54 protein-coding genes and 1 riboswitch (2 of these 55 cut by a window edge) are annotated in these 57,671 nt (G+C 44.4%); of the genes, 30 read left to right on the forward strand and 24 right to left on the reverse strand.

Translation table 11 applies throughout. The annotated features are described in order from the left end of the window. The 4 genes from EXT48_RS02920 to argR form a co-directional block, all read right to left on the reverse strand. Positions 1-3,805: the 5' portion of a DNA repair ATPase gene (locus tag EXT48_RS02920; RefSeq protein ID WP_130163535.1), read on the reverse strand. 1,694 nt of this gene lie to the left of the window's left edge; 3,805 of the gene's 5,499 nt are visible here — the first part of the coding sequence; it begins with the start codon at positions 3,803-3,805; the stop codon falls past the left edge of the window. Between the two features lie 70 nt (positions 3,806-3,875). Further along, positions 3,876-6,053: an SPFH domain-containing protein gene (locus EXT48_RS02925; protein ID WP_017216416.1), complete on the reverse strand. Its 2,178-nt coding sequence runs from the start codon at positions 6,051-6,053 to the stop codon at positions 3,876-3,878. 83 nt (positions 6,054-6,136) lie between these two features. Beyond that, positions 6,137-6,748 (reverse strand): OB-fold-containig protein, encoded by a 612-nt coding sequence (locus tag EXT48_RS02930; RefSeq protein ID WP_039493778.1) that lies wholly within the window; start codon positions 6,746-6,748, stop codon positions 6,137-6,139. A 402-nt stretch (positions 6,749-7,150) separates the two neighbouring features. After that, positions 7,151-7,618, reverse strand: a complete 468-nt coding sequence (argR, locus tag EXT48_RS02935) for a transcriptional regulator ArgR (protein ID WP_010372285.1) — start codon at positions 7,616-7,618, stop codon at positions 7,151-7,153. Positions 7,619-7,859: 241 nt separating this feature from the next. Between argR and mdh the strand changes: the two genes are divergently transcribed. Then, positions 7,860-8,792, forward strand: coding sequence for a malate dehydrogenase (gene mdh / locus EXT48_RS02940; RefSeq protein WP_010372282.1), 933 nt, complete (start codon positions 7,860-7,862; stop codon positions 8,790-8,792). 63 nt (positions 8,793-8,855) lie between these two features. Here mdh and serA read toward each other — a convergent pair whose 3' ends face one another. The 5 genes from serA to EXT48_RS02965 all read right to left on the reverse strand — a co-directional run bounded on the left by serA (position 8,856) and on the right by EXT48_RS02965 (position 13,665). Next, entirely contained in the window at positions 8,856-10,085 is a 1,230-nt protein-coding gene (gene serA / locus EXT48_RS02945; protein WP_130163536.1) for a phosphoglycerate dehydrogenase, read from the reverse strand. A gap of 11 nt (positions 10,086-10,096) precedes the next feature. Then, complete coding sequence (rpiA, locus tag EXT48_RS02950) at positions 10,097-10,750, reverse strand: ribose-5-phosphate isomerase RpiA (protein WP_130163537.1); 654 nt, start codon at positions 10,748-10,750, stop codon at positions 10,097-10,099. 104 nt (positions 10,751-10,854) lie between these two features. Beyond that, a complete protein-coding gene (locus EXT48_RS02955; RefSeq protein ID WP_069023020.1) occupies positions 10,855-11,484 on the reverse strand; it encodes a 5-formyltetrahydrofolate cyclo-ligase in 630 nt (209 codons plus the stop codon). Further along, a complete protein-coding gene (locus tag EXT48_RS02960; RefSeq protein ID WP_045987695.1) occupies positions 11,481-12,014 on the reverse strand; it encodes a hypothetical protein in 534 nt (177 codons plus the stop codon). The genes EXT48_RS02955 and EXT48_RS02960 overlap by 4 nt, the downstream gene beginning before the upstream one ends. A gap of 139 nt (positions 12,015-12,153) precedes the next feature. Beyond that, complete coding sequence (locus EXT48_RS02965; RefSeq protein ID WP_130163538.1) at positions 12,154-13,665, reverse strand: S10 family peptidase; 1,512 nt, start codon at positions 13,663-13,665, stop codon at positions 12,154-12,156. Between the two features lie 276 nt (positions 13,666-13,941). Between EXT48_RS02965 and EXT48_RS02970 the strand changes: the two genes are divergently transcribed. The 4 genes from EXT48_RS02970 (at position 13,942) to mrcB (ending at position 19,425) form a co-directional block, all read left to right on the forward strand. Beyond that, positions 13,942-15,171 carry a diguanylate cyclase gene (locus EXT48_RS02970; protein ID WP_010372263.1) on the forward strand — a complete coding sequence of 410 codons (1,230 nt, stop codon included), beginning with the start codon at positions 13,942-13,944 and terminating at the stop codon, positions 15,169-15,171. 189 nt (positions 15,172-15,360) lie between these two features. After that, positions 15,361-15,699, forward strand: coding sequence for a P-II family nitrogen regulator (locus EXT48_RS02975; protein WP_010372259.1), 339 nt, complete (start codon positions 15,361-15,363; stop codon positions 15,697-15,699). A gap of 13 nt (positions 15,700-15,712) precedes the next feature. Beyond that, positions 15,713-16,942, forward strand: a complete 1,230-nt coding sequence (locus EXT48_RS02980; protein WP_045987693.1) for an ammonium transporter — start codon at positions 15,713-15,715, stop codon at positions 16,940-16,942. A 161-nt stretch (positions 16,943-17,103) separates the two neighbouring features. Continuing rightward, positions 17,104-19,425, forward strand: coding sequence for a penicillin-binding protein 1B (gene mrcB / locus EXT48_RS02985; RefSeq protein WP_045987692.1), 2,322 nt, complete (start codon positions 17,104-17,106; stop codon positions 19,423-19,425). A gap of 43 nt (positions 19,426-19,468) precedes the next feature. Here the strand turns inward: mrcB and EXT48_RS02990 are convergent, their stop codons facing one another. The 5 genes from EXT48_RS02990 to EXT48_RS03010 all read right to left on the reverse strand — a co-directional run bounded on the left by EXT48_RS02990 (position 19,469) and on the right by EXT48_RS03010 (position 26,065). Continuing rightward, positions 19,469-21,310, reverse strand: a complete 1,842-nt coding sequence (locus EXT48_RS02990; RefSeq protein WP_130163539.1) for a methyl-accepting chemotaxis protein — start codon at positions 21,308-21,310, stop codon at positions 19,469-19,471. 183 nt (positions 21,311-21,493) lie between these two features. Next, positions 21,494-22,774: a glutamate-1-semialdehyde 2,1-aminomutase gene (gene hemL, locus EXT48_RS02995; RefSeq protein WP_039493759.1), complete on the reverse strand. Its 1,281-nt coding sequence runs from the start codon at positions 22,772-22,774 to the stop codon at positions 21,494-21,496. Between the two features lie 12 nt (positions 22,775-22,786). After that, positions 22,787-23,803: an aspartate carbamoyltransferase gene (locus EXT48_RS03000; RefSeq protein WP_010372246.1), complete on the reverse strand. Its 1,017-nt coding sequence runs from the start codon at positions 23,801-23,803 to the stop codon at positions 22,787-22,789. A 124-nt stretch (positions 23,804-23,927) separates the two neighbouring features. After that, positions 23,928-24,362, reverse strand: a complete 435-nt coding sequence (locus tag EXT48_RS03005) for a CopD family protein (protein WP_010606087.1) — start codon at positions 24,360-24,362, stop codon at positions 23,928-23,930. Positions 24,363-24,382: 20 nt separating this feature from the next. Beyond that, the gene (locus EXT48_RS03010; protein WP_010372240.1) at positions 24,383-26,065 is read right to left on the reverse strand and encodes a chloride channel protein; all 1,683 of its coding nucleotides are present in this window, start codon (positions 26,063-26,065) and stop codon (positions 24,383-24,385) included. 327 nt (positions 26,066-26,392) lie between these two features. Between EXT48_RS03010 and erpA the strand changes: the two genes are divergently transcribed. Next, positions 26,393-26,731, forward strand: coding sequence for an iron-sulfur cluster insertion protein ErpA (gene erpA / locus EXT48_RS03015; protein WP_010372235.1), 339 nt, complete (start codon positions 26,393-26,395; stop codon positions 26,729-26,731). A gap of 737 nt (positions 26,732-27,468) precedes the next feature. Beyond that, complete coding sequence (locus EXT48_RS03020) at positions 27,469-27,711, forward strand: helix-turn-helix transcriptional regulator (protein WP_017216404.1); 243 nt, start codon at positions 27,469-27,471, stop codon at positions 27,709-27,711. Positions 27,712-27,755: 44 nt separating this feature from the next. Here the strand turns inward: EXT48_RS03020 and EXT48_RS03025 are convergent, their stop codons facing one another. Genes EXT48_RS03025 through EXT48_RS03040 form a run of 4 tightly spaced genes read right to left on the reverse strand, consistent with a single transcriptional unit; the run spans position 27,756 to position 31,460 of the window. Next, a complete protein-coding gene (locus EXT48_RS03025; RefSeq protein ID WP_130163540.1) occupies positions 27,756-29,141 on the reverse strand; it encodes an MFS transporter in 1,386 nt (461 codons plus the stop codon). A gap of 9 nt (positions 29,142-29,150) precedes the next feature. Further along, the gene (locus EXT48_RS03030) at positions 29,151-29,768 is read right to left on the reverse strand and encodes a peptidylprolyl isomerase (protein ID WP_010606092.1); all 618 of its coding nucleotides are present in this window, start codon (positions 29,766-29,768) and stop codon (positions 29,151-29,153) included. Continuing rightward, positions 29,768-30,325, reverse strand: a complete 558-nt coding sequence (locus tag EXT48_RS03035) for a YajG family lipoprotein (RefSeq protein ID WP_130163541.1) — start codon at positions 30,323-30,325, stop codon at positions 29,768-29,770. Before EXT48_RS03035 ends, EXT48_RS03030 begins: the two co-directional genes overlap by 1 nt. A gap of 4 nt (positions 30,326-30,329) precedes the next feature. Next, a complete protein-coding gene (locus EXT48_RS03040) occupies positions 30,330-31,460 on the reverse strand; it encodes a methyltransferase (RefSeq protein WP_130163542.1) in 1,131 nt (376 codons plus the stop codon). Between the two features lie 38 nt (positions 31,461-31,498). Between EXT48_RS03040 and EXT48_RS03045 the strand changes: the two genes are divergently transcribed. From EXT48_RS03045 to ung, 21 genes are all read left to right on the forward strand, one after another. Beyond that, the gene (locus tag EXT48_RS03045; RefSeq protein ID WP_130163543.1) at positions 31,499-32,092 is read left to right on the forward strand and encodes an alpha-ketoglutarate-dependent dioxygenase AlkB; all 594 of its coding nucleotides are present in this window, start codon (positions 31,499-31,501) and stop codon (positions 32,090-32,092) included. A gap of 45 nt (positions 32,093-32,137) precedes the next feature. Beyond that, positions 32,138-32,452, forward strand: coding sequence for a BolA family transcriptional regulator (locus EXT48_RS03050; RefSeq protein ID WP_039493750.1), 315 nt, complete (start codon positions 32,138-32,140; stop codon positions 32,450-32,452). Between the two features lie 105 nt (positions 32,453-32,557). Continuing rightward, positions 32,558-33,748, forward strand: a complete 1,191-nt coding sequence (fabV, locus tag EXT48_RS03055) for an enoyl-ACP reductase FabV (RefSeq protein WP_010372210.1) — start codon at positions 32,558-32,560, stop codon at positions 33,746-33,748. 442 nt (positions 33,749-34,190) lie between these two features. Next, entirely contained in the window at positions 34,191-35,534 is a 1,344-nt protein-coding gene (locus EXT48_RS03060; protein ID WP_130163544.1) for a Na(+)-translocating NADH-quinone reductase subunit A, read from the forward strand. A 2-nt stretch (positions 35,535-35,536) separates the two neighbouring features. Next, positions 35,537-36,739 carry an NADH:ubiquinone reductase (Na(+)-transporting) subunit B gene (locus tag EXT48_RS03065; protein WP_130163545.1) on the forward strand — a complete coding sequence of 401 codons (1,203 nt, stop codon included), beginning with the start codon at positions 35,537-35,539 and terminating at the stop codon, positions 36,737-36,739. After that, positions 36,729-37,478, forward strand: coding sequence for a Na(+)-translocating NADH-quinone reductase subunit C (locus EXT48_RS03070; protein ID WP_010606098.1), 750 nt, complete (start codon positions 36,729-36,731; stop codon positions 37,476-37,478). The genes EXT48_RS03065 and EXT48_RS03070 overlap by 11 nt, the downstream gene beginning before the upstream one ends. Continuing rightward, positions 37,478-38,110, forward strand: coding sequence for an NADH:ubiquinone reductase (Na(+)-transporting) subunit D (locus EXT48_RS03075; protein WP_130163546.1), 633 nt, complete (start codon positions 37,478-37,480; stop codon positions 38,108-38,110). Before EXT48_RS03070 ends, EXT48_RS03075 begins: the two co-directional genes overlap by 1 nt. Before the next feature lie 10 nt (positions 38,111-38,120). Beyond that, on the forward strand, positions 38,121-38,729 hold the full coding sequence (nqrE, locus tag EXT48_RS03080) for an NADH:ubiquinone reductase (Na(+)-transporting) subunit E (RefSeq protein ID WP_045987684.1): 609 nt from the start codon (positions 38,121-38,123) through the stop codon (positions 38,727-38,729). 20 nt (positions 38,730-38,749) lie between these two features. After that, complete coding sequence (nqrF, locus tag EXT48_RS03085) at positions 38,750-39,976, forward strand: NADH:ubiquinone reductase (Na(+)-transporting) subunit F (protein ID WP_010372196.1); 1,227 nt, start codon at positions 38,750-38,752, stop codon at positions 39,974-39,976. 108 nt (positions 39,977-40,084) lie between these two features. Beyond that, the gene (locus EXT48_RS03090; RefSeq protein ID WP_130163547.1) at positions 40,085-41,116 is read left to right on the forward strand and encodes an FAD:protein FMN transferase; all 1,032 of its coding nucleotides are present in this window, start codon (positions 40,085-40,087) and stop codon (positions 41,114-41,116) included. Between the two features lie 100 nt (positions 41,117-41,216). Continuing rightward, complete coding sequence (gene nqrM, locus EXT48_RS03095; RefSeq protein WP_010372193.1) at positions 41,217-41,429, forward strand: (Na+)-NQR maturation NqrM; 213 nt, start codon at positions 41,217-41,219, stop codon at positions 41,427-41,429. An 80-nt stretch (positions 41,430-41,509) separates the two neighbouring features. Next, the gene (locus tag EXT48_RS03100; RefSeq protein ID WP_130163548.1) at positions 41,510-42,109 is read left to right on the forward strand and encodes a histidine phosphatase family protein; all 600 of its coding nucleotides are present in this window, start codon (positions 41,510-41,512) and stop codon (positions 42,107-42,109) included. Positions 42,110-42,127: 18 nt separating this feature from the next. Then, a riboswitch (cobalamin riboswitch) is annotated at positions 42,128-42,256 on the forward strand. Positions 42,257-42,324: 68 nt separating this feature from the next. Continuing rightward, a complete protein-coding gene (locus EXT48_RS03105) occupies positions 42,325-43,122 on the forward strand; it encodes an ABC transporter ATP-binding protein (RefSeq protein WP_130163549.1) in 798 nt (265 codons plus the stop codon). Further along, the gene (locus EXT48_RS03110; RefSeq protein WP_045987679.1) at positions 43,119-44,144 is read left to right on the forward strand and encodes an iron ABC transporter permease; all 1,026 of its coding nucleotides are present in this window, start codon (positions 43,119-43,121) and stop codon (positions 44,142-44,144) included. The genes EXT48_RS03105 and EXT48_RS03110 overlap by 4 nt, the downstream gene beginning before the upstream one ends. Then, positions 44,137-45,192: a nicotinate-nucleotide--dimethylbenzimidazole phosphoribosyltransferase gene (gene cobT, locus EXT48_RS03115; RefSeq protein ID WP_130163550.1), complete on the forward strand. Its 1,056-nt coding sequence runs from the start codon at positions 44,137-44,139 to the stop codon at positions 45,190-45,192. The genes EXT48_RS03110 and cobT overlap by 8 nt, the downstream gene beginning before the upstream one ends. Beyond that, on the forward strand, positions 45,192-45,974 hold the full coding sequence (locus EXT48_RS03120) for an adenosylcobinamide-GDP ribazoletransferase (RefSeq protein ID WP_130163551.1): 783 nt from the start codon (positions 45,192-45,194) through the stop codon (positions 45,972-45,974). Before cobT ends, EXT48_RS03120 begins: the two co-directional genes overlap by 1 nt. After that, positions 45,974-46,513: a bifunctional adenosylcobinamide kinase/adenosylcobinamide-phosphate guanylyltransferase gene (cobU, locus tag EXT48_RS03125; protein ID WP_010606107.1), complete on the forward strand. Its 540-nt coding sequence runs from the start codon at positions 45,974-45,976 to the stop codon at positions 46,511-46,513. Before EXT48_RS03120 ends, cobU begins: the two co-directional genes overlap by 1 nt. Next, a complete protein-coding gene (locus tag EXT48_RS03130; RefSeq protein WP_130163552.1) occupies positions 46,510-47,982 on the forward strand; it encodes a cobyric acid synthase in 1,473 nt (490 codons plus the stop codon). The genes cobU and EXT48_RS03130 overlap by 4 nt, the downstream gene beginning before the upstream one ends. A 1-nt stretch (position 47,983) precedes the next feature. Further along, a complete protein-coding gene (gene cobO / locus EXT48_RS03135) occupies positions 47,984-48,580 on the forward strand; it encodes a cob(I)yrinic acid a,c-diamide adenosyltransferase (protein ID WP_045987675.1) in 597 nt (198 codons plus the stop codon). Then, a complete protein-coding gene (locus EXT48_RS03140; protein WP_130163553.1) occupies positions 48,580-49,431 on the forward strand; it encodes a cobalamin-binding protein in 852 nt (283 codons plus the stop codon). The genes cobO and EXT48_RS03140 overlap by 1 nt, the downstream gene beginning before the upstream one ends. Further along, the gene (ung, locus tag EXT48_RS03145) at positions 49,428-50,096 is read left to right on the forward strand and encodes a uracil-DNA glycosylase (RefSeq protein ID WP_039493728.1); all 669 of its coding nucleotides are present in this window, start codon (positions 49,428-49,430) and stop codon (positions 50,094-50,096) included. Before EXT48_RS03140 ends, ung begins: the two co-directional genes overlap by 4 nt. A gap of 40 nt (positions 50,097-50,136) precedes the next feature. Here the strand turns inward: ung and EXT48_RS03150 are convergent, their stop codons facing one another. Beyond that, positions 50,137-50,328 carry a DUF3545 family protein gene (locus EXT48_RS03150; RefSeq protein ID WP_010372168.1) on the reverse strand — a complete coding sequence of 64 codons (192 nt, stop codon included), beginning with the start codon at positions 50,326-50,328 and terminating at the stop codon, positions 50,137-50,139. 405 nt (positions 50,329-50,733) lie between these two features. Next, on the reverse strand, positions 50,734-51,684 hold the full coding sequence (gene tal, locus EXT48_RS03155) for a transaldolase (protein WP_045964644.1): 951 nt from the start codon (positions 51,682-51,684) through the stop codon (positions 50,734-50,736). 272 nt (positions 51,685-51,956) lie between these two features. Here tal and yaaA point away from each other — a divergent pair, with 272 nt between their 5' ends. After that, on the forward strand, positions 51,957-52,733 hold the full coding sequence (gene yaaA / locus EXT48_RS03160) for a peroxide stress protein YaaA (protein WP_010606114.1): 777 nt from the start codon (positions 51,957-51,959) through the stop codon (positions 52,731-52,733). Next, complete coding sequence (locus EXT48_RS03165) at positions 52,730-53,008, forward strand: hypothetical protein (protein ID WP_130163554.1); 279 nt, start codon at positions 52,730-52,732, stop codon at positions 53,006-53,008. Before yaaA ends, EXT48_RS03165 begins: the two co-directional genes overlap by 4 nt. Before the next feature lie 9 nt (positions 53,009-53,017). Here the strand turns inward: EXT48_RS03165 and EXT48_RS03170 are convergent, their stop codons facing one another. From EXT48_RS03170 to EXT48_RS03185, 4 genes are all read right to left on the reverse strand, one after another. After that, positions 53,018-53,803, reverse strand: coding sequence for a hypothetical protein (locus EXT48_RS03170; RefSeq protein WP_130163555.1), 786 nt, complete (start codon positions 53,801-53,803; stop codon positions 53,018-53,020). 59 nt (positions 53,804-53,862) lie between these two features. Then, entirely contained in the window at positions 53,863-55,842 is a 1,980-nt protein-coding gene (locus EXT48_RS03175) for a flavohemoglobin expression-modulating QEGLA motif protein (protein WP_045988952.1), read from the reverse strand. Then, positions 55,826-56,872, reverse strand: coding sequence for a glutathione synthase (gshB, locus tag EXT48_RS03180; RefSeq protein WP_010372154.1), 1,047 nt, complete (start codon positions 56,870-56,872; stop codon positions 55,826-55,828). The genes EXT48_RS03175 and gshB overlap by 17 nt, the downstream gene beginning before the upstream one ends. 147 nt (positions 56,873-57,019) lie before the next feature. Next, on the reverse strand, positions 57,020-57,671 hold the 3' end of the coding sequence (locus EXT48_RS03185) for a methyl-accepting chemotaxis protein (RefSeq protein ID WP_045988951.1). The gene runs 989 nt beyond the window's last position; the window shows 652 of its 1,641 coding nt (coding positions 990-1,641); its start codon lies off the right edge, out of view; it ends in the stop codon at positions 57,020-57,022.

Consider the following 57,671-nt stretch of genomic DNA (forward strand, 5'->3'; position numbering starts at 1 on the left):
CGCCGATAATAGGGAAGTAGACTTTGTCAATCAGCTGGTTACGTACAAATGAGCTTAGTGGTCTGGGTTTAAACTCATCCAATTGCAAGCGCTGCTTTTGTGCCTCAAGCACTTGTGCTTTTAATTGTTGGTACTGTTTGTAGGCCGGAACATGAATCGTGAGATACTCGTTACTACGGGAAAAAAAGTCTGCGTAATCTAGGTGTAGTACTTGGTTCTCGATACGTGGGTGTTGGCCCATTAAACCTGAAATTTCGGTTTTTATTTCGGCTTCTTTGACTTGGTAGGTGATATCTAACTGGGTGGAAAGCAAAATGCAGTTAGCGGCCTCAAGCAAGGTCTCAGCACTTTCATTTTGCTTACTGCCATAGGCGCGCAGCCAGCTGCTTAACAGGCGGCATTTGTCCGCAAGTTTAGTCAAATGTGTTAATGAGTCTTCAAGCTGTTGCCAAACGCCTTTGGCCTTTGCCATCGAGATAAACTGCTCGCTGGTGTGTTTTGCAGGTGAAGCTAAGTCAAATTGTCTCGGCTTGACTTGCTTGGCAAGGGCTTTAATTAAGTAAGTAGCGCTTAATTCGCCTGAAAAGCGGTGTAGCTCGGTTAAATAGCTCGATAAATTTTGTTGGCAAAATGCCGTGATCTTTTCACTCAATTCTTTGCTTAGCTGTTGGCTAAAACTATGGTCATCTAACTTCGTTGCCATCAGCTCTGCTTGTGTGGCCTGAAACGCCAATTCAGCTAGCTCAGCCTTGCTTTGTTGAGTATAAAATAGTTGTGCCGCAATTCGACAGCTGGCAGGGTAGACGAGTAACTCAAGCTGTCGTTTTTGTTTTAGTAAATTAGCTAAGATCAGGCTGGCATCTTGATCATGAATGCCTTTTTCATAGCCTTCTTGATATCTGGGTTCTGCAAATTTTTGTACGATGGGCAGTAAACTTCCCTCATCAACGGCAAGTTCTAGACCTGCTTGGCTAAAGGCGTTGCCGTCTTGTTCTGCAGCTGCTAATACTTGAGCTGCAAGGTATTCGCCTCGATATAAGTGACGATTTTCTGAGATCAGGTTTTGCTGCCAGTACGTGCTTGCGTCATTGAGTTGTTGATTGACCTTGGCGTCAGGGATGGTATCAAAATACTCAGTGCCAGTGAGGTGTAACATCAGTTGTTCACCACGAGGCAGCAAAGTCAAATCAAGGATTTGTTTATTGAAACTAAACGCATGTTTGCCGACTTTAACGGTATTGCCACCATCAATGTAAATATCTTGCTTGTCTCGCAAAGCGCGGATCGCTTGATCTTTGCAGGCCTTGAGTTTGGCTTGAATATCATCCGCCTTCACTTCATCGCTTAGGCTTTTTAGCTCTTGCGTTAAATCGCGAAGCTTGCCAATCATAGGGTCGGAGGCAAAATAGCTATTGATGTCATCTAAGGTTTTAAAACTTTGCGAGCGTCGCGTCACCCCTTGTAAAATCCGCTCAGCTGCGTTTGCTAGGCTCAGCGCGCGGCGCTGTCTTTCGTCAATGAGCTGCTGTTTGTGCGCCTCAAAGCTTTCATAAACGTCATCACGTTTAGCCAAGATCTCCGTTAAAAACTCATCATACTGACTAAATTGAGACTCGAGCTCTTCTAATTGGATAAGTAAGCGAGAGAGCTGGTCGTCACATTGCTCTGGGGTTTTGGCAGCGCTTAGACCGCTGGTAATACTTTGGCTGAAAAGCTTAAAACGAGCCGCGAATTCGGCTTTTGCTTCAACACTGCCCACGCTCTTTTTCTGAATTTCTAACGCTGCTTTGGCGCGGTTTACTTGACCATAAATGGCGCTGACATCTTCCAAAATTTTAGTGCGAATGCGGCTATCGTCAATATCGAGATCCAGCATGGTATGGTTGAGCAAATCAAGTTCGGCGCTTAAGGTTTCCAAGGTCGCCAAAAAGCCGTTAAGCTCTGTGACACTCTCTGTTTGCGCTCTGGCTTGCTCTAAGGAGTCTAGCTGCTCGTAGTAGGGCACCAAAGCACTATCTTGCTGCAAAAACTCCGCGGTTTTATGGCTTAAGCTTAAGGTTTGCTCATCAACCTGCTGCTGCATGGCAGATAGCGCGTCAAGATTGATATACTTCACTTCTTCAAGGCTTATCACTTTGCCTTTTAAGCGTTTGAGAGATTCTAAGCTCTGAACGAATTGCTCTGCTGTTTTAAAGCTATCTGGTCTCACCTCGCGAAGCACATCTTGCATGGCTTGCTCTATTTCGGCTTCTGCGCGCCGAGCGTCGGCCTCAATTTGGCTTACCTTTTCAAATTCGTCTAGTACCTGCTCCGAGGTTTCAAAGATTTCATGCAGTTTTGCTGTGACATCTGCAAAGTCCGCTTCAGTAAGCCAATGATAGCGGTCTAAAATACTGCGGGTGAGGGCAATTAAATCTTCATAATGAAAGACAGTGGGGCTTTGTTCGTTGATGGCCTTGAACACACTGTATAAATCAGAGATTGCGCGTACTAAATCCGGGTTGCCAATTCGGCCAAATAAGCCGGTTGCGCGAGGGGCTTGTGCGGCAAACTCGCTGCCACAAAATGGGCTTTGCCAGATCTGAATAGGGTGCACGCGCTCAGGCTCAGGCTCTGCTTTAAAGGTTAGCGTTAAGCCATCGTCATAGATTCCATAGCCATGACAATAAATGGGATTTTGCAGGTTTTTCTCAATAATATTGTAAGAGAAAAGTGCGTAACGACCCTCGTTTGGTTCGTAGAAGATATACAGTACATCTTCACCATTGGGTGATTTTATCTGGCGATGGAATATTAAATCGTCCAGTTGGTCGTCAAAATAGCGTGTTTGCCCTGATTGTAAATAATAGCCACCAGGAAAAATAATCCCTTGGTTCTCAGGTAATTGAACACAGGCACCACCCAAAGCATCTTGGCGCAATACCTGCTGGGTGCGGCAATTATAAATAAAATAACGCCACTGTTTTTCACGGTAGGGAAGTAACTTTACCAACACCATTTCGCCAACTTCGGCAAAACGTAAATCGCAATCTGCGAGTGATTGACTGGCGTCATCAACGGCTTCTTGATAAATACCTTCACCGCTTTGGGTATTGTTTTCTATTTTTACGGTGAGTTTGCCACCCGACACTTCAATAAACACTTTGTCGTTTACATTAATATGTGGGTGACGGCCTTCGACGTGATCGGCGCGATCGGTTTTTTGCCACTCAAAGTCAAAGTTTTCCACCTCACCTAGGTCACGCTCTCCTCGGTTATCAATGTAATCTAAGGTTTCGTCTTTGGCGACTTGCCAGCGGAATACACGAACATCGGAGAGCTTTTCGCCAATCTGAAATAGTGCAAAAAGCTTGTTTGATTTAACAAATAGGTGTTGTAGACGGGTGTCTTTGTAATACGTGTATAGTTCGTCAAAGTCCCGTAAGAAACGTTGGTCAGTGAGAAATTTGGTTTCTTGCGGGTAAGGTTCTATTTCGTAATGGTCTTCTTGCAAGTGTAGCTTTTGTACGGTGAATACATCACTGACTTGGGTATTTTGTTTAAGCCCCATAAAGACATTATAAGCAAAGATAAGCTTGTCGCCGATCAGCACGATGTCGCGCGGTACGCAGTTATGCTCAGTACGAACTCTTGCTCGACCTTTCACTTTAAGCTCAGTGCTGCCAAAAGTGTCAACACGCTGTTGGTTGAGTTTATCTATCTGACTTTTCAGTTCACTGCCAAAGTTACTAAGCCGGCGTTTAATCAGTTGATAAGAGTCTTGTTCGAGCGTTCGCTCTGGCGCTTGTTGTGTTGCTTCCGTCATTCTATGCTTTCCTATGTGCGCTGTCGCAAATGGGGGAGAGGAGCCAAGAAGATTGACTCCTCAGGGTTAATTACTCTAGAGGTTCGCTTTGTTTACTGCCATTTAACGAGCCGCCAAGTAACTTGAGTAGCTGCTGTTTGTCCGCATCTGAGCTATTGCTTAGCTGTTGGAAGAACTTACTCATGTTGATGTTTTTTAGCGTTTCTGACGACGCATTAGCACCAGCCAACACCCCTTTTAGGTCGTCCATCAAATTACGTTCACCGTTTAGGTGATCTTTAAATACGGTTTGTACCGTCTTACTTTCGCCGACTAAGCCGTCAATTGACTTGCCCACTGTGATGGCATTCATAAACTGGTTAAAGAACTGGCCGTCGCCGCCCATAAAGTTGATATCAGCACCGCTCAGTGCTTTACCTAATACTTCAGCCTGACTCGCAGAAACCTGCTTGTTCGCCTCGATACTCGCAAGCGTCAGCTCTTTTTGTTGGTTTAACTGTAGCGTGAAGCCTTCGTATTCACGGGCGTCTTTATCCATCTTATTCAGTGCTTCTAGCTTCTCTGTAAGACCTTTGGCTTCTGCTGACATCTTACGTTCAAGGTTGATAGCTTCTGCTTCACCTTGTTTTTCAATTGCCTCAGCCATTGCTGATTGAACCTCAGCTTCTGCCAAACCAATTTCACGTTTGCCTTGCGCTTCGGCTTCACTTTGCTTCTTGGTTGCCTCTGCCATTGCTGCTTGTACTTCGGCTTCGGCGCGGCCAATATCACGTTTACCTTGTGCTTCGGCTTCTAGTTTTTGCTGTAGCACTTTAGCGTCTGTTTCGCCTTGTATCGCACTAGCAGCGGCTTTTGCCTTGATGATATCTGCTTCTGCAAGACCAGGTGCTGCCGCTTCAACTTGGGCAGCCTCGGCAAGAATTTTCTTCGACTCTGCGGTTTGGTTCGCAATACGTAGTTCTGCTGCGGCCATTTTTTCCATTTCACGGGCTTTAAATTCGGCAGCTTGCTCTTTAGCTTTAGCCGCTTCAATATCTTTAACCAACGCTTCTTCGGCCTCAGCTTGAGCAAGAATAATTTTTGCTTGTTTTTCACGCTCGGCTTCAGCAATACATTGCACGTCTTTGATGCGCTCTTGTTCCTCGGCAACGGTTTTCTCAACGGCAACCCGTTCGCGTTGGACATCGGCGATTTCTTTTTGCTCGACTTCCAGTGCTTTGGCTTTTTGGATACGTAAAATTTCGGTTTCGCGTTCGCGCTCAATAATTTCAATCTGGCGAGAACGCGTGACTTTTTCTTCTTCGATGCCGAGTAAGCGAAGGCGGTTTTGCTCTGCAACATCGATTTCACGCTGTTTATTGTGCTCTGCAATTGCGATCGCTTCGTCCGCTTTGAGGCGTGCTTCTTCGGCTTTTAAGCGCTCTTCATGCTTAACACGTTCAGCTTCTGCGGCTTCGCGGGCGCGCACCGACTCGATTTCACGGCGTTGTCTCGCGCTGGCATCTTCTCGTTGACGCTCGACTTCTGCGGCTTTTTCAAAGGCTGCTTGGTTTTGGTTGTCGATTTGCGCTTTTTCATCACATTTAAGCTGGTTAGTTTCCACGTTTTGGCGTGAGGTCTTTTCGGTAATACGGCGAATACCTTCAGCGTCAAGAATGTTATTTGGATCTAACTTGTCGATTGAAGTTTGTTCAAGATAGTCAATTGCCACATCTTCTAACGTATAGCCAGATAAATCTTGTCCAATCACTTCTTTAATAGAATCTCGGAACTCATTACGATGTGTAAATAGTTCCTCAAAATTCATGCGCTTACCAACGGTTTTCAAGGCTTCGGAGAATTTTGCCTCAAATAATGCTTGCAAGGTTTCTGGTGCCGATGCGCGGGCGCAGCCAACTTGTTTTGCAACGCGTAGGATGTCTTCTTTGTTTTCGTTTACGCGAATGTAAAAAGTGATGGCGATGTCAGCACGGATATTGTCTTTACAGATCAGGCCGCTATTTTCACGACGCTCCAATACCATGCGGTTAGTTGAAATATCCATGACTTCCATTTTATGGATCACAGGTAGCACAATGCCGCCCGTTGTCGTGACATCTGGCTCGTTTTTCATCTTGTTAATGATCAATGCCTGACCTTGTTCAACCTTGCGGTAGAACTTTCCAATCAGAAGTAGAATGGCAAAAATAATGACGATGGATATGCCCACGATTGCGAGCACCGGTCCGAGGTTGTTTAGAAATTCCATGTTTTTTCCTGCGTTGCGCTATGTTGTTTGAGTTGGTATTAGCTATGCCAACTCGTTCCTAAATTCCGTTATTTTTCGTACTATTACCAAGGTTTAGCCACAATCGTGTAGCTATGTGTAAGGGTGTCATGTTCGATAAGTAAAGCACTGTCTCCTAGTGTGAAAGTGTTATCTTCATCCGAGCGCACTTCGATAAGTTGCTCCGTTCCTTGAATAAATACTCTGGCTTGACCGAACGTGTTGCTAACCCTTGATGTTGCAATAACGCATTCGAGCCCAACCAGCGCTTGCTTAGAAGTGGTTTCTTGGCTTTCGAAAAAGCGTCGTAATGGCCTTACAATGACGGCTGTGAGTGGTAATGCTGCAATGAGGCTGGCAAGCATAAATACCGTGCCCATCAGGTAGTAAAAAATGCCATTGCCTAGTAGGTAAGCAAAAAACTGTTGCACATAAATACTGATAATCCAGCCCAGCGCGATGATTAAACTCAATGAAATACTCACAGGGACGCCGCCAAAAGCGACTTCCCAAAAAGAACCAGAGCTTGCGCCTTCGGCTTCAATATCAACATCGCCTTCTAAGATATCGATATCAGCAAAACCGAGTAAAGCAATTAACCAGAACAACAGCACTATCAGTAATAGTGTTGAAAAAATAACAGTGGGAAACGTAAATGCAGTATTTAAAAATTCCATTGCTGATCCTAGTTCCTTGTATTTCCTTTTAAGCGGTTAAGTCAGTGAATTGTCCACTCAGCGCCGCAAGGTGTCTTTGTGTTTATCAAGCGGTGAGTTCCGCATCATAGAATGTGAGATGATTGAGTGAAGCGAATAGCGTTCGTGTCCGGTAAGACGGAGACACTGTAGGAAACAAATCCGAGAAGCTAATCAATCAGCTTAAAAACCATCCATGCGTAGTGAGAAAACCTCACATGCGTTTCTAAAGTTGCCACAATTAGACATATTATGTCAAACGTTTTTTGCTGTAAAGATAAGCAATTTATTCTGTTTATCGTGATAGTGGGGAAGCGTGTTCGTAGAAGCTAGAGTATCAGAGTATGTGCTAACCTGTGAGTTAGCACCGATAAAAATAATAGACTAAACGTTATCGAACAGGGTTTTTACTTTATCTAAAGTAACGTCGATTTCAGATACTTTGGCAGGGGCAATAAAAATCGTGTCATCGCCAGCGATGGTACCTAATACGCCATCTGCGGTACCTAATGAGTCAAGTAGCCTCGCAATTAACTGTGCAGCACCGGGACTGGTTCGAATAATAATCATCATTTCGTTGTGCATAATATCAACGACTAACTGACGCAAAGGGCTTTTTGCTGTTGGCACGCTCATTTCAGCGGGTAAGCAGTAAACCATTTCTTGCTTGGCATTGCGGGTACGCACAGCACCAAACTTGCTCAGCATGCGCGACACTTTGCTCTGACTGACGTTGTCAAACCCTTGTTGTTTTAGAGCATCAACAATTTCACCTTGAGAGCCAAAGTTTTCTTCTTTTAAAATGGCTTTAAATGCTTTGATCAGTGCTTCTTGTTTTTCTTGCGGCTGCATAGTCTGTCTTCTTTTACGGCTAATCTTTAAATTCTACACAAAACCGCCGAGATTCCCAAATTTGCGCGATCAAAATGGCAGTCGTAAAGCATAAGTGTACAAAGTGTCGCGATCTTTACACTTTTATTTAAGACATTAGTCAAAAAATCTCGAAAATAACCGTGATTAATTTGTGTTTAACAGCGCTTTTCATTATCTTTACTGCACACTCAATTCCACCTTCAAATTATGGAGAATTCAAATGAAAGTTGCTGTATTAGGTGCCGCTGGCGGTATCGGTCAAGCTCTATCTTTATTGCTTAAAAATGGTCTTCCAGCTGGCTCTGAGTTAGCGCTTTATGACGTTGCACCTGTTGTACCTGGTGTTGCAGTTGACTTATCTCACATCCCAACTGCGGTAAAAGTAGCGGGTTATGGTAAAGACGACCTAGACCCAGCTCTTGCTGGTGCTGACGTAGTGCTTATCCCAGCTGGTATGCCTCGTAAGCCTGGTATGGACCGTGCTGACCTATTCAACGTTAACGCAGGTATCATCAAGACACTTGCTGAAGGTATCGTTAGAAGCTGCCCTAAAGCACTTGTTGGTATCATCACAAACCCAGTAAATGGCACGGTACCAATCGTTGCTGAAGTGTTCAAAAAAGCAGGTACTTATGATCCAGCTCGCGTATTCGGTGTAACAACGCTTGACGTTATCCGCGCTGAAACCTTCATCGCAGAGCTTAAAGGTCTAGACGTTGCTGAAGTTAAGATCCCAGTAATTGGTGGTCACTCAGGTACTACAATTCTACCTCTACTTTCTCAAGTTGAAGGTGTTGAGTTCACTGATGAAGAAGTTGCTGCACTAACGACTCGTATCCAAAACGCGGGTACTGAAGTGGTTGAAGCTAAAGCGGGTGGCGGTTCAGCTACACTTTCAATGGGTGCAGCAGCAGCACGTTTCTGCTTCTCGCTAGTGAAAGGTCTACAAGGTGAAGAAGTACTTGAGTACGCATACGTTGAAGGTAACACAGGCGATGCAACATTCTTTGCACAGCCAGTTATCCTTGGTAAAAACGGTGTAGAGAAGTTACTTCCTTACGGTGAGCTAAGCGCGTTTGAGCAAAAAGCAAAAGACGACATGCTAGCGACACTTGAAAAAGACATCAAAGAAGGTGTTGATTTCATGGCGTAAGCCAGATTGATACAAAAAAACCAGTCGCTTCACAGTGACTGGTTTTTTTATGTGTGATTATTCTTAGTGAAGAATACGTGCTCTAATAGTTCCTTCAACTGCACTTAACTCTTTCAACGCCACTTCAGAGTGGTCGCTATCGACGTCGATAACCACGTAACCAATAGATTCATCCGTTTGTAGGTATTGCGCCGCAATATTGATACCGTGCTGAGCGAACGCTTGGTTGATTTGCGTTAGTACGCCTGGGCGGTTTACGTGTACGTGTAATAAACGACTTCGGTTTGATAATTCAGGTAGAGAAACCTCAGGGAAGTTAACAGCCGTGACTGTTGAACCATTATCTGAATATTTCGCCAACTTACCCGCGACTTCCACACCGATATTTTCTTGTGCTTCTTGGGTAGAACCACCGACGTGTGGTGTTAGCAGCACATTGTCAAACTCGCGTAGTGGTGAGACGAATTCTTCATGATTAGATTTTGGCTCAACGGGGAATACATCAATAGCAGCGCCGGAAAGCTTCTTGGCCGCCAATGCTTCAGCTAAGGCGTCGATATCAACAACCGTTCCACGTGATGCGTTAATTAGGATTGCGCCTTGCTTCATCACTTCAATTTCAGCCATGCCGATAAGGTTTTTGGTCTGTGATGTCTCCGGTACATGCAAACTGACCACGTCCGCTCTTTGTAACAATTGCGTAAGCGTGTGTAACTGCGTTGCGTTGCCGAGCGTGAGCTTATCTTCGATGTCATAAAACTCGACGTTCATCCCGATATTCTCAGCCATAATGCCAAGCTGGGTGCCAATGTGACCATAACCAATAATACCTAGCGTTTTACCACGAGCTTCGTATGAACCGTCGGCAGATTTATCCCACTCACCGCGATGCGCCTTTGCGTTGCGCTCAGGAACACGGCGCAGTAACAAGAGAATTTCACCCAGTACAAGTTCAGCCACAGAGCGAGTGTTAGAAAATGGCGCGTTGAATACGGCGATACCACGTTTTTTAGCGGCATCCAAATCCACTTGGTTGGTGCCGATGCAGAAACAGCCAACAGCGACCAGCTTTTCAGCTTGGTCTAATACTGCTTCCGTAAGGTGGGTACGCGAGCGGATCCCGACAAAGTGAGCGTCTTTGATCCGCTCGATCAGCTCAGGCTCCGGTAAGGATGTTTTAACGTAGTCTATGTTGCTATAACCGTTGCGCTTTAGCGTCTCAACGGCGCTTTGATGCACGCCTTCTAACAACAAAATTCGAATTTTATCCTTTGATAACGAAACCTTGCTCATCTGTAATCTCACTAGTTGATTTTAGGCCCTTCTGGAGTGCCTGTTATTACAACGTCAGCGCCACGCATGGCAAATAAGCCATTAGTCACGACGCCAACAATCTGGTTAATTTTTTCTTCAAGCGCTTTTGCTGCGCTAATTTCTAGGCCATGCACATCAAGAATGACATTGCCGTTATCAGTGATAACGCCTTGGCGGTAAACTGGATCGCCACCTAATTTTAGTAACTCTCTTGCCACGTAACTACGCGCCATTGGGATCACTTCAACTGGTAGTGGAAATGCGCCTAGCGTCTCAACATGCTTTGTATTATCAACGATACAAACAAATTTCTTGGCAACGGCTGCAACGATTTTCTCGCGCGTCAGTGCTGCGCCACCGCCTTTTATCATTTCGTTGGTGCTGTTGATTTCATCTGCGCCATCAACATATACCGCAAGCTCTGACACATCGTTTAACTCGAAAACTTCAATACCAAGTGCTTTTAGCTTCTCTGTTGAAGCTTCAGAGCTTGATACTGCCCCTTTGATTTGATCCTTGATACTGCCAAGCGCATCAATAAAGTGGTTTACCGTCGAGCCTGTGCCAACCCCAACAATGGTGTTTTCTTCTACATAGTTCAAAGCTGCCCATGCTGCGGCTTTTTTCATTTCATCTTGAGTCATAACGCTACACTTAGTTGTCATTGAAGTTGTATGGAGTATAACTCAATCAAAGTGTCAGCGTCATGGTCAAAAGCGCCTCAAAATGCGCTTAACTGTTTGCCTGCTCAATTATTTTTTGGCCAAGTGTATAGTTGGGTTGGAGTGAGGATAGTTGGGAGCGGTACATCCCAAGCTGCTGTTGGTAAGCTTGGAACTTGCTGGCAATCATGAGCAAGGCCAACAAGTGCTGGTTTAGCTCGCTGCTCAGCGTAGTGTAACGCTAATGTTCTATCGTAGTACCCACCGCCCATACCGAGGCGATTACCTTGCTCATCAAAAGCAACCAGAGGCATCAACAGTAAATCCAATGATGCAAGCGGTGCCACAGCTGAACAATCTAACTTAGGTTCCAAGATAGCATAGCGATTTGCCTTCATGGGTGAGTTTTTTTCATACTTCTGGAAGAGTAAATTTGCAGGATTGAAGGGGTGGATTACGGGTAAGAAAACCTGGTGTTTTTTGTCCCAAAGCGATTGAATTAAAAGGGATGTATCTAGTTCGCCATCGTTTTGAATATAGACCCCTACATTGGCATTTTCTGGGAGGTTTATTTGTTGAAAAAAATTAATATTGAGATGCGCCGCAGCTGTTTTCTGTTGCTCTGCTGATAGCGAGTTTCTTGCATTTCTAATCGTTTTTCTCAAATTAGCACGAGTAACTTGAGATTTATTTATGTTGTTATTAGTTTTATTCATTCTAACGCGAGCCACTCAGGGAAAAACAAACTTACACCAAGCAGAATAAATAAAATAATTAATACAGCGAGCAGATAATATAGCCAAGTCTTAGATTTAGCCGGAGGGCTAGGCTCAAAGTCCAGTTCATCAAATAGCTCCTTCGTCTCCCATTCTTCGTCTGTTGTATCTTCTATTTTAGTATGGGGAGTTGGTGCTACGCGTTGCTCGAGCTCCTCTAATCGCTCTTCGATGCGTATTAGACTGCTTGTGATGTAATCCAGCGCTTCAAATACGCGCTCTTGATCTGCGTTGGTAGGGGTCGCGGCTGTTTGGCTTTGCAGCTTGGCATTGATCCCCGCGCTTGCAAGTAATTTTACCTGTTTTAGCGCTTTGGCTTTATCTGCAGGAGCAAACAAGTTTTTGCCAGCGTAAAATTGCTGGATCTTTGAAGGTGAGGTTTTCAACCTGTCTGCCATTGCGATAGCGGCGCTTTGTTGATCCTTACCGTCGGCCATGCCAACGAAGACGACTTTAAACTGCTCGTTCATGGTGCGTGCCTAAGTTGTAGAGAGATAGTATTGAGTATATCTAGATTATAGGTAACTGTAGAAGGATAAAAGGAAATTTTTACAATCTGGTGAGCATTAAGATAAGTGACCGCTTGCGCGGCCACAATGGGTCGGAAATTTAGTAAAGTGCTGACTGATCCGCTTTGGGGGTTGTTTTTAAGATAAATTCGCGGAGATCTTCGTTCGACTTTTGTAAATCTTCATGACGCAGGTACATCATGTGTCCGGAGCGGTAACCTTTAAAGCTTAAGCGATCACGCATTTTTCCGCTCGGATCGAGTTGCCACATATTGTACTTGGCATCAAAGTAATTCGTTGCGCCATCGTAATAGCCAGATTGGATCATCACGTTTAGGTAAGGGTTTTGTGCCATTGCTAATCGTAATTGCTCACCGACATTATTATCGCTGTTATCCCAAGGGTAAACTGAACCAAACATATTATATTTTACATCGGTTTTATAGTTGAGCTCCGTTGCGAAGTAATGATTAATCGCTGGCGTAAATGAGTGCAACCAAGAGGTCAGCTCAGGCCAATAATCAGGGCGAGAACCTGCGTCTCTTTTATCAATACCAAGATAGCGTGAGTCCAACCGACCAAGCGTATAGCCACGCTCACGCAATAGCTCTTTCCAAAATGCCGCAGTAGGAATATCTAGGTTGTTTTGAGCTACAAAGCGCTCGCTTAAGCCACTATATTTAGCAACGGCCTGTGTCACACTTTGCTTTTCTTGGACACTGATAAATGCGCCTTTGGCGAGTGCGGGAAGATACTGATCAACCGTATATTGTTCAACCTCTGCAAGTACTTCGAGTAAATCTTTATTTTGCAATTCAGAAGACAACGCTTTGTGGTACCAAGCGGCGGCAGCGTAATACGGTAAACGGTTTGCCACTTCAACCGGACCTTCTCGTTTAATGCCGATTTCCGTAGGAGATACCAACACCACGCCATTGAGGTAAAGCCACTGGTTGTTTTGCATCGCGTGCGCAAGACCTGACACTCGAGTCGTGCCGTAGCTCTCACCAATCAGGTACTTAGGGGAAAGCATACGCTCATTGCGATGAATAAATGTATTGAGCCATTCGGCTAAGTACTTCACGTCCGCGTTGACGCCAAAAAACATCTTTGTTTGTTCGGCTTTACTAGGATATTTACCTTCAGCATTTTTGAGTACGCGAGAATAACCTGTGTTGACTGGGTTTACATAAACAATATCGGCAACATCTAGCACTGAATATGGGTTATCTTTCAAGCCGTAAGGTTGCAGTGGATATCCTTCGTCATCAATTTTTAATACTCTTGGGCCAGTATAGGCAATGTGCATCCACACGGAAGCAGAGCCCGGACCACCGTTAAATGAAATCAACAGCGGACGTTTGCTCATATCTTTGATTTTTGTGCGCTTGTAGTAGGTGTAATGCAACGTTGCAACTGCGTCGCCGTTTTCATTCCACACCGGCTGTGTGCCTGTTGTCGCGGTGTAGTTAATACGTTCACCTTTTATTTCGGCTCTATGCTCAGTTGTTATTTTATGATCTATCTCAATTGCGCGGTTGTGCTCTTCAGCTATGCTTGGCGCTGAGAGTAGGGCACAACTCACGAGCAATAGTGGTAGTAGTTTTTTCATTGCTTCCTCGGTATTGCAGTCGGTATGTCTGCATTAAAGAAGTATTTCATCTGAAATTCAAAGCCATTGAGACAAACTCAACAAAAAAAACGGCAGGTTTGAAAAATAGGCTGTTGTAACCTCGTTTATCGAAAAGTAACGAATTTGAGCCGATTTGGTTTTTTTTAGTGCAAGATTCGCGTATATTTAGTACTTTATTATGTAGTAATAAAGTATTTAGCCCCGTTAAATTCTTGTTTCACTGCGCTTCTCGTTGTACTTAAGAGATCTCAATCCATGCAAAGAATTTTAATTGTTGAAGACAGTAAAGTCGTACAACAGGTATTGCGACACCTTGCTGCTCAGCATCTAGATGTCGAAATCGATTTTGCTTGGTCCCTCAAGGAAAGTAAGGACTTCTTAGCACAGCACCAATATACATTGGCGCTGGTAGATTTAACGCTGCCCGATGCGATGGACGCAGAGGTCGTGCAGCTTACGCTCAGCCACAAAATTCCCACTGTGGTGCTGACCTCAAAAATAGATGAATATAGCCGCCAGCAAATGCTTGAAATGGGCGTGGTGGATTATGTGATTAAAGACAACCGTGATTCATACCTATACGCGGTCAAGTTAGCATCTAGACTGTTGAGAAACCAAGGTTGCAAGGCGCTGATCGCCGATGATTCTGTGATCAGTCGAGCGGTAATGAAGCAAATGCTTGAAAAGCAATTATTTACAGTGCTTGAGGCGCAAGATGGCGAACAGGCATTGGAGATGTTGCTATCTGACCATGAAATTAAACTGCTGCTGACAGACTTTGCGATGCCGACGATGGATGGCTTTGAGTTGGTGAAATCCGTTCGTAATAGTCGCGGACGAGATGAGTTGGCGATTATTGGTCTGTCTGGCGCTGGAAGTCATGGTTTGTCAGCAAAGTTTATCAAATACGGCGCCAATGACTTTTTGGCAAAACCTTTTATGAGTGAAGAGTTTCATTGCCGCATCATGCAGACGATGGAGCAGCTCAATTTGATTGCAGAAATCAAAGAATATGCGCATCGTGACTATTTAACAGGACTTTATAATCGCCGTTATTTCTGTCAGCAAGCAGAGCGTTTAATCAAGAACAAACCGAGTCAGCATATATTGGCATTGTTAGACCTCGATCATTTTAAATCTATTAATGATCAATATGGTCATGAAAGCGGTGATGATGTACTTAAACAAGTTGCTGATTTACTGCGTAGTGCATTTGGTCACTACATTGTCGCACGTATTGGTGGGGAAGAGTTTGCTTTGCTTATTCCAAGCTCAGATATGAAGATGGCAAAGCACATGCTAGAAGACTTTAGAGAACGCCTTGCGCAGCAAGCATTCAAAATTCCTGAGGGTAAGCATTATTGCACCATCAGTATTGGCCTCGCGGCTTGCCAATCAAAGAGTCTAAGCGAAGTAATGCGCAAAGCTGATAAAGCGCTCTATAAAGCGAAGGACAAACAACGAAATTGCGTTATCGCGCATTAGCTTTTCGTTATTTGGGTGTTTATGCACCAACTCAGTTCAGTCTTTATATCAATGCACCTAGATGGTGCATTTTTTATGCGTGAAATTCTATCTCCTACTTTAATTCATTGTTAATTAAGGAATAAAAAATTTGGCACAAAGGTTGGATTACTGCATACAACAGGATCAACTGTCCTAAGGGGACTCAGCATGAAAATGATAAGTGCAATAATAAAACCATTTAAGCTTGATGAGGTACGTGAAGCGTTAGCCGATCTGGGGATTGAAGGTATGACGGTTGTTGACGTTAAAGGGTTTGGACGTCAGCGCGGTCATACCGAACTGTATCGCGGTGCAGAATATCAAGTCGATTTCATTCCAAAAATAAAAATAGAAATTGCGACGTTAAGCGAAAACGCCGAGCGTGTTGTGGAAACGGTTACAAAAGCTGCGTTCACTGGAAAAATTGGTGATGGAAAAATCTTTGTTTACGACTTAGACCAAGTTGTTCGGATCCGTACCGGCGAACTTGATGAAGAAGCCATTTAAGGGGAGCCAGGCAATGGAAAATACAATAATAGAACTAAAATTTTCATTAAATACCTTTTACTTTTTGATCTCTGGCGTCTTAGTTATGTGGATGGCAGCCGGATTCGCTATGCTTGAAGCGGGATTAGTACGCTCAAAAAATACCACTGAAATCCTTACCAAGAACGTCGCACTGTACGCTATTGCTTGTACTATGTATTTGCTTATTGGTTACAACATCATGTATGTCGATAATGCCGAAGGTGGGGTTTTACCAAGTCTTGGTGCGCTCATTGGCAGTGCTGCTAAGGATGCCGACCATGCACTGCAATCCGACTTTTTCTTCCAAGTAGTATTTGTTGCAACGGCCATGTCAATTGTCTCGGGCGCTGTTGCTGAGCGTATGAAGTTGTGGGCGTTTTTAGCATTTTGTGTGGTGTTAACTGGTTTTATCTACCCATTAGAAGGCTATTGGACGTGGGGCGGTGGTTTCTTATCTGAGCTTGGCTTTGTTGACTTTGCCGGCTCTGCCATTGTGCATGGTGCCGGTGCTGCTGCGGCACTAGCGGGTGTTTTGTTACTTGGTGCGCGCAAAGGAAAATATGGCAAAAATGGTGAGATTTACCCAATTCCAGGCTCCAACATGCCACTGGCTACACTAGGCACCTTTATTTTGTGGATGGGGTGGTTTGGCTTTAACGGCGGATCTCAACTGTTCCTTGCCGACAAAGAAAATGCCATCGCGGTCAGCCAAATCATGCTAAATACCAACGCGGCGGCGGCTGCAGGTGCGGTGGCTGCACTGTTGGTGTGTAAATTAATGTGGGGCAAGGCGGATTTAACTATGGTGCTTAATGGTGCACTAGCAGGTCTGGTGACCATTACCGCAGAGCCTGCCTCTCCAACACCTGTATTAGCGCTTATCCTCGGTGCCATAGGTGGTGCATTGGTGGTGTTTAGTATCGTTGCGTTAGATAAGGCAAAAATTGATGACCCTGTCGGTGCTATCTCTGTTCACGGTATATGCGGTGCGCTGGGTGTGATGATGGTGCCATTTTCAAACTCAGACGCTACTTTCCAAGGTCAGGCTGTGGGACTTATCACTATTTTAGGTTTTGTTTTCATTGCTTCTTATATTGTCTGGAGTGTATTGAAAGCGAGCATGGGGATCCGCGTTGGCGAAGAAGAAGAGCTAAGCGGTATGGATCAACATGATTGTGGCGTAGATGCCTATCCCGAGTTCGTGACAGTTCGCGGACAGTAATACCAATTTGGCTCTCGGTCAATATTGTAAAGTTCTCGTTGTCTAAACAAAGTGGGTCCAGTAGGGCTCACTTTTCTTTATAAATATTATTCTACTTTCAGCAGTTGTTAATTTAGGTTACCCTACCATCTTGCGATTCATTTTTTAGTTTTACTTGGGTCATGACGGATAAAAAGAAAAGAACACCTGCCAACAAATCAAACGTCAAAGCGAACACTTCGCGTAAAAACAATACCCAGCAAAACGGTTCTAAGATGCAAAGAATTAAAAGCCGTGTACTGAGCACGTTGTGGTCTTTCTTTTGGAAGGGGACTATTGCAGCGATATTCCTTGTTGCAATCTATATCATCTACTTAGACGCGAAAATAAGCCGGCAGTTTGAGGGTAATAAGTGGGAACTTCCCGTTCAAGTTTATGCCAGATCGATGCAGTTTTTTCCTGATCAGTTCCTTAATGAGGATGAAGTGCTGTGGGAGCTGAAGCGGCTTAACTATTCTCGTGTAAATCGTATTAGCCGTACCGGTCAGTATACCGTTCAAGGTCGTACAATCACCATTCATCGTCGCGCGTTCGAATTCTACGATGGCCCAGAAACAGCGCGTATTTTTACGCTTAATTTTGCTGGTAAAAAGCTTGCCAATATTGTCGATAATCAAGGTCGGCGCTTAGCTGGCGCTCGCTTAGAACCGGTGCAAATTGCTCGGATCGGCAATGAATCGCGTCAAGACAGAGAGTTTGTTCCGTTCGATAAATTCCCTAATATTTTAAAAGAAACACTGCTGGTGGTAGAGGATAGAGACTTTTACCAACATCATGGTGTTTCTGCGCTGTCTATTTTACGTGCGCTGTATGCCAACATCAAAGCTGGGCGAACTGTGCAAGGTGGCAGTACGCTTACACAACAGCTCGCAAAGAACTTTTATCTCACCAGAGATCGCACCTTAATCCGCAAGGTGAATGAAGCGTTCATCGCATTGATTTTAGATTTCCGTTACAGCAAAGATGAAATCCTCGAAGCCTATTTAAACGAAGTGTTTTTGGGACAAGCCTATAATCAAGGCGTTCATGGTATGGGGCTTGCGGCCGATTTTTATTTTGGTAAGCCAGTGGACGAGCTTGAGTTTGACCAAGTCGCTATGTTAGTTGCGATGGTTAAAGGGCCATCTTTTTATAACCCAAGACGCTATCCTGAGCGGGTAATGGAAAGGCGTGATTTAGTCTTGAGGCTAATGGTAGAAAATGGCCTTATCACAACGCCCGAATATCGCGCAGCGCTGGCAAGGCCGATTGATGTACAGCCTTTAAAAGCGAGCCGTATGCAGTCTTATCCTGGATATTTGGAGCTGGTGAATCGCGAGTTAAAGAAACTGGTGCCTGATGATGACATTGTCGACTCTGGAATTCGGATTTTTACCTATCTCGATTTACAAAAGCAAACGGCGATGGAAGATGCCGTTAAAAAGGGCTTACCTTACTTAGAGCGTCGCTTTAAAACGGAAGATTTAGAAACTGCCATGCTGTCAGTTAATGTTGAAAAAGCGGGTGTATCGGCGTTAGTTGCTGGTCGTCAGTTGAAGTTTTCAGGTTTTAATCGGGTATTAGACACCGAGCGTAATATAGGTTCACTGGTCAAGCCCGCTATTTATTTGAGTGCTTTGTCGAATCCAAACTACCATTTGGGCATGCTGCTTGATGACAGCCCCCTTGAAGTGACAGACGGTTCAGGTAAGGTCTGGTCTCCAGAGAACTTTGATCATAAATTCAGAGGCCAAGTGCCAATGTTTGAAGCGTTCAGCAATAGCATCAATATTCCGGCAGTAAACCTTGGTTTGGATGTGGGGGTTAATCGAGTCGCACAAACTTTGAATGACCTTGGTGTCTCTAAGTCGATTCCACTTTATCCTTCTTTATTATTGGGCGCGTTAGAGCTATCTAGTTTTGATATTGCAGAGGCGTACACCACGCTTGCTGCAGATGGTAAGCAGAGCGAGTTGACCAGCGTCATGGCTATCACCGATTCACTGGGTAAGCTGGTATACGAACATCCGGTACAAAAAAGCCAAACGCTAGACAGCGACGCGGTATACATGACGAAATACGGTATGAAACGCGTAACCAAAAAAGGCACTGCAAAACGCCTCAATCTTCACTTCCCCTCAATTCAACTTGCAGGGAAAACGGGGACGAGTAATGATTTAAGAGACAGCTGGTTTGCCGGTTTTGACCAAAATACGGTCACCGTTGCTTGGATTGGTCGTGATGATAACAAGCCAACGGGATTAACGGGCAGCCAAGGGGCGCTTGAGCTCTATATTCGTTACCTAAAACCACTAAACCCACAAGCGATTGTTGATGAGCGTCCAAAATCCATTCGCTGGGCGTTTATCAATCCGAAAACGGGTAAGCAGTCGCCTCCGAGTTGTGGTCCTGTATTGCAGCTACCTATTAGAGAGAGCATGTTCGAACCAAGACCTGGATGTTGAACCAAGTCTTGGCTACTAGGGTTTGTTGACGCTAGCACAGTCTCTAAGCTTTAAATTTATCGATTTCTTTATTTAAAGTTTGTGAGAGCTTGCCAAGCTTTTGTGCATCGCTTTGGGTCGCTCTTGCGGAACCCAGAGTATGCTGTGCTAAGTTACTGATCTCAGATGATTCATTCAATGCGTGTTCGGTCGCTTGGGTTTGTTGCTGTACCAGCTGACTGATCAGTTTCCCTTGCTCGTCTATGTCTCGCATGCTTTGCTCTGCGTGCTGTAGGACTTCATTAGTATCATTTGCGGCGATAACACTTTGCGCCATATTGTCTTCACTGCTGCGCATTTTGTCTTGCGTGTCTCTGGATGCAGCTTGTAAAGATTGAATAATATTGTGTATTTCTTCCGTTTGTTGCTGCGTTCTTTGCGCAAGCGTTCTAACCTCATCCGCTACCACCGCAAATCCTCGGCCTTGTTCACCTGCACGAGCAGCCTCAATTGCGGCATTGAGCGCGAGTAAATTGGTTTGCTCGGCAATCTCTCTAATCGCGGAGCTCACCTGACTAATGTTTTGCGTGTCTTCCGCGAGCTTATCTAAGGCTGCACGACTTTGTTGAAACTCAGCTTGTAGTTCGGTCATTTGCTCTGCAAGGGCTGTGGTATTGACGCTACTTTGCTTTACTTGTTTGGCTGCTACGGAGGCCAGCTCTGTTGCGCTAAATGCGGCATCCTCAACCGAGCGAGCGGACTGTGCCATATTCTCGAGAGAATGGTGGATAGACTGGATTTTATTCTCCTGCTGGGCAACGTCCTTCTCAGTATCTTGGCTTATTTTATTGAGTGTTCTTGTTGCATGCTGTAGCTCGTCACTACTTAATCGAACGTTACCAAGCAAAGAGATAAAGGCATGTAGTACCGCATTAAATTGTTCAATAATTTGGCTAAGCTCGTCGGAACCAGTTGTCTGCGCTTTGATGCTTAAATCCCCTCGGGAAGCGCTCTGCGCTGCATGTGAGAAAGTCGTGATGGTGCCCATGACCGAGGAGTAAAAGCCAACCATAAGATAAATAGCGATGATCAGTGCGAGTAGTGAAGCCAAGGCAACGGTGTTTCTGATCCACCGTTGCTGGTTTTGTTTTTCAGCGACAAGCGCGGCAAGCGTGGGTGTTGCAACATTAACAAACTGCTTGATAGCATCACTTGCACTTTGGTAGTAACGGTTAAATTGCGCTTGTGACAGTGCTAGTTCATCAGGGTCTAACAAGCCTGTTTTCACCGCTTGCTGGTAATCAGAGAGACTAGACTCAAGCTCAGCTAAGGGCTGACTGAGCTGCTTTTTGAGTTGCTGGTTATCATTGATAGCAATGTTAAGTTTGCCTGAAAATTGTGTCGTGACGACAGGTAATCCTTTGTTTAAATTGGATAGTGCAATAAAACTATCTGGAGTAAAACTGCCTCTACTGATGATATCGCGTGCCTGCGCCTCAATTTGATTGATTTGCGATATGAGTCTTGGCGCAGATTCAACAAGCGTGCGATTCAGGTAACTGCGTCCAAGATCATCATCGACGGCAAGTTGAGAGGCAATAGAGAGCTGTTCAAGGGCGCTTGCGCCTGCGGCGCTCACTTTAGGTAGTTTAGCGCGTTGCAATAAAATTGAATTATCGGAAGCTTTACCCGCTAAAATGTTTTCCAACATACTAGGGTAAAGCGTGAGCCCTTGCCTCTGCATCTCACTGACAGAAATAGAATGGTTAAGTACACTGTTTAGAAAAAACAAGCTGAGGCTTAGCGGTAGTAATAAAATACCAAATACAACGGCCATTTTGGTTTTGTATCGCAACCGCGCCATCAAACGGGTTGCAGGATTAATGAGTGTATTAAATCCAGCCATCACTTCCTCTGTATGATAGTTTTAACTTAGCACAGCGTTATTACCTAAGTGCGCCTAAATAACTTGAGTCTAGGTTAAATAGACCGAAGCTTTTGAAAAGCTTATTCAAAGCGTAGCTGAAAAAACAAAAAAAGCCCTGAGCGGGCTTTTTAAATACAAACTAATATGGGTTGTAATCTGTGATTACAACTTGGCAAATGCACGCTTTGCAGCATTGATAGTGTTAGCGATTTCTTCGTCAGAATGCATTGTGCTCACGAAACCCGCTTCGAATGCAGATGGGGCTAAATAAACGCCTTCATCTAGCATCAGATGGAAGAACTTTTTGAAGCGCTCTAGATCGCATTCAGTTGCTTGCTGATAGCTGGTTACTTTTTTAGCGTCAGTAAAGAAGAAGCCAAACATACCACCTGCGTAGTTAGTCGTAAGCGCGATACCTGTTTCATCAGCAGCCGCTTGGAAGCCTTCACACAGGGCTTTACTCTTAGCTTCAAGCTCTGCGTGCAGCCCTTCTTTTGAAAGTAGCTCTAGCGCTTTTAAACCGGCGGCCATGGCAATTGGGTTACCAGATAGCGTGCCCGCTTGATAAACAGGACCAACTGGGGCGATGTAATCCATGATTTCTTTTTTACCGCCAAACGCACCCACTGGCATACCGCCACCAATCACTTTACCTAAACAGGTTAAGTCTGGGGTGATGTTGTAGTACTGTTGAGCACCACCAAGTGCAACACGGAAACCCGTCATGACTTCATCAAAGATAAGCACACTTTGATTGTCAGTACATACTTCGCGCAGGCCTTCTAAAAAGCCTTCTACCGGTGGAATACAGTTCATGTTTCCAGCAACAGGTTCGATGATCACACAGGCGATTTGATCTTTGTACTGCTCAAAAATCGCTTTTACTTCATCAAGGTTATTAAATGAAACCGTTAACGTATGCTTAGCAAAATCGGCAGGAATACCAGGGGAGTTAGGCACGCCCATGGTAAGTGCACCAGAACCTGCTTTAACAAGCAAAGAGTCAGCGTGACCGTGGTAACAGCCTTCAAACTTTAAGATCTTATCGCGGCCGGTGTAACCACGAGCAAGGCGAATAGCGCTCATGGTCGCTTCTGTACCAGAGCTTACCATGCGTACTTTTTCAATAGATGGTACTAGCGCTTTTACTTTTTCCGCCATTAGGATTTCAGTTTCCGTCGGCGCGCCGTACGATAGGCCATTTTCAACCGCTTCAAGCACTGCTTGTTTAATCTCAGGATGGTTATGACCTAAGATCATCGGGCCCCAAGAACCCACATAATCAATGTACTGTTTACCGTCGGCATCAAAGGTGTGAACGCCTTCGGCTTTGGTGATAAATAGTGGCGTACCACCTACACCATTAAAAGCGCGAACAGGAGAGTTAACGCCTCCAGGGATTGAGTCTTGGGCGCGTTTAAATAAGTCTTGACTGATTGTCATTGTCGATCCTTTTTAGCTTTCACGTTTGCGGCTAAACCAAGGTACTTCTACCTCGTGTTTTTCCACTTGGTTTTCAACACCTAGCGTTAGGGCAAAAAGTGCCATACGGATCAATACACCATTTTGAACTTGGCGGAAGATAGCTAGGTTGTCGTTGTTATTTAGGTCGTTGTCTAGCTCGTTTGCATCACTACGGCTGTCGCGAGGTAACGGGTGCATTAATACTGAGCTAGGCTTACAGTGAGCGTCATAAATCGCTTGGCTGATCCTAAAACCACCACGGTATTTGTTTGCTTCTTCTTGAGAAGGGAAACGCTCTTCTTGAATACGAGTCTGGTAAACGATATCGGCAGCTAAATTGCCTTCCATCTTAGACACGACTTCAATACGATGACCGGCATTGTCTACGACATCTAAAATAGACTGAGGCATTTGTAAGCCATCCGGTGCAACCATTGTAAAGCGGATATCTTTGTAGTGGCTAAGTAACTTTGATAAAGAATGCACGGTGCGGCCGTATTTTAAATCACCGACTAGGGCGATGTGCATGCCGTCAATTCCAGTGCCAAAGCGGCTAAGCTCTCGGTCAATCGTCAGTAAGTCCAACAGTGCTTGAGTTGGGTGTTCATTAGGACCATCGCCACCGTTGATGACAGGAACATCGGAACCGGTTGCAAACTCGGCTACTGAGCCTGCGTCTGGGTGGCGCATTGCCACGGCGTCAGCATAAGCTGAAATCACACGGGCGGTATCGTACAAAGATTCGCCTTTTGCCAGTGCTGAGCTTTGCATACCTGTGGTTTCACGGACTAGGCCTCCCAGCAGGTTAAATGCGGTGCCGAAACTTACGCGTGTTCTCGTGCTTGGTTCAAAAAATAGATTTGCCAAAATCGCCCCATTAAGTACTTGGGTACGTTTTTGCTTTTTAGCATAGGGTTCCATTTTTTTGGCAATGGAGAAGATGTGTTCAATTGAATCTCTGTCTAATTGATTGACAGAAAGAATGTTTTCACCTTGGAAACTGAACATTTGGCGATTCCTAAAGACAAATTGACTACCGGGTTGCAAGGTCGCTCACCCAACCAGATAACACGCAGATTGTGGGCGGTTACTTGGGCGCATATTATACCCAAGTACCCCCAATAATGCACGGTTACAGTGCAGGTTTTAAAACGGCAAGAAAGACAATGGCTAATAGGATTAGTACGGGAAATTCGTTGAAAAAACGATAGAACTTGTCGCTTTTACGATTACGATCATGTTTAAAATCGGCAAGCAATTTAAAGCAATAGCCATGATAAATATAAAGTAAAATCACTAAGGTCAGTTTGTAGTGCAGCCACATACTGTGTTTAAACCACTCACGTCCATATTCTGTAATCGTTAAGACTCCAAACACCGCGGTGAGAATAGCAAATGGAGTTACAAAATAGAGTAGGCGGCGCTCCATGATTTTGAGCATTGAGCTACAAGATTTTTCTTCAGTCATCGCGTGATACACAAAGAGACGTGGCAGATAAAAAATCCCTGCAAACCAGGCAATCATAAAAAAGATATGTAAGGCTTTATACGTTAGCAATAAGCTCATTATAAATTCCACTTTTTAGATTAGAGTAAACTGTTTCTGGTGGTGAGTATGTGACGAATTTGGTCCCATCGCAATAACCCAAGTATTTGTTTTTCATCCTTTTGGTTGTATATATACACCGCGCCTGAACGTTTATCTTTAAGCACATCAAAGGCGTCTGCTAAGGTCGCTTGTGTGCTTAGTCCTTGTAGCTCGATATAAGAGACCGATACGCTGCCTTCGGAGATTAAGTTTAAATCGTATTCGGCTAAGCGGTAGCCGCTCTGTTCATCATAAACAATGAGCGGTGTTTGGCTATCAACCGCGGATAGGGTTTCCTTTATCTGCTCTTTGTCATCGGAATAGAGCAGTTTAAAATTCTCATCCATCTCAGCCACTATCCCTACTTTCTGTAATGCCTCTTTTGCCGGGGATACTTGGTAAGGCAGCCCTTGGAAATCTAGTTGTTGAATAAAAATAGAGCGGTTGCCAAACGCCTGTAAAGCCGTAACGTAAGCTGTGGTGATCACCAGCATAGCTGGAACGATTATTTTTGGATTGGAAGTCAGCTCCATTACCGCTGTGAGTGCAGCAAGCGGGGCGTGCAAAGTTGCCGCAAGTAAGCCTGCCATACCGAGTACACCATAAGTTCCCGCAACATCGACGCTGGGTTCAATAAACTGGGCAAAGAAAGACATCAAGGTGCCCATGATGACCCCAAGCCCAATCACTGGACCAATAATACCACCGGGAATACCAAGTCCAATCGCAAATAAAGTCGCCATCAGCTTGGCAATCAATATTGTGGTGAGTAGCTGTAAGTTATGTGGAGATTCAACGGCTTGGGTGATAGCGCTCATACCTGAACCCATGGCTCCCGGTACGGCGTAGCCAATTAATCCCGCAATTAAACCCGCTAATAAAAGGCGAGGAAACATGCTGATGGGCTTAAAAGTTTTGATGATCAGCATTAGATTTTGATTGAAGGCAAAAGCAACCGCTCCTAATGCTGCACCACAAATAATTAAATAAGGGTAATGCCAAAAACTCAACGGAGTGATATGAATGAGCGCCAGCTCGGAACTATTACCAAACACATATTGCGTGCTCATTGCACCGATCACTGAAGCCAACATCACGGGCACGAAAATGTGAATTTTATACTCCCTGAGCACGACTTCCATAACGAATATCACCGCCGCGAGCGGGGTGTTAAATGAGGCCGCAATACCTGCTGCTACACCGCAACCGGCCAAAGTTCGCGCAGCATTGAGTGGTAGATGTAAACGCTCTGATAGAATGCTCGCCGCTGTTGCCCCCATGTGCACAGATGGTCCTTCTCGACCAACAGAAAAGCCACTGATCAAAGCAACGGCACCACCAAAAAATTGGTTAGCAGAATTCCAAATTGGCATATGACCGTAGTGGTGTTTGATCCGATTGATCACATATGGAATGCCCAAACGGTAATGCTTAAACCCGGTTAAGGCGGCAAAGACCGCGATGAGTAGCGCAGCAAGCACAGGCAAAAATAGCCGATGTAGCTCAGAAAGCTCGGTAAAGTCATCAGGTTTATCGAGAAATGTGCCTTGGATTAATTCAATAGTAAGACGAAAAGCAATGATAAGTATCGCCGCAAGCAGGCCAGCACCGGCACCAAGTAGGCACAGTTGCGCTGAAGTTTTAGGTTTTGCAAGGCTTCGTCTTAATGTATCCAACGACATGAACGTCATTCCACAATAGTAAACCGTTTAAGAATATCAAATTTTTTACACTAAGTCCTTGTGCTAACGCAACTTAACTGAGGCAATAGTCTTATTTTCTTTGGTTAAGCATTATAGATACCAATATGCATTCAATAGCAGGTTAGGTGCAGAGTTAAAAATCTCTCAATGACAAAAAATAAATAGAACCGTTTTGACAGGTGAACGACGAGTTCTTTGTTCCAAAAATGGATCATTTATCAAAGATAATTGGTACAAACGCTATACTTGATTAAAATACTCAGGTATTAGATAATTTGCAGATTACAGGATTAGGGGTCTAAATCTATGTCTGAACAATTACCAATTCAGTTTTCTGACGCTGCCGCAAGCCGCGTAAAGGAACTTATTGAAGAAGAAGAGAATGCCAATCTTAAGCTACGCGTGTATGTAACGGGTGGCGGTTGCTCAGGCTTTCAATATGGTTTCACTTTCGATGAAAAAGTAAATCCGGGTGATTTGGAAATCGTAAAAAACGGTGTCACTATGGTTGTCGATCCAATGAGTATTCAGTATCTAATAGACGGAATCGTAGATTATACTGAAGGACTTGAGGGTGCACGTTTCTTTGTGAACAACCCCAATGCAACAACCACTTGTGGCTGTGGTGCAAGTTTCAGCGTCTAGACATTATTCGCACTACGTTCCACTAAAGAGTCATGCGTTTGTCATGGCTCTTTTTGTTTCTGCCCATCACAACTCAATTTGCTTTATTCGTCACAAACTCCCTGTTAAATACATCATTAAGACAAAAAAGCCCAAAACAAAAGATGAAAATACTAAGATGTAGATAAAGCCTTTTTTCCCTTGCTTAAGCGGCACGCCGTTAGAACGAAGGAAGTAAATCCAGCCTAAGCACAATAGAATTGGCAGTAAAAACAGTAATCGAATCATCTAGTAATAGCCTCTTTTTTAACCACTCAGTAAATGTTAGCTGTAAGTTTTTATTTTTTAAAGAAAAATAATTTATTTCAAATACTGGTACATTTTTTAAAAAATTTGTTAAAGTGTTACTGGATATTACAACCCTTAATGAATTAAGAAAAAGTAAAAAATTAATTAGGTGTTACTCGTGTTTTAGTCTATACCTAATTGGGTACATAGGGACAAGTTAACATTTTGTCTACGTGTTACTGGTTTGGCATAACTTATCGCAGCTAGCTGGTAAGTTGTACCGCATTCGGGGTAAACTGTAAGCTTGAGCGAGTTCTAAAGGCAAAAATGCTGAGTTCATACAGGCTTAACATTTTGCATTGTAGAGTTCCTCGATAAGCTACAACTGTAATATTTAGATAATAACTAAATGAGACGGGCATATTTCATTTAGATAATTTAGTCTTTCATCTAGTAGGAGATGTTTAATTATGATGGGTAAAACGGTTTCTTCTGAAGAAAACGGCAAGCTAACGAAGTGGCTAAAATCAAAGCGCCACGAGAAAGGTCACACAATGCGTAGTCTTGCGCAGGTGTTAGGTACGCCTCATTCATTCATCGGTAAGATTGAGAATCAAGAACGTCGATTGGATGTCATTGAGTTTTTACGTTACTGCGAAGCGTTAGAAGTTGATCCTTATGAAGGCTTACAGCTAATCAAAGAAGATCAATAAGCGTTTAGTTAGCAAAAACGTAAAAGGTGCAAGGACCTGCACCTCTAGTTTTTGTTAGCATGATACGCCTTTTCAATAGCATACAGCTTGTGCCGAATAAAATATAAAAACAATAATGATGGAAGCACCATAAGCGCAGTTAGCGCGAAGAAGAGTGCCCAATTACCTCCAAGCAAATCATCTATCACAAAACCACTATAGCCTGATAGCACGGTACGGCCTAAACTGCCAAGTGATGCCAGCAAGGCATAGTGGGTTGCACTAAATGCTCTATCACAGAGCATAGAAATAAATGCCACCATCGCTACCAGTGACCAAGCTTGGGTAAAACCGTCCACCACAATTGCTAGTGCGTACAGGTGTTCTTGAGGGCCTGCTATGGCAATCCAAGAAAACATTAAATTTGATGCTGCCATAGCAACACCACTAATAAATAAGCCCTTCACGATACCGTATTTATGGTTAAAGATACTGCCAAGAAAAGCAAATATGATAGTGATCACACCGGTACCAAGCTTTGAATATTTCCCAATTTGGGTGTTTGTAAAACCCACTTCTTTATAAAATACGATGGACATACGGGCTAAAAAGGCCTCTCCTATCTTAAATAGGAAAATAAAGGCGAGTAGGGCACATGCCGTTTTAACCCCATTTTTTTCAAAAAATCGCTTAAAGGGTTCAACCAGAGTCACAGCAAGCCAGGCATAGATCTTTTTAGAAGCACTTGATGAAGCGCTGTGGTTAAGTTTTTGCTCGTAACTCTTCTGTAGTAGTTCCTGTACTTGCTCGCGATGAGATTTTGGCTCTTTTGCCAACAAAGTGACAACTAACAAACACACTACGATGACGCTTAGCATCTGATAGATGATGGGCCAACTAAAGCCGGGTAAATCGGCCATAAAGAACGGAATTGCACCAAGTAAGGCATAGCCAGACCACCAACCTGAAGTCGCCATCGCTGCCGCTGCCGTTGCCTTTTCACTTTCATCTTCTGGTAAAATGTCGATGCGATAAGCATCTATTGCAATATCTTGTGTAGCTGAAAATAACGCAATAATAAAGCACAATAATGCAGCATGCGAAAGGTGGTCTTTAATTGAAATAGTGGCTAATGCAAAGGTGGCAACAATAATAATAAACTGGCAACTTGCTATCCAGCTTCGTCTTTGCCCTAAGCGATTATACAGCAGAGGGATTTTTACTCGGTCAACGAGTGGGGACCACAAAAAGTTGATAGTATAGGCGCCATATACTAGGCCAAATAGGCCAATGGTGCTGCGGCTTAACCCTTCATCTTTAAGCCAAGCTGACATCACCGAACCAATCAATACCCAAGGAAAGCCGCTACTTATTCCAAAAGCAAAGACAGTTAATAGACGTTTGTCTTTGTAATAACCAAGATATTGTGAAAAGCTAGATGATATCAACATAAAAGGGTATTACTCTGGCTGCTTTAATACTTCGACTGAAAGAATAATGACGGGCTCTTTAGGTATAAAGGTATAGCCAAGCTTTTCATTGTAGCCGGTTTCCACCTTCATAATCGCGTCCAGTGTTTCATAGCCTTCAGAGACATTCCCGAACACGGCAAAACCCCAGCCTCTACCTGGGTTCAAGTGATCGTTGTCATCCATATTAAAGAAAAACTGTCTGGTACCTGAGTGTGGTTTGTTGTCTTGGTATGCCATGGCAATGGTATACATATCATTTTTCAGACCATTACCGCTTTCATTGAAGATAGCTTCGCGCTCAAACATGCCATCGTACTCTTTGTCGTAGCCTCCACCTTGGATAACAAAGTCTTTTTCATTGGCTTCATCACGCTCAACTCGATGAAAGACAGAGCCGTTATAGTCTTTGTTGATAACGTAAGTTAAAAAGTTATTTACTGTAATAGGCGCTCTCGATCTGTCTAGTTCGACAATAATCGGCCCTTTACTGGTATTGATTTGAACTCGAGGGAATAGATTATTCTTTTGTACGAATTTACCGTTCATTTCGGCAAAGACATTCATACTTAATAATAGGATGGTTAAGCTTAGAATTATTTTTTTCATTAACTTCCTCTCACAAATTGAATAAATTCAGGATCTTGAACGATTCGAGTAACAACCTGTTGAGCTAGGTTGTTGAGCTGCTCTTCGACTTTGGCTTGGTCGTGTTTTAGTGGGCCATTTAAATTAGCACTACCTTTATATTGCTTTTCGAAACTGCGAGCGCCTTGCTTTATCAGTACGGTGACGTCAGCTTCAGCATCACTTTGATGAGTCGAGAAAGATTCATCAATAATCGCTTTAAAGCGATTGATATTCACAGTGATTTGCGCAGCAGCGGCCGGTGTTATTTGCGCGCCATGTGCGGTGAGTGCTTGCGTTAATACCTGATTGAAATTAACTGGTAAATTAGCATCAGGTACGTAAAGTGCGGGCTCTTGGTTTTTCACGCGAATGGTGTATTTTGTGGTCCGCAGGTCGTTTACTTTGACCGCCACATTGGCGGCAAGCGCGTTTGACGAAGGTCCTTGATACTCCGGATGAAGAATGACACTGCGTGGTGAGCTTTCACAGCCCACGAGTATCAAGGTTAGCAAAATAATCAGCAATGAAAAACGCATGAAGTTAGCTCCTCTTTATTGCACTTAAAACAGTGAATTTTTTGTTGTTGCCTAGTGTCTTGCTGTTACCGAACAAACGCTTGAGTTTGTCGTCGTATTCCAAGTGGCGGTTACCGATAATTCTTAACTCTCCCCCTTGGCGAAGCGCAGCCTTAGCTTGTAAAAACATCTGCCAAGCAATGTGATCGGTGATTGCGTTGGCCTGATGGAATGGTGGGTTACACAGTATCAGATCCGCACCGTAATTTTCAAAACCCGTAAGGCAGTCGTTTTGAACGAACTGACAATCAGCAACACGCTCGGGTAGGTTATTCACGATATTTTGCTCCGCGCTATGCACCGCCATCGCCGACTCGTCGATAAAGGTGACGGTGGCATTTGGCATTTTTGCGAGCGTCATCAATCCGATGACACCATTACCACAGCCGAGATCAATGACCTTCAATGGTTTTTTACCCATAGGAAGGTAATTGATAAAAAAACGTGCGCCAATATCAAGAGAGTCTCGTGAGAAGACATTTGCTTCATTCGACAAGATAAAATCGGTTTTTTCCAGCGGCCAAGACACAGGGAATTTACTATCAATGGCTTTGGCTGACGTCTTGCTGAACACTAAACGCGATTTTTTTACCGCTAAGCTAGTCGTTGGCTCAGTCAAAAAGTGGCTAAAGCTTTTTAAAGTTGAGGTGTGAATTTCTTTTGCTTTGCCAGCCGCAATTACGGGAATGTCTGTAGTCAGTTTACTTAACTGTGCAAGTTGCGCTTGCAATAGCCCTGAATTTTTGGGAATTTTTATTAATATCAGATCGATATCTTTTGGCAGCTCATCCATGCTAGTGAGTACATCAACCTGAGCGTCCGCAAGTTCGTTGGCCTCTAAATTATACTCATAGGCGAGGGTACTTACATAAGAGTCGGTGACTACTGTGCAGTGCTTGTCAGCAAGTGCACAGCATAATGCGCCAAAACTATCGTTGAGAATGAGAATACGGTTTGCATCGCGGTGATGTTCAAAGACATAATCTAACAGGTATTCGTCGGCTGAATCCCAAGCTTGTAAGCTGCGATTTTTTTGATCGAGTGGAAACCTATGTAGCGTAAAAGGGTTTCCGGCTAGAATTGCATCAGTCGTCATGTGAATGTTCTATAAATAAAAGCAGCGGGTAGTTTAACATGAGAGCAGTAGACAAAGCACGGAACTTGCCGAGCGGTTTTAGCTATCAAGCACAGGCTATTAGCTTCGACAAAAGTCTAGCGCTATATAATGTACTACTGAATAGCCTTGCGTGGCAGCAAAATACCATCACCTTATTTGGTAAGACCCATCAAACGCCTCGACTTGAATGCTTTATTGCCGACCCAGACGTGCATTATAGTTATTCGGGAAAGCGACTCGAAAATGCTCCTTGGCCTTCGGTATTGCTTGGGATCAGACAAACGCTAGAACGCAGATTTAATATTCCTTTTAATGCGGTATTGGCCAATTATTATCGTAATGGTCAAGACAGTATGGGCTGGCACAGTGATGATGAACCCGAACTCGGTTTGACGCCCATAATTGCTTCACTGTCGCTTGGCGCGACCCGCAAATTTAAAATACGCCACAAAGTAAGCCTCTCTGTAACCGACATTTTATTGGAAACGGGCAGCTTATTGGTAATGCAAGGTGATAGCCAGCGCGACTATCAACATGCTTTGCCAAAGCAGGCCAAGGTGACTCAGGGGCGTATTAATCTCACCTTTCGAAGTGTTGGAAATACGCGCTGAACGGCGTATAGTAGCGTCACGAATTGCTCTAGGAGACAAAGTATAATGTCAATGCAATCACAGATTTATGACAAAATAGCTGAAGCCGTTGCGTGCAAGCATCTGAACGTTATCAATGAAAGCCATATGCACAGCCGTGGCGAAGAGTCTCACTTTAAAGTCATTGTTGTAAGCGAACAATTTGTCGGCCAGAGGTTGCTGCAACGTCATCGAAAGATCAATGAAGTGCTAAAAGATGAGCTGCAAAACCATATTCACGCTTTGGCCATTCATGCCTATACACCAGAAGAGTTTTCAGACAAAGAAGGTCAGACGCCAGAGTCACCTAAATGCTTGGGTGGTTCTAAGTTCGATAGCTGATCAGATGTGTGTTTTACATATCTGCCAGTACACTACGCAGTAATTTTAATAAAGTGAGAGCAATCTCACTTTTATTTTGTATCAAATCAATGGATAGGATCTCTTATGGTCATCAAACCAAAAATTCGTGGATTTATTTGTACTAATGCGCATCCGGTAGGCTGTGCTGCACACGTTCAAGAACAGATTGAATACGTAAAACAACAAGGCCAAATCGAAAATGGCCCCAAGAATGTATTAGTAATAGGTGCATCGACAGGCTATGGCTTGGCGTCGCGTATCACCGCTGCATTTGGTGCCGGTGCGAAAACGCTAGGTATCTTCTTTGAAAAAGAAGGCTCAGAGAAAAAAACAGCATCAGCGGGTTGGTATAATACGGCTGCATTCCAGCAAGCTGCAGAAGAAGCGGGTTTATGGTCTAAAAATATCAATGGTGATGCGTTTTCTGATGAGTTGAAGCAAAAAACCATCGACACAATCAAAGCTGAATTGGGTAAAGTAGATTTAGTGGTATATAGCCTTGCGTCTCCTCGTCGTAAAGACCCTAAATCTGATGAAGTTTATTCTTCAACACTTAAGCCAATTGGCTCAGCTATCACGACTAAAAACCTAAATACTTCTAAGCGCGTTATTGATGAAATGACAGTTGAAGCTGCTAACGAAGACGAAATCGCCAATACGGTTAAAGTGATGGGTGGTGAAGACTGGGAACTTTGGATTGATGCACTTAAGCAAGCAGATGTGTTAGCTGATGGTTTCAAAACAACGGCATACACTTATATCGGTAAAGAGTTGACTTGGCCAATATACGGCCACGCAACGATTGGTAAAGCAAAAGAAGACTTGGACCGTGCGACGCTGGCAATTCGCGAAACCACAGCGGATATTAAAGGCGAAGCTTATGTGTCTTCACTGAATGCAGTAGTGACGCAGGCAAGCTCTGCTATTCCAATTATGCCTCTTTATATCTCTGCACTATTTAAAGTGATGAAAGGTGATGGTACATATGAAGGGACAATCGAGCAAATCCATGGATTGTTTACTGAAAACCTATATGGCCAATCACCGCGCTTTGATGATGGCGGTCACTTGTTCCAAAACTATAAGGAACTAGAAGACGGCGTTCAAGCTCGTGTACAAACTATTTGGGATACTGTTGATACCGATACAATTGATGAATTGACGGATTATGTTGGTTATCACAACGAATTCTTGAAGCTATTCGGCTTCGGAGTTGACGGCGTAGATTACGAAGCTGATGTGGATGCAACGGTAGAAATTAGTCACCTCGTTTAATTTCACGGTTTTTGATCTCACTGTTTTTGATTTTGCGGGCAAAGTGCGAATTGGTACTTTGCCCGTTTTTGTTTGACCGTGAATTTTTACTTATTTTGCAGATAAGGGTAAGAAAAATTTTATCTATGCAACTTTGGTCTATACTCCTTCCAGTGATGGATTTTTCAACTAATCTAAATCCACGTTAAAGTCGTATTAATTTCATAATTCCACTCGCATACTCAGTACGATTAATGTTAAAATCAGAGAAATATGTGAGGACTTTTATCACGACGCTGCTTTTTTGTGCGCGTTGAGAGGTATTTTAAAGGGGCTTGTTTGGGAACCCTATCCGGACTCATAACTTTCTGCTCTTTATACCTAATACTTAGTACAAACGAGGTGGCGCTGTGGTGACTAAAGATATTTTCAGTTTCTTTCCGTTAATGTAATGCAAGTGCGTATGATCAACATAAAAAAAGGTCTGGACTTACCAATAGAGGGCGCACCTCAGCAAGTTATTCATGATGGTTCTGCTGTCAAACGAGTAGCTGTGCTAGGTGAAGAATTCATCGGTATGCGTCCTACCATGCATATTCGTGTGGATGACCAAGTCAAAAAAGGCCAAGTTCTTTTTGAAGATAAAAAGAACCCAGGCGTCAAGTTTACTGCGCCAGCTTCTGGTGTAGTTAAAGAAATTAACCGTGGTGCTAAGCGTGTACTTCAATCCGTTGTGATCGAAGTTCAAGGCGACGAGCAAATCACTTTCGAGAAGTTTTCAGCTGCTGATTTAAGCAACTTAGACTCTGAAAAAGTGAAGGAAGTGCTAATCGAGTCTGGTCAATGGCCAGCGCTTCGTGCACGTCCATTCAGCCGTGTCGCTGTGCCGAGTGCAACACCTAGCTCAATCTTTGTGACAGCAACAGATACTAATCCGTTAGCAGCAGATCCTGCTGTTATCATCGCAGAAAACGTGGAAGCGTTTGAAGCGGGTCTAGCGGTTGTATCTCGTTTGACTGAAGGCAAAGTATTTGTGTGTAAGAAAGCGGGTGCTAACGTACCTAGTTCTTCTATCTCACAAGTAGAAGTTCATGAGTTTGCAGGTGTGCACCCAGCAGGTAACGTGGGTACTCACATTCACTTCCTAGATTCTGTAGGTACAAACAAGCAAGTTTGGCACATTGGTTACCAAGATGTCATCGCGTTTGGTAAGTTGTTCCTGACAGGTGAAATCTACTCAGACAGAGTTATTGCTCTAGCAGGTCCTCGAGTTAAGAACCCTCGCTTAGTAAAAACTCATGTCGGTGCGTCGCTAACAGATTTAGTTGCAGGCGAGCTTGAAGACGGTGATAACCGAGTCATTTCTGGCTCTGTGTTAGCTGGTAAAACAGCAACTGGCCCTCACGCTTACCTTGGTCGTTACCATACTCAAGTATCAGTTTTACTTGAAGGTCGCGAGAAAGAGCTATTTGGCTGGATCGCTCCGGGTAGTGACAAATTCTCAGTAACACGTACATTCATTTCACACTTAGCACCTAGCCGTTTGTTCAAGATGACAACGTCTACTGGTGGTTCTAAGCGTGCGATGGTACCAATCGGTAACTATGAGCGTGTTATGCCACTCGATATTTTGCCAACGCTATTATTACGTGATCTTATTTCACGTGATCTAGATTCTGCGATTTCGTTGGGTGCACTAGAGCTAGATGAAGAAGATTTAGCACTATGTACATACGTATGTCCGGGCAAATATGAGTACGGTTCAATCCTGCGCGATTGCCTGACTACTATCGAGAAGGAAGGTTAAAAATGGCCTTAAAGAAATTTTTAGAAGACATTGAACCTCACTTTGAACCTGGTGGTAAACACGAGAAGTGGTACGCGCTTTACGAAGCCGTAGCAACTATCTTCTATACTCCAGGTTATGTAAACAAAGGTGCAACGCACGTTCGCGATAACATCGACCTAAAACGTATTATGATTTTAGTGTGGATGGCGACGTTCCCTGCAATGTTCTTTGGTATGTTCAACATTGGTCACCAAGCTGTGCTTGCACTAGGTAACGGTTTTGAGCTTGCTAATACTTGGCAGGTAGCTATCTTCCAAGCACTTGGTGGTGAATTAACCGCTGATGCCGGGTGGGGCGCCAAAACGTTCTACGGTGCGTGCTTCTTCTTGCCTATTTATGCAACCGTGTTTGCGGTTGGTGGCTTTTGGGAAGTGTTATTCGCATCAGTTCGTAAGCACGAAGTAAACGAAGGTTTCTTTGTAACCTCGGTTCTATTTGCGCTTATCCTGCCTGCAACGATTCCGTTATGGCAAGCTGCTTTAGGTATTACGTTTGGTGTAGTTGTTGCGAAAGAGATCTTCGGTGGTACAGGTCGTAACTTCTTAAACCCAGCGCTTGCAGGTCGTGCGTTCTTATTCTTCGCATACCCAGCTGATATCTCTGGTGACACAGTGTGGACTGCTGTTGACTCATTCTCTGGTGCAACTTATCTAGGTCAAGCTAGCGCAGGCGCTTTAGATTACAGCAATATGGATCTTTGGTTTAATGCATTTTATGGCTTTATCCAAGGTTCTGTTGGTGAAACGTCGACCTTAGCTATTTTATTGGGTGGTTTGTTCCTCATTTATGTTCGTATTGCATCATGGCGCATTGTACTGGGCACATTCATCGGTATGGTTGTGATGTCATTTGTTCTAAATGCAATCGGTTCTGAAACTAATGCTGCGTTTGCAATGCCTTGGCATTGGCACTTAGTACTTGGTGGTTTCGCATTTGGTATGTTCTTTATGGCAACAGACCCTGTATCTGCGTCTTTCACAGACAAAGGTAAGTGGTTATACGGTGCGCTAATCGGTGTAATGGTTGTGCTTATCCGTGTTGTTAACCCGGCATATCCAGAGGGCATGATGTTGGCAATCCTATTCGCTAACCTTTTTGCTCCACTATTCGACCACTTCGTAGTGCAGTCTAATGTGAAGAGGAGATTGGCACGTGTCAACTAAGAATGAATCAATGGGCAAAACGCTCGGCGTAGTTGTTGGCTTATGTTTAGTGTGTGCAATCGTAGTATCTTTTGCTTCGGTTCAGCTTCGCCCTATGCAGCAAGCAAACAAAAACGAAGATATTCAACGTAACATTTTAGCCGTTGCTGGCTACGATAAAGTTAAAAACGTGTCTGAAGTTTTTAACCAAAATATCGAATCACGTGTTGTTAGTCTTAAAACAGGTGAGTTTGTAGAAGACGTTAAAGCGGAATCTTTTGACTTTGAAGCGACTAAGTTTGATGCCAAACGTAGTTACAAACTTTCAAAAGCAGAAGACAAAGCGGGTATTCAACGTATCACGAATAACTCTCCAGTTTATTTCGCAAAAGATGACCAAGGTAAAGTGTCTACTATCATTCTACCAATTCAAGGTTACGGCCTTTGGGGCGTGATGTATGGCTTCCTTGCGCTAGAAGCTGATGGTGAGACGATTAAGTCAATCAACTTTTATAAGCACAGCGAAACTCCAGGTCTTGGTGGTGAAATCCAAAATCCTAAGTGGACTGCACTTTGGGATGGTAAAGAGCTTCCTATCGACGTAGTTAAAGGTAGTGCTGGCGGTAACGAACACAAGGTAGATGGTCTATCTGGTGCAACACTTACTTCTAACGGTGTTGATCACACAGTTGATTTCTGGACAAGCGACAAAGCGTTTGGTCCATTCCTTGCGAAAGTACGTAAAGGAGCATTGAACTAATGGCTAATGCAAAAGAAATGAAGGAAGTCTTGTTTGGTCCTGTTTTTGCGAACAACCCGATTGCACTACAAGTGTTGGGTATCTGTTCTGCATTAGCGGTAACATCAAGCCTTAAAAATGCACTTATCATGTCAATCGCGTTGACATTGGTTACTGCGTTTTCAAGTTTATTTATCTCAATGATCCGTAATCACATTCCTTCAAGTGTGCGTATCATTGTCCAAATGACGATTATTGCATCTTTAGTAATCGTTGTAGACCAAGTGCTTCAAGCCGTTGTTTACTCAACAGCAAAAGAACTATCAACGTTCATCGGCCTTATCATTACTAACTGTATCGTAATGGGTCGTGCAGAAGCATACGCAATGAAGTCGCCACCAACAATGTCATTCCTTGACGGTATTGGTAACGGCTTAGGTTACTCTGTTGTACTTCTAACAGTTGGCTTTATCCGTGAACTATTTGGTGCAGGTACATTGTTTGGCGTTGAAATCCTTCCACTTATTTCTGAAGGTGGTTGGTATCAGCCTATGGGTCTACTAGTTATGCCATTCAGCTCGTTCTTTATTGTTGGTTCTTTCATTTGGGTACTTCGTACTTGGAAGAAAGAGCAAGTAGAAGCGAAGGTATAAGGGGAGAGAGATGGAACAGTATATTAGTTTATTCGTTAAAGCGGTTTTCATTGAAAACTTAGCTTTATCTTTCTTCTTAGGTATGTGTACTTTCTTGGCGGTATCTAAGAAAGTAACAACGTCGCTAGGTCTAGGTATTGCGGTAGTTGTAGTACTTGGTATCTCTGTACCAGTGAACAACTTAGTTTATCACGCAGTGCTAGCGCCGGGTGCATTAGAGTGGCTAGGTTTTGCAGAAGTAGACCTTAGCTTCCTACGCTTCTTGACGTTTATCGGTGTAATCGCAGCGCTAGTTCAAATTCTAGAAATGACGTTAGATAAGTTCTTCCCTGCGCTATATAACGCACTAGGTATCTTCCTACCGCTAATCACAGTTAACTGTGCGATTTTCGGTGCGGTATCATTCATGGTTGAGCGTAACTTAAACTTCGGTGAATCTGTAGTTTATGGTCTAGGTTCAGGTGTGGGCTGGGCACTTGCTATCGTATTGTTAGCAGGTATTCGTGAGAAGATGAAGTATGCAGACGTTCCTGATGGTTTACGTGGCTTAGGTATTACCTTTGTTACTGTAGGTCTAATGGGCTTTGGCTTCATGTCATTCTCTGGTATTTCACTGTAAGGTAGCGAGGAAACTATACGATGGAAACTATTGTATTAGGCGTAAGCATGTTCATCGCTATCGTTGTGATGCTAGTGCTTATCATCATTGCAGCGAAATCGAAGCTTGTAGCAAGCGGTGACGTTACAATTGATATTAACGGCGATCCTGAAAAGGCGATCAAGACTCCTGCTGGCGGTAAGCTACTAGGTGCACTTGCAAACGCGGGTATTTTCGTATCGTCTGCATGTGGTGGCGGTGGCTCATGTGGCCAGTGTCGCGTACATATTAAAGAGGGGGGTGGTGATATTCTACCAACCGAACTTGACCACATCTCTAAAGGTGAAGCACGTGAAGGCTGTCGTCTAGCGTGTCAGGTTAACGTTAAAAACGACATGGAAATCGAAGTTGAAGAATCAATCTTCGGTGTTAAAAAGTGGGAATGTACAGTTATCTCTAACGATAACAAAGCAACTTTCATCAAGGAGCTAAAACTAGGCATCCCTGAAGGTGAAGTTGTACCTTTCCGTGCCGGTGGTTACATTCAGATTGAAGCACCAGCTCACCATGTTAAATATGCAGACTATGATATTCCTGAAGAATATCGTGCTGACTGGGAACGTTTTGGTTTCTTTAAGCTAGAGTCTAAAGTTGACGACGAAACTATCCGTGCGTACTCAATGGCTAACTACCCAGAAGAGTTTGGCATCATCATGCTAAACGTACGTATCGCAACTCCGCCGCCAAATAACCTAACATTACCTTGTGGTAAGATGTCATCGTACATCTGGTCACTTAAAGAAGGTGATAAGGTTACTATTTCTGGTCCATTCGGTGAATTCTTCGCGAAAGACACAGATGCTGAAATGGTATTTGTTGGTGGTGGTGCTGGTATGGCGCCAATGCGTTCACACATCTTCGATCAGCTTAAGCGTCTTAACTCTAAGCGTAAGATGTCTTTCTGGTACGGTGCACGTTCTAAGCGTGAAATGTTCTACGTGGAAGACTTTGACGGTCTAGCTGAAGAAAATGATAACTTCCAATGGCATGTTGCCCTTTCAGATCCTCAACCAGAGGATAACTGGGAAGGTTACACGGGCTTCATTCATAACGTACTTTTTGAAAACTATCTTAAAGACCATGAAGCGCCAGAAGATTGTGAGTTCTACATGTGTGGTCCTCCAATGATGAACGCGGCAGTTATTAACATGCTTAAAGACTTAGGTGTTGAAGACGAAAACATCCTACTTGATGACTTCGGTGGTTAATTAGGTTTCGGTCTAACAATGAACTTAAGTTAGAATATAAGCCCTCCAGCAAAATGCTTTGCTCGAGGGCTTTTTTATACCCGTTGGTACTAAACTCAGGGAATTCTGATGCAAGCAAGTTACGCTTTTTTATCTAGATTTTTTATTATTTCGTTTTTATTCGTTTTTTTAACAGGGTGCCAAGACGCTAAACCTGAAGCCAAGGAAATCGTGCTGACTGGTAAAACCATGGGCACGACTTACAACATCAAGGTATTCCCCGGTGAAAAGCCGCTCGAACAAGCGCAGTTGCATGAGGAGGTTGAGCAAGCATTAAAGGCTGTTAATCAATCTATGTCCACCTATATCCCAGATTCTGAGATTAACCAGTTCAACCGTTTAGCCGCAAATACTGTTATGTCTATCAGTGAAGACTTTCGCTTGGTAGTTGCTGAATCTATCCGCCTTGGAAAGTCGACCAAAACGCTTGATGTTACGATGGGACCGCTTATCGATTTGTGGGGATTTGGTCCTGACAAAAGACCAACAATGCGTCCGTCACAGGCCGAGTTAGACGATATGCGCACTCGTATCGGTGTTGATAAGCTTATTTTAAATGACCGTGGTCTTGCGAAAACAGTTGCGGGGCTGGAATTATCATTTTCTGCAACCGCTAAAGGTTATGGCATAGATAAGGTCGCTGAGGTGATTGAGAGTCATGATATTCATGACTATATGGTTGAAATCGGTGGCGAGCTTCGCGTTTCTGGCAAGAAGCCGGATGGTGAGTGGCGTATTGCTATCGAGAAACCCGATGCGCCTGTTGGTCAACGCCAAATTCACCGCGTGATAGAGCCCGGCAAAAATGGTATTGCAACTTCAGGAGACTACCGTATTTTTTATGAAATGGACGGTGAAACCTTTACACACCTCATTGACCCTACAACGGGTCGCCCAGTTAAACATGAGCTGGTATCGGTAACGGTACTACATCCATCTGCGATGACAGCTGATGGCCTAGCGACGGCATTGACTGTGATGGGCACGGAGCGTGCAAAGGCGTATGCCACTGAGCATCAACTCCCCGTGTATTTGATGTATAAAAGTCCTGAAGGGATCAAGAGTTACGCGAGTGAAGCATTTAAGCCGTACTTGAATTAAGCTGAACAACACCCCATAATTTAATTGTGAGTGACGCCATGAAAGCGTATAATTTGCGCGTCGTCACTCAATTCAATGTAGCAATAAAAGGGGCTAGATAATGTCTTTATTCCTCCTTACTTTCGGTTTACTTATGCTTATCGCTGTTGCGATGGCTGTAGGCGTTATCGTACAAAAGAAATCCATGGCCAGTAGTTGTGGTGGTTTGGGCTCAATGGGCATTGACAAAATTTGTGATTGCGACGATCCATGCGACAAACGCAAAAAGCGGTTAGCAAAAGAAGAGATGTGGAAAGAAAACCAGATCCTGTAACCGTAGAATGATATTAATTGAAAACGCAAGCTTAGCTTGCGTTTTTGCTTTTTGGGTAACAAACCTTAGGTTAAGTAAAAATGCAGCGGCAGCTATATTTTGTTCGTCATGGTGAAACGACCCTATCAGGCCATTTACTTGGAGTGACAGATCCCGAACTCAGTACCATAGGCGCTCAGCAATTGCTGCAATCGTTAACGAGTCTAAGTGGCCTGCGGCGTATTATTAGCTCTCCAAGGAAGCGCTGTCTGAATACAGCTAAAGCCTTTGCAAAGCAGTATCAACTCCCCGTTGACGTGGAGCCAAATCTCGCCGAATTTGATTTTGGATTATGGGATGGACAATCCTATGATACGCTTTGGCGAGAAACCCAATCTCCAAGTATTGGCGATTTTTGGCACAACCCTTGGCTGCACACGCCTCCTGAGGGTGAGTCTATGTATGATTTTCATCATCGGGTCGCCACATGGTGGCACAGCATTTTGGCGTCGCCAAGTGAAGAGTGTACCGCCGTCGTAGCACATGCTGGAGTAATAAAAGCGCTTGTAGCACTTATTCTTGACCTATCGCCTGAGCTTACTGCATACCAATCGAAGATAGATATTCCTTATGCGGGTATAGTAAAAGTTGAGGTGTTTTACGACAGTAGCCAAACTGCTTGGCCAAAAGTTGTATTTTAGACGTCTAGACTTCATAATATTGCAAATTTCGTGATAGGTAGATATTGGGAATGAGGTGTGAGTCCTCAACTGTCCCCGCAACTGTAAGTGCTTGAGCCATGTCTCTTGCATAAGTCAGATACCAAGGCCTATCCATATACTTAAGCGGGCAGACTTAAGTCAAAGTTGTTGCTTGTCTATAAGCTACTACTTTGCCGTGCCCAATCAGAGGTGCTATGGCAGTCACTCCACAGTTTCAAGTCGATAAACTTAGCGTGCAGCTTGGTGGTAAAGCCATCTTAAAGGCACTCAGCTTTGCTATTAATTCGGGTGAATTTATTGGTTTGCTCGGACCGAATGGAGCTGGAAAGTCGACTTTGCTGCGCACTTTATATCAATACACAGCACCAAGTTCTGGGGCGCTACTTTTCAATGGTAAGCCGTTAGCTAGTTATGGGCGTAAAGCCTACGCGAGACATGTTGCTGTGGTGCTACAAGAGATCCCCGCTGAGTTTACTCTGCCATTATTTGATATGGTATTGATGGGGCTAACACCGAATAAATCACTGCTCGCGACAACAACGGCTGCTGAAAAACAGGCAATCTTACATGCCATTGAGCAAGTTGGATTGAGCCATAAATTGGAGCAATGTTTTAGCTCCTTGTCTGGTGGGGAGAAGCAAAGGGCAATGATCGCACGTGCCATGGTGCAAGCGCCTCAAGTATTGATAATGGATGAGCCCACCAGCCATTTGGACATTAAATATCAAATCCAAATTATGGAGCTGGCCAAACAGCTTGGTGTTACTATTATTGCGTCTTTTCACGACTTAAATTTGGCTAGCGCCTTGTGCGACCGCTTATTAGTATTAAATAACGGTGAGCTTATTGCAGATGGGTCGCCACTTGAAGTCATTACCGAAAGTCTATTAAGCCAAGTTTTTGGGGTATGCGCAGAGGTTTCTACTGTCCGTCATCCGCCAAATAACAGTGAGATCCCACATATACGCTTTCATTACGGGTATCAATTATGATTGCCGCAAAGCGGATCGCGTTGATATCGATACTGCTATTGAGCTTGTGCTGTTTTAGCATGCTGATGGCACTTAAGATCGGTGCGATTGATTTATCTTGGCATACGGTTATACAAGCGATTATTAATTTCGATCCCAACGTACTTCAACAGCGGGTGGTAGTTGAACTTCGTCTGCCACGGACGTTACTGGCGATGAGCGCGGGAGCAGGACTGGCGATAGCGGGTCTTATTTTGCAAACCGTGACGCGTAACCCTCTAGCTGATCCTTATTTATTTGGTATTTCTTCAGGTGCTTCATTCGGTGTGGTGGTGCTTATCGCGCTATTTGGTGCACAGTCTAGCCTAATGATGTCTGGGGCTGCATTTGTCGGAAGTTTGCTGTCTATCTTGCTACTTTTATTTGTGGCAAATCGCAATGCGCTGCAGCAGGTGGAAACTATGCTCTTGGCGGGCGTCGCACTTTCTTTTCTGTTCAGTGCCTTTACCAGCTTGTTGCTTTATTGGAGTGACCCTCAAGCCATCAGTGCAATCTTGTTTTGGAATCTAGGCTCATTTGCAAGGGCGAGCTGGCAATGGCTATGGCTTCCATGTTTGGTCGTGCTACTGAGTTTTATCACGCTTTTAGTGATGCGTCGGCCACTCAACGCCTTGTTGCTCGGAGATGAGAGTGCCACCACGCTTGGCGTGAATGTAGGACGAGTGCGAATAGGTATGTTGTTATTGAGCTCCTTACTCACCGCAGTACTTGTGGCTGCGTGCGGCGGAGTCGGATTTGTAGGCTTGATGATCCCGCATATCGTGCGCTTTTTTATCTCGCAAGCAAAGGTCATTGGGCTCGTGGCCACCGCGCTTTGCGGCTCGCTTTTGATGCTATGGGTGGACGTATTGTCGCGCACGCTTATCGATAATCAGGAACTTCCTGTGGGTGTGATCACCGCTGCCATTGGCAGCGTGTTCTTCTTAGCATTGCTTATTTTCAAAAATCGCCGCTCTGGAGGCGTCGGAGTTACCCATGGTTAAACCGTTAGATACTCGCTTAAACACGCTTATTCAACAGCGCATTGACTTAAAAACCAAACCGCTAGGTGCGCTAGGTAAGCTTGAAGCCTTGGCTGCGCAGCTAGTACAGATCTTCTCACAAGGGCAGACGCAATTAGACATAGAGCAGTTAGCAATAATACGCCCTGCAATGTTTGTTTTTGCGGGTGACCATGGTATTGCAAGCCAAGGGGTTTCTATTGCGCCAAGCGAAGTGACTGGACAAATGGTTGCAAACTTTGTGCAGGGGGGGGCCGCGATCAACGTCTTTTGTCGACAACTTGGTTGGCAGTTAACCGTAGTAGACTGTGGCACATTAGTGCCATGTGAGCCTGCGCCGAATTTGCGCTCACAGCGACTTGGCGATATTACTCATGCTTTCCATAAACAGTCCGCGATGAGCGAAATGCAGCTCAAGCAAGGACTTGAATATGGAGAGCAAGTGGTGATGTCCGCTATTGAAGCGGGTAGCAACGTGATTGCTTTTGGTGAAATGGGGATTGGCAATACCAGTTCTGCAGCTGCAATTTTAGCGGCGCTTAGCGGGGCGAGTGTGGAATTATGTGTGGGGCGTGGTACAGGCATTGACGATGAAACGCTTTGCAAAAAACGGGCACTTATCAAACAGGCTCTAGAATATCATCAAGATAAGCTTGCGACACCAGAGCAAATTTTGCAGCGCCTAGGTGGCTTTGAAATTGTGCAAATGGTTGGTGCCATGCTGGCGGTTGCACGGGCACAAAAAGTGATTATAGTGGATGGCTTCATCTCTACCGCAGCGGCTATGTTGGCAAGTAGAATAGCACCACATAGTAAGCAATATATGGTGTTTGCTCACGGCTCTATGGAGCAAGGCCATAAGTTAATGTTAGAGCAGTTAAACGCTGAGCCATTACTGCATTTAGATATGCGCTTGGGTGAGGGAACGGGCGCCGCTCTAGCGCTTCCATTATTACAAGCTGCGCTAGGCTTTTTTTGCGAAATGGCAAGCTTTGCCGATGCCCATGTTACGCAAGTGGTAGACGCATAATGCAGTGGCAACAAGAGTGGCGACTGTTTAAGCTTGCTGTGGTGTTTTTAACGCGAGTGCCAATTCGTTTGGATCCTGCCCCTTCATCTGATGAACTTAACGAAGTGAGTGGTTACTTTGCTTTAGTTGGTTTATTTGTTGGTGGCTTCTCGGCCATACTTGGCTATGTTGCCAGTAGTAGTGTGTCGCCAATGTTCGGCGCCGTCGTTGCACTGGCTGCGAGTATTTTACTTACCGGCGCTTTCCATGAAGACGGTCTTGCCGATGTTTTTGACGGTTTTGGCGGTGGCTGGAGCCGTGAACAAAAGCTTGAGATCATGAAAGATAGCCGCCTTGGTACATACGGTAGTTGTGCGCTGATATTACTGTTAATGGCCAAGTTTTCGCTTTTGACCATGCTCTTTAATGACTTTGCAGTGACACTCGCTGCATTTATTTTAGCCCATAGCCTAAGCCGTGCCTTTGCGGTGTCTTTAATCGGTGCGCTTAACTATGTACAGGCTGATGAGCTGAGCAAAGTTAAGCCGGTAGCGAAACATCTATCAAGTGCTGCGGCGACTCGCCTTACGCTCACTACCACCGCGATTTTAATTTTTTGTTGGCCATGGCTTGCGCTTTCACTGTTCGACTTGCTGATGCTGTGTACTTGCTTATTTGTGTTAAGACTTGTGTGCATTAAATGGTTTAACGCGCAACTCGGTGGTTACACCGGAGACTGTTTAGGGGCTGCGCAGCAACTTGCTGAGCTTGCTATTTTGCTTTTTATTGTGGGTCATCTCTAATGGCACAAATACAGTTAATACTGGGCGGTGCTCGCTCAGGCAAGAGTCGCTTGGCAGAGCAGCGCGCTATTCTATTGTTAGAGCAAGGTGCGGTGAACGAACTTTACTATGTTGCAACTGCAAAAGCCCAAGATGAAGAAATGAAAAGCCGCGTGTTTGCTCACCAGATGCAGCGTGATAGCCGCTGGCAGCTAGTGGAAGAGCCGTGGCATATTGATAAGCTTATTGCTACTGCACGCGAAGATGCGCTGTTACTTATCGATTGTTTGACCTTATGGCTGAGTTTTGGCTTATGCGAAATGGGCAAAGCCGCGACCATAGACAAAAAAGAACATGTGCTGGCGGCACTAGAAAGCTGTGCTGCCACTGTTATTTTGGTGAGTAACGAAGTGGGGCATGGGATAATTCCGCTTGGCGAGCTAAGCCGTGAGTTTGTTGATGAGTCTGGTTGGCTCCATCAAGACATTGCTAAAGTGGCCGACAGAGTCGATTTTGTTATTGCAGGCTTGCCACAATGTTTAAAAGGTCAAGACGTATGAAAACCTTAATGGTGCAGGGTACCACGTCGGATGCCGGTAAAAGTACACTGGTTGCGGGACTTTGCCGGGTGCTGCAACGAAGAGGCTTATCGGTTGCGCCTTTTAAGCCGCAAAATATGGCACTAAATAGTGCTGTCACACCTTGTGGCGGTGAAATTGGCCGGGCACAAGCACTCCAAGCCGAGGCCGCAAAAGTCCCGCTATCCACAGACTTTAATCCTATTTTGCTTAAGCCAAACTCTGACACTGGCGCTCAAGTGATCATTCACGGCAAAGCCATTAGCAATATGGAAGCAGCCGCTTATCATGACTACAAAAAGGTAGCGATGGAGGCCGTACTTTCCTCACATCAACGCCTCAGCGAACAATTTGAGCTGTGCATAGTGGAAGGGGCGGGGAGCCCAGCTGAGATCAATCTGCGTGAAAATGACATTGCCAATATGGGGTTTGCCTGTGAAGTCGCGTGCCCCGTGATCATTATCGCTGATATCGACAAAGGCGGGGTGTTCGCACACTTGGTTGGCACACTTGCGCTATTAAGTGACTATGAACAAAGCTTGGTTAAAGGGTTTGTGATCAATCGCTTCCGTGGTGATATTGCGTTATTGCAATCTGGACTTGACTGGCTCGAGCAAAAAACGGGTAAGCCTGTACTTGGGGTATTGCCCTATTTGCATGGCTTAGCGCTCGATGCAGAAGATGCGGTGACGGTGGACAATATCTGTGAACGGGGATCGTTAAGCGTCAGGGTTTTACTATTTCCTCATATTAGCAATCACACCGACTTTGACACCTTGCGCTTAAACCCTGAAGTGGATTTGCGTTACGTACGCTATCAAGAATCTATAGGTCCTTGTGACTTAATCATTCTGCCTGGCAGCAAAAATGTGTTGAGCGATTTAACCTTCTTGCGCAAACAGGGTTGGGCAGAAGAAATCAAACGGCACCTGAGGTACGGTGGTAAGGTACTAGGTGTGTGCGGCGGTTTGCAAATGTTAGGTAAGTTCATCAGAGATCCAAATGCGGTGGAATCAACACTCGGTGAAGTCGCTGGGCTTGGTCTGGCTGACTTTGAGACCACACTCTCAGAGCAAAAAGTACTGACGCAAGTATCTGGCATTTGCCAATTGGATGAGCAAAGTGCTGAAATTTGTGGTTACGAGATCCATGCAGGGATTTCTTCTGGAGCGGCACTCGAGGTGCCATTCTTGCGATTTAACACACATCCAAATAACAGTGTGCAGGACGGTTTTATCTCTCGAGATAATCAAATTGCAGCCACCTATTTACATGGTTTATTTGATACGGTCGCCGCGACACAGGCTATCTTGTCTTGGGCCGGTAGTAAGCAAGCGGGTACAGCCGCGATTGATTTAGCGAAGCACAGAGAGCAGCAAATTACGCGTCTTGCCGACAGCTGTGAAGCACATTTAGATTGGCAAAAATTGATGAAAATAATTGAGGAATAACATGAGCGAACAACAAGATAAGCATCAGCAACGACAGCAAAAAGTAAAACAACAAGTCGATGAAAAAATTGCCGCAGCGCAGCAAGAGCAGGGCATTTTACAAGTGATCACAGGTAACGGTAAAGGTAAGTCAACATCTGGTTTTGGCACCGTTGCACGCTGTGTCGGTCATGGTATGAACGCTGCGGTTGTACAATTTATTAAAGGAACCTGGGATTGCGGTGAACGCAATTTGCTCGAAAAAGTCGGCGTGCCATTTGCTGTCATGAAAACGGGCTTTACATGGGAAACGCAAAACCGTGAAACTGACACTGCTGCTGCGCAGGCGACGTGGCAGCAAGCAAAAGTATGGCTACAAGATGAAAGCATCGATTTGGTATTGCTTGACGAAATTACGTATATGTTGAGCTATGACTATCTAGATTTGGACGAAGTCATAACGGCGCTAGAAAACCGTCCTACCATGCAATCAGTGATTGTAACTGGGCGCGGTGCACATCGACGCCTGACCGAGCTTGCAGATACTGTGAGCGAAGTGCGTAATGTGAAGCATGCGTTTGAGGCCGGCATTAAGGCGCAAAAAGGGTTTGACTACTGATGCGAAAATTCGCCTTATTTATTGTTCTAGGTTTTGCCTTTAGCGTTAGTGCTAAGCCCGCAGAGCGGATCATCGCGCTTGCGCCTCATATTGTCGAAAATCTTTATGCAATAGGAGCTGGGGAGCGGATTGTAGGCACGGTAGCCTATGCAGATTATCCAGAATCAGCCAAGCAACTGCCTCAAGTTGGTGACTATCAAGGCATTTCGGTTGAGAAAATTTTGGCACTTAAGCCTGATCTTATTATTGCGTGGAAAAATGCAAGTCACGTTCCTATGCTTGAAAAGCTCGAAAGCTTTGGTGTTGAGGTGATTTATAGTGAAGCGAAATATCTAGATAAACTACCGGAAGAGTTGCTACGCCTAGGTAAAATTACTGGCCTTGGAGCCCAAGCTCAGCAACAGGCTGATTTATTTACTAAACGTTTAAATGAGCTAAAGGCCCAGTATACACAAAGCGCTAGCTTAGCTGTATTTTATCAATTGTGGCCATCACCGCTGATGACCGTAGGAGGCGAAAGTTGGTTACAGCAAGTATTTACTGTGTGTAATGTGAAAAATGTTTTTGCCGACGCCACCACGGACTATCCGCAAATTAGCATTGAAAATGTTCTGTTGAAATCACCACAAGTGATAGTGATCCCTGAAGAAAAGACCAAACAAGAAGTTAAAGCAATTGCATGGCAGCAATGGCCGTCGATCCCTGCGGTAAAGTACCAACAAACTATTTCGGTAGATGCCGATCTGCTCCATCGTTATAGCTATCGTATGCTCGAGGGAATATCGGATTTATGTGGTAAACTCGACGCTTCTCGAAGCCATTATAATATGATGAAAAAAGGTGAAGCATGACAACGTGGAGTGACGTGTTAGGTCAGGAAAAACAACAAGATTACTTTAAGCAAACCATGGATTACGTGGCAGAGCGTCGCGCTCAAGGTATAAATGTGTTTCCGCCCCATGAACAGGTATTTGACGCGTTCAAAGTCACGCCTTTTGATCAGGTTAAAGTGGTGATTTTAGGGCAAGATCCCTATCACGGCCCCAATCAAGCTCATGGTCTATGTTTCTCTGTGTTACCAGGGATTAAGCCTCCACCGTCGTTAAATAATATGTATAAAGAGTTGGTGCAGGATATTGACGGCTTTCGCATACCCAATCACGGCTACCTAATTGACTGGGCTAAACAGGGCGTACTGCTGTTAAATACGGTGTTGACGGTAGAACAAGGCCAAGCCCATTCACATAAGCATTTGGGCTGGGAGCGCTTTACAGATGTAGTGATTGAAAGGCTGAATGCCCACAGCGAAGGTGTGATTTTCTTACTCTGGGGCTCACACGCCCAGAAAAAGGGTAAGAGCATAGACACAAACCGTCACCATGTTTTACACGCACCACACCCTTCGCCGCTCTCAGCACATCGCGGCTTTTTTGGTAGTGGCCATTTTAGCAAAACTAATCAGCTGCTCACCCAAATGGGTAAGCAGCCAATCGATTGGCGATTGGCCGAGTTATAGCAGATAAAAACTAAAAAGAGCGCCGTGAAGGGCGCTCTTTTTAGTTAAAATCAAATTCGTCTAAATCAACACTGTCTGCGAAAATATCCAATTCCTGTAGTTCTTTGCGTAGTCGCTGTTTATCTTTTAGCGCTTCAATTTCACGCCATTTTCTTTTTTTGCCCTTAGATGAAGTTTTTTTCCTAGTATCCGGACTTTCTAATAATTCTAATAACTCGTCTAGGGTATCCATGAAAATCTCCTATTGATAAAAACAACCTAAAGTGGCATTTGCTTCGGCTGTTGTTAGCACTACAACTGCAATGACACCGTTGATTTCTTCATACTATTTGGCAAACCTCAATATGAGGAACCGATAAAAGTCTGATAGCTAAAGTACGCTACAAACAACCCCGCGTTGCTTGCTTTTTGTACCAAAACCAGAAAGTAGCGGCATCAATTTTCACTTCAAGTGATATTGATATACCACAGACGGGATAAAAATAAAACACAATTATGTCTTTTGGGTTAAAACCAAGTGACAGTTTGATGAAGGTCAATTCGGGTGATATCTAGGAGGTGTCAGAAAGGTTTGTATTGAGAGCGATAACAAAAACGCCGCAATATGCGGCGTTTCGAAATCGAATGTTTAAGGCGCTTACAGTGCTTTAAAGCGTGCGACTAGTGTTTCTTGTGCATCGGCAAATGAGCGAATACCTTCAGCAAGCTTTTCTGTGGCCATTGCGTCTTGGTTATGTAACCAACGGAACTCACTTTCGCTAAGCGCAGCAGGTTTTGCTTTAGGCGCAAAGTCAGCCTCAAGTAGGTAATCTTCGTTTGCAGGCATTGCAGCGAGCTCTTCTAATAGAGAAGGGCTAATCGTGAGCTTATCGCAACCCGTTAGGGCTAGAATTTCACCTGTATTTCTGAAGCTGGCGCCCATTACAACGGTTTTATAACCGTGCTGCTTATAGAATTCAAAAATACTACGAACAGATTGTACACCCGGATCTTGTAGTGGGTCAGTTGGTTTTTCTAGGCCGTTGGCAACGTGCCAATCTAGAATACGGCCAACAAATGGTGAGATTAAAAATACGTTTGCATCGGCACATGCACGTGCTTGCGCTTCGCTAAATAGCAGCGTTAGGTTACACTTAACACCTTCTTTTTCCAGTGCTTCAGCGGCTTTAATACCTTCCCAAGTCGATGCAATCTTAATCAAGATTTTGTCTTTGCTTACGCCTTGCGCTTCATATAAATTTAATAGCGTTTTTGCTTTTGCGATAGTCGCTTCGGTATCAAAAGATAAACGTGCGTCTACTTCTGTTGAGATATATCCCGGCACAGAGTTTGCGATTTCTTTACCAATCACAACGGCAAAATAGTCACAAGCCAGCGCTAATTGCTTTTCAGCGTCACTTTCATTGGCTTTGGCATAATCCCAAGCTTCTGTTAGATAAGGCTGATAAGCAGGCGTCTCTGCCGCTTTAAGTAAAAGAGAAGGGTTAGTTGTTGCATCCTCTGGCTGTAGCTTGCGGATGGCTTCAATGTCACCGGTGTCAGCGACGATTGATGAATGTTGTTTTAGCCTATCTAATGCTGAAGTCATGTGTTCCTCATTCCAATATTGATAACAGCGAAGTGATATTAGACGCCTTATGTTGCAACACCATTAAATAGCTGAATAGGTCATATGTCCGTATCGGGCGACATATCACACTCGTTATTTAGGGTTATTGTTATATAAGGTCGAGTTGTAAAGCGAAGCTGTACTTTAACAGCGAATTGCTTAAGCCCAAGTGAAAGCGGACAAACACTTGAAGTTACTTGGGGATAGTGTTGAAATTGACATTAATTACTAGCTAAGTCAATAGGCAAACCATGATCACAGTTATCTCTCCAGCGAAAAACCTAGACTATGAAACACCTGCGCCAACCAAGATGCACACACAGCCAGAGCTGCTGGAGCATAGCGAGTCACTTATTCAAGTTTGTCGCGATTTATCACCACAGCAGATCGGTAGCTTAATGAAGATAAGCGACAAGCTCGCTGGCTTAAATGCGGCAAGGTTTGCCGAGTGGTCAGAGCCTTTTACACAAGACAATGCTAAACAAGCTATTTTTGCTTTTAATGGCGATGTGTACGTTGGTTTAGAAGCGCAAAGCCTAACTGAGGCTAATTTAAATTATGCGCAAAATCATTTACGTATCTTATCTGGGCTGTATGGCATCCTAAAACCACTTGACTTAATGCAGGCCTATCGTTTAGAAATGGGTACAAAGTTAAGTAACCCGCGTGGCAAAAACCTGTATGAGTTTTGGGGCACGATTATCGCTGAAAAACTGAATAAGGTCATGGAAGGGGCACAAACACAATACTTGGTAAACTTAGCTTCAAATGAGTACTTTAAAGCGGTAGATAAGAAAGCGCTGAAAGGCGACATTATCACTCCTATCTTTAAAGATTGTAAAAATGGTCAATACAAAGTCATCAGTTTTTACGCGAAAAAAGCGCGCGGTATGATGGCAAGGTATATCATTGAGAACCAAGTATCGGATTTGGAAAGCCTGAAGGCGTTTGATATTGCAGGATACCGCTTTAGTGAAGAAGCAACGCAAAAGGCCCAAGAACCGGTGTTTTTGAGAGCAGAACAATGACAACAAAATTATGGGTAGCAGCAGTGTTCGCCGCTGTGTTTGTTAGCGGCTGTAGTGGACATTTTACAACTAGAGTCAGCAATGTGCCGGTCGATTGCGAAGGTGATTCACGTTCGTGTTCTATGAGCTGTCGCAGAGATTACTCAGATCCGATGCAAGTACAAAACTGTGAGGACAGGTGTTTTCAACAGCAAAATCAATGTCGAGTGGATAGACCAACAGAAGATAAATGGGAAATTACGGACGAAAAACCGACTTATCCCGCTTCCTTCTAATTCACTACGCTACGCGCCTTTGGGTAAGCTCATATAGGCGCGTACAACTCTGTCTCTAAATGCTAAATCCGCTGCTTTTTCGGCAGCTCTGTAAAGTTGGCAAAACCCCTCGGGCTTTCCTGTCTGCAATAAGATGTCATCTAAAGCATCGATGCCAGTTAGGGTCTGCTGCCAGCGAGATACGATAACAGAGTCAGGCTCTGGCAGCTGACAGAGGATTTGCTCAGATAGCCTAAACTCACTGTCGGTAGCGACTTTGATCATATCGTCATTGGCCGCAGCTAACCAAGTAGCGCCTTTTGCATTGACACAAATTAACGGTAAATAAGGCGCGATGGCTGGAAAGGCGGTGTTTTTAAACACCTCCACTTGCCAGTAAGCGCGAGCAATCTTCACAAACTGCTCGAAATGAGTGATGGCTGAAAAGCCTGATTGTGCGATGGGTTTGATTTCAACTCTGGGTTTGTTTGCATTCACCGTATCGTTTGCGGTATCTATATACCAATCTCCCACCAACATCGCATTTTGAAAGTACTCATCGCGTAGCGAACCCCATACTTTTTTGAGCTCGGCATTCTCTTTAAGCATGTAATTCCTGAGCACAGATAAACGTTCTGAATTTTGCTTGAGCTCCGTGGTGACGAGTTTAAACATTTCATCGCGAATTTCTAGGCAGCGACCAAGCGGGTAGGGTTTATCTGAAAAATAACTGTACTTTGGTGCAAGCGCAAGATCGGCTTTGAGACGAAGGTTTGCCAGCTCAAAAGCGAGTAAATCTATTTCCTGTTGTGTCAAAACAAAGCCACTGGGTAGATACTAGATGGCACTAGTATAACCACAGTGGCGAATTTGGCCTATTTAATTGAAGAAATTAAATAACTTAGGATTGCATCTGGCTTAGGATCTCGGCTCGTATCCGGCAGATATTTAGGCCTTGTGAATATACCTTGCTCTACTAACGCGTCCAGTGCATCTAAGTGCGCAATGCCCGTTTTACCGAGATATAAATTATCTAAGCTGCGGGTATTGGCAAGCTGCACTATGTCTTTAAAGCCTTTTAAGTAGAGGTGATCTTTAGTAAATCCGCCACCACGGAAGATACGCGTGGTCAGCGCAAAGGCTTCATTGACGTTTAATACACCTGAGTCAGCCAAAAATTCATACACTTGATAGAATTTATCGCCTTTAAGCAGCATGTTGACCGCAATCACCCTGAGCGCCAATACTTTCAATCGTGTCAAATTTATTTGCCCAGATTGATACTCACGATAGATGGCAAGGCCTTCTTGAGTATAGGTATTGCCGGGTAGACCTAAGTGCAGCACTTTAAGTTGCTGGGCGTCAGCATTTAAGGTCGTGAGCAAGTGCACGCCTATTTCATGCTCTATCAAGGCATTGATATCAAGCTCAGATAACATTGCACTGCTATTTACAAGCAGAAGACGCTTACTATTGTCGACCATTGCTTTGGCAACAAGCTTGCTTGATATAGCGACCTTACAAGGTAAGCCCATGGTCTCAATCGCTTGATTAAAACGTACTAGGGCCTGCTCGGCTGTAATGTCTTTTTTTGGCAAGGTTTCGGTTTCGCGTGCGTGCAGCAAGAAGGTCGCATTATTTATATCGTTGTAATCCGGCTCACCATAATAGCGTAGCGAGTTATACAAAAAGGCTTCGCGACCAATTTGGGTGATCAGTTCGATTTTTGTGGCGTAGCTGTCGATCACTTTACGATATAAATCTTTTACGATCGGATCTTGGATTTTTCCAACGGGCAAGCGATAGAGTTGCTCTTTAAACTCATACGGGTCAATTTTCAGCGGGCGATATTTAAACGCAGGTTGATAATGACGTTTCGAGAAAAAGCGACGTTTCTCTTGTGCGATATTACTTGGGTTAACGTAATGCAGCGTTTCAAGGTTTCTGGCTATGCGGTATAGCGCTGAGTCCACGTTAATCAGCGCAGGGTCAAGCTGCGACGTTGATTTTGCTTTGCGAAGTGGCTTATAGCAGTGATTTTTCGCAAATGTTTTTGCCGTTTTACTCAAAGCAACATGCATGTTGCGCTGTAGTTTTTCAAACACCACAGGGAATAATTCGCCACTGTTTTCGTCCATAAAGACTTTTTTGACTTCCAGCGGTACCACTAAGGTGTTATCAAAGTGGCTGGTAATATATTGCGCTTGATAACCATGGCCCTGAAAGACGGTATTTTCAGCACAATCCACCAGCTGGCCTGCCAGCTTTTTCAGTCCTAGCTGCTTTTTCAGCTCATCTAATACGGCGCGAAAACGCAAGGTATCAAGTTGTGCAGTGCCAATATTAAAGGTTGGTGCATAAGGGTAGCTGCGAATTTGATAGTTATAGCTGTGCACATCAAATAGCAAGCAGGCACCAAACTTACGCTCAAGCGTGGTTAACAGCGCACTGAGCACACGGTAATAGGCTGCATGCTTTGACAAGCTAACATCTATGTCTGCATTTGGTAGCGCTTGGCTCCACACTTGTTTTCCCCATGCTTCTTTGTATATCGCAAGCTCTGGCGCACGGTTAAGATCGTATTCGTAACGTGAGTCACGCGCGATAAGCGTGATGGGTAATGATTCAATCATGCCGTCGGTAAACGGATCTTCCTCTTGTAAACGCTCAGCATCGCTAATGGCGAACAAGCCTTTTAGGCTAGCACGGGTGCGGTGGCCTGCGTGTACAGCAGTGGCGACATAAGGCACGTATTCTCTCACTTCGAGGTGAAAAGCACCTTCAGCAAATTGTCCACTGATGGGTTTGCCGGCTTCAAGCGCGGCAATGATGGCTTGTTCAGATAGCATGAGCATCTTCTATTACTTGACGGAATTGGTTTTTGCGATGCGTTACTAGCTCTTTGGCGTGCACCACACTCTCTACAAAATCGATAACTTGCACTTGCAGCTTACAGCGGTTTAAACGGTTAATACGGGTTATCCCCCCAGGCGAGAGTACGTTAACTTCGATAAGCTTGCCGCCTATCACGTCAATGCCAACAAAATACAAACCATCACGCACAAGCTTAGGACCGATGTGCTTACATAGCGCTTTTTCTTGGTTAGTGAGTTTGTGTTTCACCACTTTGCCACCGGCATGTACGTTGGCACGCACTTCATTTGCTGCAGGCACACGTTTCATGGCACCAATCGGTTCGCCGTTAAGCATTAGGATGCGAACATCACCCTCGTCGGCACCTTCAACATAATCTTGTAAAATGACGTAGTTGCTGCCTTTACCAGCTTCGTCGCCACCGATATAAAACTCAAGGAGCGAGCTAAAGCTTTGCTTCGCGCGTTTCTCAACGACGATAACACCGCGACCGCCAAAGCCATCAAGTGGCTTTAAGATCATTTTCTCTTGCTCTGACTCAGAGAATATACGCTCTAAATACTCTTTGTTTTTAGATACATGCGTATTTGGTATAAATTCTCTCGCGATGCCTTGGAAGGATGCCGTGTATAGCTTGTTATTAGCAATGCGCAGGCCATCAATGTCGTTGATGATGAAAGTATCATCACGAACAGAGTCTAAAAAGTTCATCGCTAAGGTATCAAGCGGCGGATTAGCGCGCATAAATATTGCGTCAAAACCTGCCAAAGGAAGCTGTACTTTTTTAAACTCAGCTTTGTTGTAAAAGCTCACGAAGTTATCAGATACTTTTTGGCCCGCAACAAATACATCACAGAAGGCACTAGCAACACTTTCGCGAATAGTGAGGTTGTTTACGGTGGTGATGGCAACGACGTGACCGCGCGATACGGCTTCGTGGATAAGTCTTAGCGTGCTGTCGTTTTCAGCTTCTACACGCTCCCAAGGGTACATAATAAAACAGATTTTCACGGGCTATTTTTGCTCAGCAAATAAATTGGCAATATAGCGGTAAAATAGCTAAGACGCTCACGGATTATTTTTATCGACAAGATAAGGAATATCAATCATATATTGGGCAAGAAGCAGAGCACTGACAGGTGCTCTGCAAGGTGGATATCATACTCTAAAGCGGTTAACTATGTCACTCAATTCGTGACTTGCTCGTGTTAGTTGCTCACTGGTGTTGTTGAGTGAATGTGTGGTATCCAAAGAGTGATGGGTGGAGTCAGAAAGCTGAGCTATTCGCTCATTAACTTCTTGTGCTGCAAGACTTTGCTCGTCGGTGGCTTTGGCGATGTGGGTACTCATATCCGAGATAGCGTCAATAAGGCGCTCAATTTCGGTTAATGCGTTATCGGCAAGCTGTACCTGTTCAACCGTTTGCTCCGAGATTTGTTGGCTAATTTTAACTGCTGCTACGGCCTGCTGCGCTTCTTTTTGCAGTCGCTCGATCATGTTGTGGATTTCATCTGTGCTTTGACCTGTACGACTTGCAAGGGTGCGTACTTCATCTGCAACTACGGCAAAGCCTCGTCCTTGTTCACCTGCTCGAGCGGCTTCTATTGCCGCGTTTAATGCAAGTAAATTGGTTTGCTCCGCAATACCTCGAATAACATCGAGCACCGACCCTATATGCTGACTCTCTTGCGCAAGACTCGTTGTGGTCACGCTCACAGATTGAATTTGCTCTGACAGTTTTTTAATGGCGGCGATGGTTTGAGAAATAGTTTGTTTGCCTTTTTCACTGTAATTGCGCGCGTCTGCGGCG

It is taken from the genome of Pseudoalteromonas sp. CO348 (assembly GCF_004208845.1).
Classification (GTDB): Bacteria; Pseudomonadota; Gammaproteobacteria; order Enterobacterales; family Alteromonadaceae; genus Pseudoalteromonas; species Pseudoalteromonas maricaloris.

Excerpts from the sequence above, each read along its gene's own strand:
- EXT48_RS02925 (WP_017216416.1), bottom strand. The coding sequence starts at position 6,053 with ATGGAATTTCTAAACAACCTCGGACCGGTGCTCGCAATCGTGGGCATA.
- EXT48_RS02930 (WP_039493778.1), bottom strand. The coding sequence starts at position 6,748 with ATGGAATTTTTAAATACTGCATTTACGTTTCCCACTGTTATTTTTTCA.
- argR (WP_010372285.1), bottom strand. The coding sequence starts at position 7,618 with ATGCAGCCGCAAGAAAAACAAGAAGCACTGATCAAAGCATTTAAAGCC.
- mdh (WP_010372282.1), top strand. The coding sequence starts at position 7,860 with ATGAAAGTTGCTGTATTAGGTGCCGCTGGCGGTATCGGTCAAGCTCTA.
- serA (WP_130163536.1), bottom strand. The coding sequence starts at position 10,085 with ATGAGCAAGGTTTCGTTATCAAAGGATAAAATTCGAATTTTGTTGTTA.
- rpiA (WP_130163537.1), bottom strand. The coding sequence starts at position 10,750 with ATGACTCAAGATGAAATGAAAAAAGCCGCAGCATGGGCAGCTTTGAAC.
- EXT48_RS02955 (WP_069023020.1), bottom strand. The coding sequence starts at position 11,484 with ATGAATAAAACTAATAACAACATAAATAAATCTCAAGTTACTCGTGCT.
- EXT48_RS02960 (WP_045987695.1), bottom strand. The coding sequence starts at position 12,014 with ATGAACGAGCAGTTTAAAGTCGTCTTCGTTGGCATGGCCGACGGTAAG.
- EXT48_RS02965 (WP_130163538.1), bottom strand. The coding sequence starts at position 13,665 with ATGAAAAAACTACTACCACTATTGCTCGTGAGTTGTGCCCTACTCTCA.
- EXT48_RS02970 (WP_010372263.1), top strand. The coding sequence starts at position 13,942 with ATGCAAAGAATTTTAATTGTTGAAGACAGTAAAGTCGTACAACAGGTA.
- EXT48_RS02975 (WP_010372259.1), top strand. The coding sequence starts at position 15,361 with ATGAAAATGATAAGTGCAATAATAAAACCATTTAAGCTTGATGAGGTA.
- EXT48_RS02980 (WP_045987693.1), top strand. The coding sequence starts at position 15,713 with ATGGAAAATACAATAATAGAACTAAAATTTTCATTAAATACCTTTTAC.
- mrcB (WP_045987692.1), top strand. The coding sequence starts at position 17,104 with ATGACGGATAAAAAGAAAAGAACACCTGCCAACAAATCAAACGTCAAA.
- EXT48_RS02990 (WP_130163539.1), bottom strand. The coding sequence starts at position 21,310 with ATGGCTGGATTTAATACACTCATTAATCCTGCAACCCGTTTGATGGCG.
- hemL (WP_039493759.1), bottom strand. The coding sequence starts at position 22,774 with ATGACAATCAGTCAAGACTTATTTAAACGCGCCCAAGACTCAATCCCT.
- EXT48_RS03000 (WP_010372246.1), bottom strand. The coding sequence starts at position 23,803 with ATGTTCAGTTTCCAAGGTGAAAACATTCTTTCTGTCAATCAATTAGAC.
- EXT48_RS03005 (WP_010606087.1), bottom strand. The coding sequence starts at position 24,362 with ATGAGCTTATTGCTAACGTATAAAGCCTTACATATCTTTTTTATGATT.
- EXT48_RS03010 (WP_010372240.1), bottom strand. The coding sequence starts at position 26,065 with ATGTCGTTGGATACATTAAGACGAAGCCTTGCAAAACCTAAAACTTCA.
- erpA (WP_010372235.1), top strand. The coding sequence starts at position 26,393 with ATGTCTGAACAATTACCAATTCAGTTTTCTGACGCTGCCGCAAGCCGC.
- EXT48_RS03020 (WP_017216404.1), top strand. The coding sequence starts at position 27,469 with ATGATGGGTAAAACGGTTTCTTCTGAAGAAAACGGCAAGCTAACGAAG.
- EXT48_RS03025 (WP_130163540.1), bottom strand. The coding sequence starts at position 29,141 with ATGTTGATATCATCTAGCTTTTCACAATATCTTGGTTATTACAAAGAC.
- EXT48_RS03030 (WP_010606092.1), bottom strand. The coding sequence starts at position 29,768 with ATGAAAAAAATAATTCTAAGCTTAACCATCCTATTATTAAGTATGAAT.
- EXT48_RS03035 (WP_130163541.1), bottom strand. The coding sequence starts at position 30,325 with ATGCGTTTTTCATTGCTGATTATTTTGCTAACCTTGATACTCGTGGGC.
- EXT48_RS03040 (WP_130163542.1), bottom strand. The coding sequence starts at position 31,460 with ATGACGACTGATGCAATTCTAGCCGGAAACCCTTTTACGCTACATAGG.
- EXT48_RS03045 (WP_130163543.1), top strand. The coding sequence starts at position 31,499 with ATGAGAGCAGTAGACAAAGCACGGAACTTGCCGAGCGGTTTTAGCTAT.
- EXT48_RS03050 (WP_039493750.1), top strand. The coding sequence starts at position 32,138 with ATGTCAATGCAATCACAGATTTATGACAAAATAGCTGAAGCCGTTGCG.
- fabV (WP_010372210.1), top strand. The coding sequence starts at position 32,558 with ATGGTCATCAAACCAAAAATTCGTGGATTTATTTGTACTAATGCGCAT.
- EXT48_RS03060 (WP_130163544.1), top strand. The coding sequence starts at position 34,191 with ATGATCAACATAAAAAAAGGTCTGGACTTACCAATAGAGGGCGCACCT.
- EXT48_RS03065 (WP_130163545.1), top strand. The coding sequence starts at position 35,537 with ATGGCCTTAAAGAAATTTTTAGAAGACATTGAACCTCACTTTGAACCT.
- EXT48_RS03075 (WP_130163546.1), top strand. The coding sequence starts at position 37,478 with ATGGCTAATGCAAAAGAAATGAAGGAAGTCTTGTTTGGTCCTGTTTTT.
- nqrE (WP_045987684.1), top strand. The coding sequence starts at position 38,121 with ATGGAACAGTATATTAGTTTATTCGTTAAAGCGGTTTTCATTGAAAAC.
- nqrF (WP_010372196.1), top strand. The coding sequence starts at position 38,750 with ATGGAAACTATTGTATTAGGCGTAAGCATGTTCATCGCTATCGTTGTG.
- EXT48_RS03090 (WP_130163547.1), top strand. The coding sequence starts at position 40,085 with ATGCAAGCAAGTTACGCTTTTTTATCTAGATTTTTTATTATTTCGTTT.
- nqrM (WP_010372193.1), top strand. The coding sequence starts at position 41,217 with ATGTCTTTATTCCTCCTTACTTTCGGTTTACTTATGCTTATCGCTGTT.
- EXT48_RS03100 (WP_130163548.1), top strand. The coding sequence starts at position 41,510 with ATGCAGCGGCAGCTATATTTTGTTCGTCATGGTGAAACGACCCTATCA.
- EXT48_RS03105 (WP_130163549.1), top strand. The coding sequence starts at position 42,325 with ATGGCAGTCACTCCACAGTTTCAAGTCGATAAACTTAGCGTGCAGCTT.
- EXT48_RS03110 (WP_045987679.1), top strand. The coding sequence starts at position 43,119 with ATGATTGCCGCAAAGCGGATCGCGTTGATATCGATACTGCTATTGAGC.
- cobT (WP_130163550.1), top strand. The coding sequence starts at position 44,137 with ATGGTTAAACCGTTAGATACTCGCTTAAACACGCTTATTCAACAGCGC.
- EXT48_RS03120 (WP_130163551.1), top strand. The coding sequence starts at position 45,192 with ATGCAGTGGCAACAAGAGTGGCGACTGTTTAAGCTTGCTGTGGTGTTT.
- cobU (WP_010606107.1), top strand. The coding sequence starts at position 45,974 with ATGGCACAAATACAGTTAATACTGGGCGGTGCTCGCTCAGGCAAGAGT.
- EXT48_RS03130 (WP_130163552.1), top strand. The coding sequence starts at position 46,510 with ATGAAAACCTTAATGGTGCAGGGTACCACGTCGGATGCCGGTAAAAGT.
- cobO (WP_045987675.1), top strand. The coding sequence starts at position 47,984 with ATGAGCGAACAACAAGATAAGCATCAGCAACGACAGCAAAAAGTAAAA.
- EXT48_RS03140 (WP_130163553.1), top strand. The coding sequence starts at position 48,580 with ATGCGAAAATTCGCCTTATTTATTGTTCTAGGTTTTGCCTTTAGCGTT.
- ung (WP_039493728.1), top strand. The coding sequence starts at position 49,428 with ATGACAACGTGGAGTGACGTGTTAGGTCAGGAAAAACAACAAGATTAC.
- EXT48_RS03150 (WP_010372168.1), bottom strand. The coding sequence starts at position 50,328 with ATGGATACCCTAGACGAGTTATTAGAATTATTAGAAAGTCCGGATACT.
- tal (WP_045964644.1), bottom strand. The coding sequence starts at position 51,684 with ATGACTTCAGCATTAGATAGGCTAAAACAACATTCATCAATCGTCGCT.
- yaaA (WP_010606114.1), top strand. The coding sequence starts at position 51,957 with ATGATCACAGTTATCTCTCCAGCGAAAAACCTAGACTATGAAACACCT.
- EXT48_RS03165 (WP_130163554.1), top strand. The coding sequence starts at position 52,730 with ATGACAACAAAATTATGGGTAGCAGCAGTGTTCGCCGCTGTGTTTGTT.
- EXT48_RS03175 (WP_045988952.1), bottom strand. The coding sequence starts at position 55,842 with ATGCTCATGCTATCTGAACAAGCCATCATTGCCGCGCTTGAAGCCGGC.